The organism is Actinophytocola sp., from assembly GCF_035762905.1.
Classification (GTDB): Bacteria; Actinomycetota; Actinomycetes; order Mycobacteriales; family Pseudonocardiaceae; genus DASYTH01.
The window spans coordinates 1-57,237 of sequence record NZ_DASUCC010000109.1 but is presented as its reverse complement, the minus strand read 5'-3'; the positions used below and the strand labels follow the sequence as shown (position 1 = coordinate 57,237).

Sequence of the window (57,237 nt, the reverse complement as noted above, 5' to 3'; positions counted from 1 at the left end):
CACCCGGCAGTCGGCCACCGCCTGCGCGGCGGTCATCAGATGCGGGCCGAGACAGCCAAGCGGCGCCTGCCATTGGGTCTTCGCGAAGCGGTCGGGATCGCGGGAGGCGAACAACTCGGCAGTATCGCGAGCTTCTTCGTGCAGCAGATTGACCGTGAACGTGCCGGCGCTCAGCACGGCGTCCAGGGTGGCCCGCCCCGGCGCAGGCACACCAGCAGAGTGGGCGGGGCGGTGGTCACGCTGCACAGCGCCGAGCAGGTCATGCCCCATGGATGATCGGTGCCGTCGAAGGCCGCGACCACAGCCACCCCGGACGGGAAGTTGGCCATGAGCTCACGGAATGCCTGGCTGGAAACGGTGCTGTTGACAGAAGTCATGGCTCTGGCCCTTCATGGCGAGCGGCGCGGGTGGCTTCGGCAGGGCGCGAGCGGATCCATCCCAGCGGGCATGGGCCGTCCTCGGGGTTCGGCGGCACCGGCGCAACCGGGAGCGGAACTCGTAGTGGTGCGGGTCGTCAGTGGGCGCCCGCGGGTCCGGCTTCACCTCCGGTGGCTCCGCAGCACACCTGCATCGCCCACTCCGGCCGGTGCCACCACTCGTCTCGGTCCGGGGTGGTCAACCGGCGCACGCTGGGATGCGTGGCCACAGCGGCGGCAACCGGTGTGGTGAACGGTTCCATCAGGCCGTCGATCGTGTGCAGGCGGCCACCGAGCATCACGTACCGCACGGCTGCCGCGGCTCGAATGTCGGCGAGCGGATCACCCTCGATGAACGACAGATCGGCGTGTGCGCCCGGGCGGATGGTGCCCAGTTCGTGCTCCAACCCGAGCCAGCGCGCCGGGTTGGCGGTGGCGGTGACCAGGGCCTCGTGCGGGGTGAAGCCGAATCGGACCATGGCGCGCAGGTTCATGTGCAGGGAGACCGCGACGTTGTCCAGCGGCGAGTCGGTGCCGGCGATCACGAACCCGCCTGCGCGATGCACGCGCAGCACCATCTCGGTCTGGAACCGCAGCATCTCCCGGTTGACCGCGGCCGGCGGCCTGGTGGCGTCGTTGGCCCTCGCCACGTAGCGCTCGTACTCCCACGGCGGGAACAGCGTCCTCGACCGTCGATCGTCCACGAGTGAGCGGTCCTCGGCATACAGCACGAACGAGTTGAACAGGGTCGGCGTGAGCGACATGCCGGACTTGGCGAACAGTTCGATCACGTCGGCGTAGGCGCGGCCGAGCCGGCTCACGGTGTGCGAGTAACCGAGACGGTTGGTCGCGCCGAAGTGCTCCATGCCATCCATGCCGACGGCCGCGGCGGGGTACAGATAATGCGAGCTCAGCAGCATCCCGCTGCGATGCGCCTGCTCCACCACGAGCCGCTGGAACTCGACGGACAGCCGAACATAGGTCTTGATCATGTCGTATTCGAGCCCGCGCGCCCGGTCCATCTCGAGGCCCAGCTGGGCGACCGAACGGGTGGGGCGCATGAAGTTGTAGAACACCCTGCTGCCGTCGATCGCCTCGCCGGTGGCGAAGAACCGCGGGCCGATCCGGGCACCGGACTCGAGTGCCTCCCTGGTCTCCACCATCTGGTAGACGGGATCGCCCGGCGAACGGGTCGTGGTGATTCCGTAGGCCAGCCATAACCTGCCCTGCCGGTCGCCCCACTGCCGGCCGCGCAGGTGCCAGTGGTTGTGCGCATCGATGAGTCCCGGCATCACGGTCAGCCGGGCAGCGTCCACAGTGGACCGTCCGGGCACATGGTCCAGAACGGCTGCGATCCGGCCATTCTCGACCACGATGTCCACGTCCCGGCGCAGGCTGGTCGCGGTTCCGTCCCACATCGCGCCGGCGTGGATGACGTGCCGGTCGGTACTCCGGGCCAGCCGCCAGCTCAGCTCGACCGGAATGTCGCGGGCTTGGCCGCCGGCGATCGGAACCGAGCGCAGCCGCCCGTTGTTGAGGTAGATCAGCCGGTCGTTTCGTTGCCAGCAAGGCGAATCGGTCGCCTCGCTGGTGACCTGCCGAGGAGTCCCGGTGAACCGGCCGGTGCCGTCGACCGGTACCACCCAGGCCACGGATCCGACCACGAACGCCAGGTGCCGGCCGTCCGGCGACCACACCGGGCCGTCGTCGCCTCGCGTGGTCAGCGACGCGTGTGGCATCGGCTCGGTGTAGGTCAGCGTCCCGGTGCGCAGGTCGACGGTGAGGATCTGGCTGGTTCCCTCCCGGAACCGTGCGGAGTACGGCTTCACCGCCGCCAACGCCAGCACATTGCCGTCCGGCGACCACGTCGGGCGACCGGGCAGGAACAGGTTGGGCGTGACCTGGCGAACCGAACCCGAAGCCAGGTCGAGGATCCAGGCGGCACCGTCGTGGTCCTGGTAGGCGATCTGGCGGCCGTCCGGGCTCCACCGCGGGGTCAGCTGTGCGCCCGGCAGGGTGGTCAGCCGGCGCTCGACACCCGTGCTGAGATCGCGCAGCCACAGGTCGGCGTCGCCGGCGCGGTCGGATACGTATACCAGCGATCGCCCGTCGGGCGAAAAGTCCGGGTCCGAGGCGAAGTAGCCGTCGTCGACGATGCGCTCCGGCCTGCCGCCGATGTCCATCAACCACAACGCGTTGACCGCGCGGAACGCGATCCGGCGGCCGTCGGCCGAGCACACCGGGCTGGCGATGCCCTTGACCGGGCGTGGATGCGTCAGCTGGGAATCCCGCCGCACCGGCTGCGGTCTGCCGCTCCGCGTGACCACCGTGACCGTTGCGGTGAACGGGATGTCGTCCACCCGGCTCGCATCGAGCCGGCGGCGCCTGATCTTGCCGTCGGCGGTGTAGAGCAACTCGTTGGCCGACAACCAGGTCGGCGGGAAGGCGAACACGTCCTCGCCGACGGTGCTCACCACCCGCTCACCGGCGAGGAGTTCGGCCGTTGCGCCGGTGATCCGAACGTAGGCCAGCGTCCGGCCGTCCGGTCCGACCGAGGGCCCGTACAGCCGGGCGTCGGCCGGCGCGGTGACGAGTCGCTCCACCGTCCCGGTGCTCAGGTCGACGGCGTCGATCGCGACCTCGTTCGACGTGAATGCGATCTTGTTGGCGGAGCCGGGGAACCAACTCGGCATGGCCTCCTCGGCGAGCGTGTCGGTCAGTGCGCGGATGGCGCCACTGCCCAGGTCGTAGCTGAACACACCGTAGCTGCCGGTGTTGCCGCGGTCGGAGGTGAAGACCAGCAGCCGGCCGTCCGGCGAGAACTTGGGCTCCCGGTGGTCGAACGGGCCCGAAGTGAGCTGTTGCAGCCCGGAGCCGTCCGCGCGGATCATCCAGAGGTGGAAGTTGCCGTCCCGGTACGCCTGGAAGGTGAGTCGGCTCCCGTCCGGAGACCAATGGGCTTGGGTGGCATCGGTGAGGTCGTCGGTGAGGCGGCGGGCCCGCCCACCGCTGATCGGCAGCACCCAGATCCCGGTGACCAGATCGAGGGCCAACCACCGGCCGTCGGGCGAGACGGCCGCGGCCGTGTTCGTGCCCTCGACGAGCGTGGCGTCCGCACGATCGGCCGCCTGCTCAACCGGGTCGGCCGTGGCCGCCACCGAGGCGATCCCGGGCGCGACCAGCGAGGCACCGCCGGCCACTGCGGCGAACTGTCCGCCCCGGCGCAGCACCTCGCGGCGGCTCAGGCCTGACTTCGATGCCTCATGGTGATTGTTTGGCACGCTGTCCATCCCCCGTGACATATGTCGATGAATTTCCGGTTCGTTCAACGGCTTTTGGCCCGTGATCGCCGCGGTGCTCCGCGCGGATGACCATGATCACGGCGGCGAGCACGAGGGCGCCGCCGAGCAGAGCGATCGGACGCACCTGCTCGTCCAACAACAGCCAGCCCAGCACCAGGGCGATCGCGGGATTCACGTAGGCGTAGGTGGACGCGATCGACACCGGAGCGTTTCGGAGCAGCCAGATCAGACAGGCGAACGGCACCACTCCGCCCGGAATGGCCAGGTAGAGCACCGAGAGCGCCGAGGCGAGCGACGGGGCGCCGAAGGTGTTGAACTCGCCGGTGACCGCGGCCATGAGGAGCAGTGCCACGCCGGCCGCGGCCATCTGAATGGTCACCGTGGCGAGCGGATCGGGCGGCATGGCCAGTCGCGACGTCCCGAACATCCCGGCCGCCTCGCACGCGGCGGCCACCAGCAGCGCCGCCACACCGGCGACGGGCAGCGCCGCGACGCCTGCCCCGGCCGGTAGGCACAACAGGGCGATACCGAGAAAGCCCATCGCGATTCCGAGCATGGCCACCGGGCGGGCCCGGTCGCCGCCGATCATGCGGTACAGCATGATCCACACCGGCACCGACGCCACCATCAGCGCGGCCAGGCCGGAATCGACGAACTGTTGGCCGTACGAGATGAGTCCGCGGGCCGCGGCGAGGGTGAGCAGACCCGCGATCACCGCGTTTCCCGCCTGGGCCGGCGGCACCCGGAACCGGCGCCAGCCGTGCCCGGGCAGGAGGAACGCGCACAGGACCAGCGCCGCGATCACGAATCGCAGCGCGGTACCCAACAACGGCGGGATGGTTTCCAGCATCACCTCGATGGCCGCGTAGGTGGAGCCCCAGAGCAGGTAGACCATCAGCAGTGCGACCAGAATCCGGACGCGGTAGCTCATCCGGTGTTCCGCCGGATCCGGTCGCCGCACCCGCCGTCATGTCCGCCCCCGCGGCGCCAGACCGGGCCGCCACATGGCGAACTCGGAGAAGCCGTGCAGGAGCGGCTCGGCCGTGCTGTCGCATTCCGCAACCCAGATCACCTCACCGATCAGGATTGTATGGTCGCTGACCGTGATCGACGTGTGAAGCCGGCACTCGGCGCTGCGATGGACGTGCTCGGTGGGCACGGGCAGGTGGTGGTTGGGGCTGGGCGACCACGGCACACCATCGAACGGCCGGTCATGGCCGGCGGCGAACCGCCGGGCCAGCTGCAGACCGGAGCCCTCCAGCAGGTTGACGGTGAACGAGCCGGTGTGGTCGACGGCCCTGCGCATCCGGCCCAGTCGACCGACGCAGGCCAGCAGCGTCGGCGGGTCGAGGCCGACGCTGCACAACGCCGAGCACGTCATGCCGATCGGCCGGCCCTCCTCGTCCAGCGTTGCGAGCACCGCCACGCCGCTGGGAAAGCCCCGCATGAACTCCTTGAACTCCGGGACCGACGCCCTTGGCGGATCGGGTACGTGCCCTGCCGGATGGTCGCCCGCGGCCGTGACCGTGGGATGCGTTGTGGTTTCGTAGTCCGACGTTACTGACATCGTTGCCGTGCTTCCGTGAGTTCCCGATATACGGCATACCCCGGGTCGGGCCACACCGGCCCGCGCTCAGCCGGTTGCGGCCTCATGCAGCGAGGCGACGTATTCGTAGTGGCTGGGCAGCGTGCGGACGAGTTCGGCGGACCGAGCGGCGATGTCGGCGAACTCTCGCTCCGCTCGGGCCGGATCCACCAGCTGCAACGCCGGCCGCGGCGCGGTTTGCAAACCGCCCAACCCGAGGAGCATCGCGGTGTAGGAATACGGCTCGAAGCCGTGGTAGTGCGACCACACGTTCTCGGTGTCGGGAAGGCGGACCCGCCAGGCCTCGAGGCGCTCGGCGAGGCCGGGCGGCACCGTCCGCTGGCGGGCGTCCTTCCAGTACCTGTTGTCCTCCCGGGCCGCCGTGTAGTAATGCAGGAACAGAAACTCGCGGACGCCGTCGAGGCACCGGGCCAGGAGTGTGTTGTAGCTGGCGGCCAGGTCTTCCGCGTGGCCAAACGCCGGGAAATGCTTGACGAGCTGCTCGATCCCGTACTGAATGAAAAAGATTCCGGTTGACTCCAGCGGCTCGACAAAACCGCCGGACAGCCCGATCGCGACGCAATTCTGCACCCAGAAGCGGCGGCTGCGGCCGACCCGCATCTTGATGTGGTTGGCCTCCAGGTCCGCTGCGGCCGGGCCGGCGTATTCCCGAAGGGTCCGCTCGGCGTCTTCCGGCGAGCAGTAGTCGGCCGAGTACACGTAGCCCATTCCGTTGCGATGGAAGAGCGGGATGGTCCATATCCAGCCGGCGTCCATCGCGGTGGCCCGGGTGTACGGCGGAATACCGTCCCGCTGCTGGTCCGCCGGGACGCGGAGCGCGACGGCCCGGTCGTTGGGCAGGTAGTCCTGATATGACTCGAATGGCTCCCCAAGAGCTTGATTGATCAGCAGCCCGCGGAATCCGGAGCAGTCGATGTAAAGATCGCCTCGTAGTTCCCCGTGATTCTTCGTGACCAGGTGGTCGATCGAACCCCGCGCGCTCAGATTGACGTTCTGCACGTCGTCGAGAACGTGCTGGACACCGAGGCGCACCGCCCGATCCCGGAGAAACGCGGCCAGCAGTGCGGCGTCGAAATGGTATGCGTATGGGAACTGAGCGGTCTGTTCCGACAACGTGGTGCGACCGGTAACCTGCTGGTCAGAGGCGGTCGGACCGTCATCGAACAGGCGTCCGTCCAGGTAGCGGGGCGCCAGGAGCGCATCGCCCAACGCGGCCATGAGGAAGATGTCACGGTCGGCACGGTCGCCTTCGCCATGGGCGAGCCACCACTCGGAAATCGGGAATCCGTCGACGGAACGGAGCCGCTCGAATGGATGGTAGAAATAGTGCCCCGGCCGGCGCCAGTTCTCGAATCGAATGGCCAGCTTGTAGGTCGCGCCGCACGCGGGCATCCAGTCGGACTCGGCCAAACCCAGGTATTCGAAGAAGTGGCGAATGGTGCTGAATGTGGCTTCTCCGACACCGATCGTAGGCACCCGATCCGACTCGATGACGGTTATCTCTATCCGTTCCCCGAAGGTGGCTTGCAGATAGCTGGCGGTCATCCAGCCCGCCGTACCACCGCCGACAACAACGACCTTACGCACCACGTTGGATCCCCTCCTGCGCAGCACTGAACATTGATTTATGCAGGAAAAAGCCGACGTCGCGAAAACCCCCTGCGACGACTTCAAATGATAAGCTCAATAGACCATCAGGTCGACAAGCGATTACACCCCCAGTTACACACGGCAGCGTTCACAACGCTCTTCTGTGCTCTCGATCACGCTACACCGGGCCGATCTGTCATGTCAACAGAATCTTGATCATCGGCTAACAAAGGCACCAATTTGGACAGTAGGGACGTGACGTCCGTGGTCAAGATATGCCCGCCTGACGGTGGACAATCGTGCCAATCGGTCAGCCTTCGCCGCGTGTCAAGTTTTTGTCAAGTTGATGCTGCCCGGCTACGCTCGGCGCGGTGATGTGGTATGGACATCGTGGAGAACCGGACCCCGCGTGATCACCTTCAGGTCGGTTCAATTGTGCCTTTGCGTCCCGAACGACCGGTTCAACTGACACCGGGGATGGCCGCTTTGCCATTCTGGTCGGCTTGATGAGCGCGGCCACGGAACCCCCATGGGCGGCCCCCGCAGCGGACACCGGGTACCAGCAGGGCCGACCGTGACGTGGCCCGCATCCTCGTCGAACCGCTCGGTCGTGGATCATGCCCTGCTACCCTCGCCGCGTGGACCCTGTCGGGTTAGACGCGCAGAGCGTCGACTTTGTTGGCACCGCACAGCTTCTCCTGACGGGCCCGTTCTACCCCGGGGCGGATCCGCTGGACGAGCGGCCGGTGTGCTCGGTACCGGCCGATGGGATACTCGACCCAGAAGGCCGGATCGTTCCGGTGGACCGGCCGATGGACCAGTTCCTGCGGGGGTCGCTGACCTTCGGCAATCCACCCTTCGAGTTGTTGACGCATTTCGCCGGGTCCGAACAGTTCAATACCGAGCTGACCGAGATTGTCGCGCAGGCGGTCGATCTGCCGGTGCGGCTCAAGGTCACCGGCATGCTCTTCCCCGACGGTTACGGATCGGTGGCCGTGCGGATGGCGGTGGCCGACGGCTGGGGTGACGACCGCCGCCGGCGACTCATCGACGGTTTCGGACCGAAAGGCCGAGACCCGGTTTCCGGGAAGATCCGCGATGTCCTGCTGCCAGCCCTGGTCGAGGTTTCCGACCATTGCAGCCCCGGGGCGGACTGCGAAACCCTGTTGCCGTACTTCAACCTCACGTATGTGGGGGAAACGTCGCACAGTCATCCCGGTCGCGGCACGCTTTCCGATGAACTTCGCCAGCTCGTTTATCCGCGCTCACCCGCGCCGATAACGTCGGACTCGCCGTGGGTCGACGAGTTCTTCTATGCCGGGTACGCCTTCTCACTGCTGGCCGCCGCGGATCCGCGGCACACCCTCGACCAACTCGAGCACCTGCTGTTGCATCTGGACGTCCTCTACGCCCGGATGGACCGCAGCGCCTCGGCCGCCGACCGGCTGATCCGGGCGTCCCTCACCGACGAGAACCTGGCCTGGCTCATCCGCCTCGAGTCCCGCCTGCGCGCCGACTACCAGGCACTCGTCCGCCCGACGTTCAGCTACGACCACCACGTGCTCAAGCTCCGGGACGGCCTCCTGTACGCCTGGGAGACCGACAAGACCCGGGAGCGCACCGAGACCCTGCTGCAGATGGCCAGGGAGGCGGTCGAACGCAGGCTGGCCGAGGACCAGGCGCGGCGGGTGGCCAGGGTGAACCTGGTCGTCACGATCCTGGTCATCGTGAACGTCGTCGCCTCCCTCGAGTCGGCGATCAACTTGTGGACGAAATGGTTCTGATCACCGTAGCCTCGGATCGTGGATGTTCTGATTTGCGTCGCGGACGGGGTGATCTACGACGGCCTCGACTACGCCGACCGAATCGCCGAGCGACTGTCGGAGGCCGGTCTCACCTCCGCACGCCGCAATCTGACGAGCTTGCCGGCCGAATCTCCTCGCCCGGACCTGGCCTACGTATTCACCGGCGGCCAGACCTCGGTCCATTCCGACGCGGAATGGATGCGTTCGGCCATCGACCTGACCCGATGCCTGGTGACAAATCCGGAAAGCGCGGAATACGCGGTCATCGGAATCTGCCTCGGCGCCCAGCTCATCGCCGAGGCATTGCGCCCGGATTCGATCGCCTCGTCCAGCGCGATCGAGGTGGGGCTCACTCCGGTCGCCCAGCCGCACGACCGGCAAGCCGAACTGGTCGTGCCGTCGTTTCACTACCAGTCGATCTCACCGGAGATCAGCTCGGTGCCCGGCGTACGAGTCGAATGGCGAAACGAGCACACCGCGGTCCAGGCGTTCAGCTACGGCGACCGGGTCTTCGGCTGCCAGTTCCATCCCGAGCTGACCCCGGCGGACGTGCACAAGCTCATTGACTTCCACGCCGACGTGATCACCCGGTGGCAGGGCGACGTCGCCGCCGCACACCGGTCCGTCGATCGCCACACCCCCGCGCTTGCCGGCGACCTCTTCGACCGCCTCGTCGTCGACCGGATCCGTCCCCGCGGGTAGGAACTCCGACCTCAGCCGGCCCGCACTCGTTACGGAGTCAGCGGGAGCCGGTGAGTGTCCGCATGAGGGCGGCGAGGGCCTGGTCGAGTTGGCCGGCCAGCGCGGTGCCCGTGGTGGCGACCAGTTGGGCGTCCAGGGTGGCGGCGAAGGCGGCGCTGGTGGCCAGGACCCGGGCGCCGTCGGCGGTGACGGTGAGGATGTGGCGACGGCGGTTGACCGGGTCCCGCCGGCGTTGCAGCAGTTCGCGCTGCTCAAGGCGATCGACCAGGCGGACGACCATGCCCGGGGTGACCTGCATGAGGGTGGCGACGTCGTCCTGCGTGCGGGCCAGCGCCCGGTCGACCACGTTGAGCACGCCGAGGTGCTTCGGCGTCAGCCCGGCCTCCTTGAGATGCAGCGCGAACTCCCGCTGCATGGTCCCGCCGAGCACGGTCAGCCGGAAGGCTAACGACTCGGCCAGTGGCCCCTCCGCGTCCGTTGTCGCTTCCATGGCAGTACTGTACCATCAATCAATAGTTGACTCTGTATACAGTGCTGGAGTGGGATAATGACCGTTCTCCTCATCCTGAACACACTGGCCGCGCTGCTCAGCGTGGGGTTCGCGGCGTTCGCCGCGGTCCGACCGGCGGCCATGGGCGGGTCCGAATCGATCACCGCCGCGGAGCGGTTCTTCGCCTACATGTACGCCGCGCGTGCAGTACCGTTCGGCGTCGTCGCCGCGGTCCTGCCCTGGTTCGAGCGCGGGGTCGGGGTTGCCTGGTTCCTCTTCGTCGCGGCCGCGATCCAGCTGATCGATGTCGGCATCGGGATCTGGCGCAAGGAAGGCGGACTGATCGGCGGCGGAGCGGTGTTGGCCGCGATCCACGTGATCGCCGGGATCGCCGTTCTGTAGCGCACCGCAGGAATCACAAGGGAAAGCTCCCGGATGAAGCCGATCTACGCGATCTCCATCGTGCTGTCGTTGCTCCTCTCCGGACTGTATGCCGGGTTGTGCGTCGGCATCGCGCTCAACCCGGGCCTCACCACCATGAGTCCGAATGCCTATGTGTCGTACTGGCATGCGGTGAACCGAGACTACGGACGGTTCATGCCCCCGTTGTTCGTCGGGGGAATCCTGACGTCAACCGTGGTCGCGGCGCTCAGCTTCAAGAAGGACACGATCGTGCTCGTCGCCAGCATCGCCGCCGCGGCCACGATGCTGGCCGGCATCGTGCTCACGATCGCGACCCTCGTGCCGCTGAACGTGCTGGCGGACAGTTGGGCCGGTTCGATACCGGACTCCTGGTCCTCGCTCCGGGACGAGTGGCGCCACTATCACCTGATCAGAACGGTCATCGCCGCCGCGGGATTCATCGCGGCCGCCATCGTGCCGGCCGCTCAACTACGGTAGCCGGAGTTCCATGGCCGGCGGCCCGCCGCGATTGCGCCGGAAGTCGGTGGGGCGTTGACCGGATTCCCGGAGAAACGCGTTGTTGAAGCCGCGGGCGGTACCGAATCCGCACATCCGGGAAACCTGTTCGATGGTCAGGTCGTCCCGGCTGTCGTCGCTCAGGACTTCCCGGGCTCGCGCGATGCGCATCTGACGAAGCACCGTCATCGGCGGCGTTGCGTCGAAGAGCTGGAACAGGCTGCGGCGCGAGATGTTCAGGGCCGCGGCCACGTCCTCGGCACTGAGGTCCGGGCGCGACAGGTTCTCCCGCATCACGGCAAGCGCCTGCTCCCGGCGCGCGGGACCGGTCTCCGCCAGCATGACGTCGTCGTCGAGTCCAGTTCGGACCAGAAGCTCGACCAGGCTGACCAGAAACGATCCGGCGGCCGCGATCGCGGGGCGCGGCAGGTGCAGAATCCTGGTCGCGGACCGGACGAACAGGTCCACCATCTCGCGATCGACCAGCAGCGGCGCGAACATGGCACGCCGCAGCAGCGCACGGTCCAGGGTCAGCCGCGTCGAGTCGATGTCCACGATCAGCTGCCGGTCCGGTTTTCGCCAGACGACGCGCCGCGGCTCGTCGTGAAACTGGAGGTAGAGCGAGCCGGAGTCGATGTCGTGTGTCCAGCCTCGCGCGTCGATCTGCGCCGGGTTGCAGCCCGAGAGAATGAGCTGCACACGACTGCTGTCGATGCCATCGGCCCGCTGGCGGTCGATCAGGAACGACCCGGCATCCATCCTGCCGGCCACCACACCGGCGTCGCCGACCCAGTGTCCGCTGTAGTCGGCCCGGAAAGTCGGCTCGGCAAGGACCTGGGGCATCCCGCTCTTGCCGTAGCGGGTGCTGTCGGTCAGTTCATTCCAGTATTCAAGGCGTTCGGCCGATTTCACGTTCCAGTTTTGTATCCTGACGCGTGCCGGGCGCTCTGCCGACACCTCTCCCCCGGGCGTTCTTTCGCGCACGAGTACCTCCCCCGTACCGGCGTCGCTGTGCTCCATCAAACCAGGCCATGGTAACAAAAAGGACACAGCCGGCGTGGAAAGATATTCGTATTCTTCTGCGACACCCGTCTTGCACAAATGATGGGCCCGTTGCAGTAAGTGTCTGCAATGGAGCATGGGTGAACAGGAGTGCAGGATTCACGAACTCCCGTGCAAGTCGATTGCCGCCGCCGGATACGCCGTCATAACGTCGTCGACAACATTGGCCGGCCGCCACTGCGGCATGCCGCACGAGCGGCGAACGACTGGATCACTGGTGTTATATGACGACCCTGAATATCGCCCGGCCGCCCGTTCGGGCAGAGGTAGGGCTCCACAATGAACTGTCCCAGTTCTACGCGGACCACATGGCCGCGCTCGACCGGGGCGATACCGCCGGGTTCGCCCGCGGCTTCGTTCCGGAGGCGACCTTCGCGGCGAGCGGGTTCGACCGGCTGGTGTTCGGGCGGGAGCAGATCGAGGCGGCGGCCGCGGCCGGCGTCGAGCAGCGGGCCCGGGACGGCATCACCCACCGGCACCTGATGTCGATGCTGCGGGTCGTGCCGCGCACCGCCTGGCTGGTACGGGCGACCAGCTACGTCCTAGTCATCGAAACCGGCACGACAGGCACGTCCGGGATCTACGCCAGCACCCTCTGCGAGGACATCCTGGTGCGGCGCGACGACCGCTGGCAGATCCGGGCCCGCAAGGTCACCCGCGACGACAAGCCGTGGCGGACCTGATGAGTGCGGACGACCGGTCCGCGGTCGAGCAGTTCTACGCCGAACAGATACACGCTCTCGACCGTGGCGATCTGACTACCTACGGCGAGACGTTCGGCACGGACGCCGAGTTCGTGATCGACGGTCGCACGACGCTGCGGGGGCGCGCCGAGATCGTCGAGCACAGCAGGGTCCGCCGGGAGATCAGGTCCGCGCGGGGTGCGGTCCAGCGGCATTACCTGGCGAACTGTGCGATCACGCCGACCGAGAACGGCGTTCGGGTACGGGGCACGGTGCTCACGGTGGAATCCGTCGCAGGCAACGGGGCGCGCGTCACCGGGGTGATCGACTGTACGGATTGGCTCCGTACCGGCGGGACAGCGGGATACCGGGTCGTTTCGCGGACCGCGAAGCTGAGCTGAACCATTTGTTGTCGGCGGGATACATGAGGTGGGCATGACAAGGAATCGCAGGGTCGTCGTCTCCGGAATAGGGGTGGTGGCGCCGGGAACACCAGGGCGGAAGAACTTCTGGAACATGATTTCCGACGGGCGCACCGCGACCCGGATCATGACGTTGACCGACCCGACGCCATTCCGGTCCCAGGTGGCGGCTGAGGTCGATTTCGATCCGGAGCTGTGCGGCCTGACCTCCACCGAGGTGTCCCGGATGGACCGGGTCGGGCAGTTCGCGCTCGTCGCCATGCGGGAAGCCATCGAGGACAGCGGTATCGAGCTGAGCCGGTTCGATCCGGGGCGAACCGGCCTTGTGGTCGGGACCGCGGTCGGATCGACCCCGGCACTGGAAGCCGAGTACGTGCGGATGAGCGGGCACGGCAGCACCTGGGAGGTGGACGAGTCGAAGGCCGGTGCGAACTACTACAGCTACTACATTCCCAGCTCCATCGCCGCCGAGCTGGCCATCGAGGCCGGTGCCGAGGGTCCGGTCTCGGTGGTGTCGAGCGGATGCACCTCCGGGCTCGACGCCGTGGCGCACGCCGTGGATCTCGTGCGCGAAGGTTCGGTCGACCGGGCCGTGTGCGGGGCGTCCGACGCGCCGATCTCGCCCATCACGATCGCCTGCTTCGATGCGATCAAGGCGACGACCCCGCGGCTCGACGAGCCGGAACGTGCCTTGCGGCCGTTCGACAACGGCCGCGACGGGTTCGTGCTCGGTGAGGGCGCGGCGATGTTCGTCATCGAGGAGTTCGAGTCGGCCCGGCTACGCGGCGCGCCGATCTACGGCGAGATCTCGGGCTTCGCGAGCCGGTGCAACGCCTACCACATGACCGGCTTGCGTCCGGACGGCGCGGAGATGGCGACGGCGATCACGGCGGCCATGGACCAGGCGAGGATCATCCCCGCCGACATCGGATACGTCAACGCGCACGGCTCGGGCACCAGGCAGAACGACCGGCACGAGACCGCCGCCTTCAAGCGCGCGCTCGGCGAGCACGCCTACCGCGCACCGGTCAGTTCGATCAAGTCGATGATCGGCCATTCGCTCGGCGCGATCGGCTCGATCGAGATCGCGGCCTGCCTGCTGGCGATCAAGCACGAACTGCTGCCGCCGACCGCCAACTGGGCCGAGCGCGATCCCGAATGCGACCTGGACTACATCCCGGTTCAGGCGCGGGAAGCGGCACCGGATCACGTGCTCAGCGTGGGCAGCGGGTTCGGCGGCTTCCAGAGTGCGATGATCATCTCGAAGTGGGGTGCGGCGCGATGAGACCGCACATCACCGGCATCGGCATCGTCTCCCCGTTCGGTATCGGCGTCGAGCCGTACTGGACCGCACTGCTCGAGTCGGCCAGCGGGATCGGACCGATCACCCGGTTCGACGGCAGCAGGTATGCGACCGGAATCGCGGGAGAGTACGCCGATTTCGATCCGAGAGCCCATTTGCCGGCACGGTTGTTGCCGCAGACCGACCGGATCACCCAGTTCGCGCTGATCGCCGCCGGTGCGGCGCTCGGGGACGCCGCGATCCCGGACGGTGCGTACCCCGAGTACGCCTCGGCGGTGGTGACCGCGAACAACAGCGGCGGGTTCGAGTTCGCGCAGAAGGAGATGCAGGCGCTGTGGTCCAAGGGCCCGGCCCACGTCAGCGCGTACCAGTCGTTCGCCTGGTTCTACGCGGTCAACACCGGACAGGTCTCCATCCGGCACGGCCTCAAGGGAGCCGCTCGCGCGCTGGTCACGGATGACACCGGTGGCATGGAGGCGGTCGGGCAGGCACGCCGGCAACTGCGGCACGACTGCGAACTCGTGCTCGCCGGTGCGGTCGACACCAACCTCTGCCCGTGGGGCTGGTCGGCGTACACCAGCGCCAGGCTGATGACGACCGAGCGCGATCCGAGCACGGCGTACCGGCCGTTCGCGCCCGATGCCGACGGGTTCGTGTCCGGCGAGGGCGGGGCCATCATGACCGTGGAACGCCCGGACGGCGCCGGTGCGCGCACCCGGTACGCCGAGATCGCGGGTTTCGCGTCCACCTTCGACGGCGCGGCGCACGACGGCCGCGGCCTTGAGCGCGCGATCCGGGCCGCATTGCGGGACGCCGAAGTGGACACCGGGGAGGTCGACACCGTGTTCGCCGACGGGTTCGGCACGCGCGACATGGACGACCGCGAAGCGCGGGCGATCACCGCCGTGTTCGGCCCGCGAGGTGTTCCGGTGACCGTGCCGAAAACCGGCATCGGCCGGCTCGGCTGCGCGGGCAGCGCACTCGATGTCGCGACGGCCTGCCTGGCAATCGCCAAGCAGGTCGTCCCGCCCACGCCGAGGTACGAGCTCTCCCCCGCGGCGAGCGCGCTGCGCATCGTCGACCGCCCGTTCGCGGGCCGGGTCGACACGGTTCTGGTGCTCGCCAGGGGACGGGGCGGTTTCAATTCGGCGATGGTGCTGACGAAGCCGCGGATCTGAACCAGTTCAAACAGCAGGAGGCTACAGTGAATATCGACATCCTGATCGCGGCACTTCGCCAGGTGGCGGGGGACGACGATGCCATCGACCTCGCGGCAGCCGTCGACTCGGACACCTCTTTCGGTGACATCGGCTTCGACTCCATCGCATTGCTCGAGGTGCTGAACCTCCTCAAACGCGAGCACGGGGTCCGGCTCGACGACGACGTTCTCGAATACGCGCGGACTCCGGCGACCCTGCTGGACGCCATCCAGAAGGGGCGCCAGGATGCGGCCTGACCACACCACCGACAATCGCGTCGCGCTGATCTCCGGCGGGACGAGCGGGATCGGCCTCGCGATCGCCAAGCGGCTCGGCGCCGCCGGCTACCGGGTGTTCGTCGGTGCCCGGGACGCGCTGCGGGTCAAGGAAACCGTCGCGGAGCTCGGCGAGCTCGGCATCGTGGCCGGCGGTCGGGCATGCGACGTGCGCAACGAGGAGGAGATCGCGTCCCTCGTGACGGCGAGCGTGGCGGAGTTCGGACCGGTCACGACGCTGGTGAACAACGCGGGCATCCCCGGCGGCGGTGTCACCAGCGGCCTGTCGACCGAACTCTGGGACAACGTCGTCAACACCAACCTGCGCAGCGTGTTCCTGATGTCCCGGTACGCACTGACGGCCGGGGAGATGACGAAGCACAAGGCCGCCCAGATCATCAACATCGCTTCGACGGGCGGCAAACAAGGCGTCGTCCTCGGTGCCCCGTACAGCGCCTCGAAACACGGTGTCGTGGGTTTCACCAAGGCGCTCGGCCTTGAGCTGGCCGGCTCGGGTATCACCGTGAACGCGGTCTGCCCCGGGTACGTCGAAACCCCGATGGCGCAACATGTCCGGGAGAACTACGCGAGAATCTGGGGTGTGTCCACGGAGGACGTCCTGGCGAAGTTCGAGGCGAAGATTCCCCTCGGCCGGTACAGCACACCCGAAGAGGTGGCGGGCTTTGTCGAATATCTCACCACGCCGCTGGCCGCCTCCATCACCGCGCAGGCGATCAACGTCTGTGGCGGGCTGGGCAACTACTGACGTGAGGGCACCGGAATGGACACCACGCACGACATCACGATCAACGCCGAACACCACGAGGTCTTCGCCCTGCTCGCCCGCGCGGAGCGTTGGCCGGAACTGTTCGAGCCGACCATCCAGGTGACGCACGTCGATCGCCGCGAGACCACGGAGACCTTCCGAATCTGGGCGCGCGCGGGCGATCAGGTGAAAACGTGGATCTCGGTGCGCGAGCTGGATCCCGGGGCGAGCCGGATCACCTTCCGGCAAACGGTGCCGGCGCCGCCGATCGCGTCGATGAGCGGCACCTGGATCGTCGAACGGGTCGGCCCCGGGCAGACGACCCTGCGGCTGCTGCACACCTTCTCGGCGGTCGGCGACGACCCGGAGGCACTCGCGTGGATCGAGAGGGTCACCGACGAGAACAGCCGGACGGAACTGGCCAACATCAAGGCCGTCGCGGAGCGCGAGAAGGGCGAGGTCCGGATCTTCACCGACTCGGTCCGGATCGCCGCGGCGGCAGACGCGGTGCACGCGTTCCTCTGGCAGGCCGAGCACTGGACCGATCGGCTGCCGCATGTCGGTGCCGTGCGGCTGGACAACTTCGGCACGACCGACATCCAGTCGCTGCGGATGACGACCCTGTCCAGCGTCGGTGTGCACGAGACGATGTCCATCCGGATCACCGACGGAACCACCCGGATCGGCTACAAGCAACTGGACCTGCCCCCGCTGCTCGACCTGCACCTGGGCAGCTGGACCGTCCGGGCCGGGCAGGGCGAGACCCTGCTCACCTCCGAGCACGTCATCCGGCTGCGTCCGGAGGTCGCCGGGGAGAACCTCGACAAGGCGCGCAACGCACTCAGCGCGAACAGCATGGCCACGATGCTGATCGCGAAGTCGCTGCTCGAGGGGGCCTGACCATGGCACGCGTGCTGGACGTGGCGGCCGGGCTGCCGGCCACCCCGGCGCTGGTGCCGGTTGCCCCAGGGGTATTCGCCTATCTCCAGGAGCACGCCGGTTGGTGCGTCAACAACAGCGGTGCCGTCGTGCGGGCGGACGGCACCATGGTGATCGACACGTGCGCCACCCAGGCGCGGACCGAGGCGCAGCTGGCCGCGGTCCGAGCCCTCGCCGCACCGCCGATCGACTACCTGATCAATACGCACTTCCACGGTGATCACGTCTTCGGTGGTTGCTTCTTCCCCGCGGACACCCGGGTTGTCGCACACGCGGAGACCGCGAGGGAGCTGGCGCAGAGCGGCCTCGGCCTGACCGGCCTGTGGCCGGACGTCGGATGGGGACAGGTGTCGGTGCGGCTGCCCGACATCACCTACGACACCCGGCTCGTCCTGGACGACGGTTACCGCAGCGTCGAGCTGATCCACGTCGGGCCGGCGCACACCCGCGGTGACACCGTCGTATGGCTGCCGGAGGAACGCGTGCTGTTCGCCGGTGACGTGATCATGTCGGGCCGCACGCCGTTTCTGCTGATGGGGTCGCTGTCCGGGATGCACGCCGCGGTCGGGTTGCTGCGGGAACTGCGACCCGGGGTGGTCGTACCCGGGCACGGACCGCTCGGTGGTCCCGGGCTACTGGACGCCACGGCCCGATACCTGGACTGGCTCGACGGGATCGCGACGGCGGGGTACCGGGCCGGCCTGACACCCAGTTCGGTTGCGGCGCAAGCGAATTCGGGCGAGTTCGCCCGGTGGGGCGACCCGGAACGGCTGGTCGCGAACCTGCACCGCGCCTACGCGGAGCTCGACGGCGCGGTGCCGGGTGCACCGCTGGACGTGGTGTCGGTGTTCGCGGAAATGGTGGCACTCAACGGCGGACTGCCGGAGTGCCTCGCCTGACAAGACCTCGCGAGGAGGCCCGTCATGAACGACACGATGCGGTGGCCCGCCACCGGGTGCTCGTGGGTGGTGGCGCAGCCGCTGCCCGATCGGCACCCGGTCACGGTGGACACGCTGCTGACCGAGGCCGTCCGCGGCGGTGCCGACCGGCCTGCGGTGCAGGGCGGTACCGCGACCATGACCTTCCGGGCCTGGGACGACGTGGCCTCGTCGGTGGCCAGGGCGCTGCGCACCGCCGCCCCCGGCCGCGGCGTGGTCGGTCTGCTGGCCGACCTCTCCCCCGTGTTCCCGGCGTACTACTACGGGGTGATCCGCAGCGGCAACGTCGTCGCACCGATCAACCCGCTGCTGCCCGCCCCTGCTGTGGCGCACGTCCTCCGGCTGGCGATGCCCTCGGCCGTGCTGGTCACCCACGAGGGGCTGGATGCCTTGCGCGCCAAGCTGAGCCGGCAGGGGCTGGCCGACCTGATCCAGGACGAGCTCCCCATCGACCACGGCGCCTTGCTCCGGCTGCGGACCGGTGCGCGGCCCGAACTGCCGGACGACACCGCCGCGCTGATGTTCACCAGCGGATCCACCGGCCGGGCCAAGGCCGTCGCCTACAGCCACCGCAACGTCCTGGCCAACGCCGAGCAACTCATGGCGGCCCACGACATCACCGCGGCCGGCGCGCTCGCGCACAGCAGGCCGATCTTCTATCCGATGCACATGAATGCCTCGGTGCTGGCCGGAGCCCGGCAGGTCCTGGCCGGGCAGGCCCGGGTACTCGACTCGGTGCTGGCCGCCGAGGCGACGGCGGCGACCCACCTGTACTCCCTGCCGGTTCGGCTTGAGCAGTTGGCGGCCGACCCGGCATTCGGCTCGGTCCGGGTCCGGCACCTCCGCATGATCGGCTCGGGGAGTACCGCGCTGTCGGCGAAGGCGGCCGTCCGGATCGGCTCGACGCTGGACATTCCCTGCTGGCAGGGCTACGGGCTGTCCGAGACGACCTCGCTGGTCAGCACGGAACGCACCGGGTACCAACGAATCGGCTCGGTCGGTGCCCCGGTGCGGGGCGTCGCGGTCCGGATCGCCGGACTGGACGATGCGGCCGCGGAGCCGGTGCCGGTGGGAACCGCCGGACAGGTCTGGGTCGCGGGTCCGAACATCATGCAGGGCTACCTGGACGGTTCCGGGGTGGCTGCGCCGGCGCCCGACTGGTTCCCGACCGGTGACTACGGCACGGTGTCGGCCGACGGTCTGCTGACCGTGATCGACCGCGTCGGCGATCTGGTCCGCAGCGGCGATGAGGTGGTGTCGCCGTCGTCGGTCCGCCGGGGACTGGAAGCTCATCCGGAGGTGGCGGAGTGTGCGGTGGTCGGCGTGCCCGCTGCCGACGGAACCCCGGTCCGGCTCGCCGGGTTCGTCCGGACCACCACGGGGTCCGCCGCCACGCCCGATCTGCCCACGACCGACCTGGATTCCCTGACGGTGCTCGAGTCCCTGCCCCGTCTGCCCAACGGCAAGGTCGACCAGGCGGCGCTCGTCGCACTGGCACAGCACAAGCGGCCGCCCGCCTGACGGCGCGGCGACCAGGAAAAGGAGTGTGATCGTGCAGGACGCGGTCGGGAAAGTCGTCGAGCTGAAGCGGGAACTGCTCGACGACGATGACGAGGCGGGGCGACGGCAACGAGAGAAAGGCAAACTGACCGCCCGGGAGCGAATCGCGCTGTTGCTCGACCCGGGATCGTTCCAGGAGATCGATGGCCTGCGCCGCTCCCGGCACTCCGGTCTCGGTTTGGCCGATCGCCGCCCGCTCACCGACGGCGTGGTGACCGGCTGGGGCACCGTGTTCGGCCGGACGGTTTTCGTCTACGCCCAGGATTTCCGCCTACTGGGGGGCGCGGTCGGGGAAGCACACGCCGAGAAGATCCACAAGATCATGGACCTGGCCGTCGAATCCGGCGCCCCACTGGTGGCGCTGAACGACAGCGCCGGGGCTCGCATCCAGGAAGGGGTCACGGCGCTCGCCGGATTCGGCGGAATCTTTCGGCGCAACGCCAAGGCGTCCGGGGTCATCCCGCAGCTCAGCGTCATGCTGGGTCCGTGTGCCGGCGGCGCCGCGTACAGCCCGGCGCTGACCGATTTCGTCTTCATGGTCCGGGGCATTTCGCAGATGTTCCTGACCGGTCCCGATGTGGTGGCCGCGGTCACCGGCGAGCGCGTCACCATGAACGAACTCGGCGGGGCGGACGTGCACAACCGGCTGTCCGGCGTCGCGCATTTCGCCTACGACGACGAGCAGTCCTGCCTGGAGGACGTCCGGTTGCTGCTGTCGATGCTGCCGGCGAACAACCGGGAGCAACCGCCCGCCCGGCCGGCGACCGATCCGGCCGACCGCCGCTGCACGGGGCTCTACCAACTGGTGCCGACGGACGGCAACCGGCCGTACGACATGCGGGCGGTCATCGAGGAGATCGTCGACGACGAGTTCGTCTTCGAGGTACAGGAGGGCTGGGCGACCAACGTCATCTGCGCGTTCGCCCGGCTGGGCGGCCAGGTCGTGGGTATCGTCGCCAACCAGCCGTCCGTACTCGCCGGCGCCTTGGACATCGCCGCGTCGGAGAAGGCGGCACGATTCGTGCAAGCCTGTGACTGTTTCAACATCCCCCTTGTCACGTTCGTCGACGTACCCGGATTCCTGCCGGGCGTGCGACAGGAGCACGACGGCATCATCCGGAACGGCGCGAAGCTGCTGTCCGCGTACTGCAACGCCACGGTGCCACGGATATCGGTGATCGTCCGAAAGGCGTACGGGGGCGCGTACATCGTCATGGACTCCCGGTCGATCGGTGCGGACCTCGTCTTCGCATGGCCGGCCAACGAGATCGCCGTCATGGGACCGGAAGCGGCCGTCGACATCATCTTCCGGCGGGACATCGCCGCCGCGAACGGTGATCACGAGCTGGTCCGGAAACAGAAGATCGAGCTGTATCGCGCCGAACTCATGCACTTCTCGTATGCCGCCGAGCGCGGGCTGGTCAACGACGTGATCGATCCGGCCGATACCCGGCCGGTGCTCATCCGCAGCCTGGAAATGCTGCGTTCCAAACATGGCGACCTGCCACTGCGGAAACACGGAAACGCACCGTTGTAGGAGGGGGGCGGTCATGGCCGAGGATCCGGTGCTCGCGATCGAGTCCGGCACGCTCGACGACATCGAGCTGGGTGCCCTGTTGACGGTGCTGTGCTTCGTCGCCCGGCAACAACCCGATGCCCGGCCCCTGGCCACCACCCGGTGGCTGTACCCGGAGCGGGCCGCGGTGTTCGTTCCGCCGCACAGCTGGCGCAGTGCCGGGTAGCGGACCGACCCGACGAGAGGGGAACTCCCAGGTGCACAAGGTTCTCATCGCCAACCGGGGCGAGATCGCGGTACGGGTGATCAGGGCGGCGCGAGACGCCGGGATCGCCAGCGTCGCGGTGTACGCCGAGCCGGACACGGACGCCCCGTTCGTCTCGCTCGCCGACGAGGCATTCGCGTTGGGTGGCCGGACCGCGGCGGAGTCCTACCTGGTGATCGGCAAGATCCTGGAGGTCGCGCTGCGGTGCGACGCGGACGCGATCCATCCCGGATACGGCTTCCTGTCGGAGAACGCGGACTTCGCCGAGGCCGTCATCGATGCCGGCCTGATCTGGATCGGGCCGAGCCCGCAGGCGATCCGGGCGCTTGGGGACAAGGTGACCGCGCGGCGGATCGCCGCGCGGGTGGGTGCCCCGCTGGTGCCGGGTACCGAGCAACCGGTGAGTGGCGCCCGGGACGTCGTCGAGTTCGCCGAGCGGTACGGTCTGCCGGTCGCCATCAAGGCCGCCTTCGGCGGTGGCGGACGCGGCATGAAGGTCGCCGGTTCCCTCGAGGAGATCCCGGAGCTGTTCGAGTCCGCGACGCGCGAGGCGACCGCAGCCTTCGGCCGTGCCGAGTGCTTCGTCGAGCGGTACCTGGACCGGGCGCGGCATGTCGAGGCCCAGGTGCTGGCCGACCAGCACGGCAACGTCGTCGTGCTCGGCACCCGCGACTGCTCACTACAACGCCGGTACCAGAAACTCCTCGAGGAGGCCCCGGCGCCATTCCTGACCGGAGACCAGCGTCGACACATCCACGAATCGGCCAAAGCCATCTGCCGGGCGGCCGGGTATTCCGGAGCGGGCACGGTGGAATACCTGGTGCAGGGCGCGACCGTGTCGTTCCTGGAAGTGAACACCCGGCTTCAGGTCGAGCATCCGGTCACCGAGGAGACCACCGGCATCGACCTGGTCCGGGAACAGTTCCGCATCGCCGAAGGGCACCCGCTGGAGTGCAGCGAGGACCCGGAACCGCGCGGGCACGCGTTCGAGTTCCGAATCAACGGGGAGGATGCCGGCCGGATGTTCCTGCCGACGCCCGGTCAGATCACTCGCTACCGCGAGCCGGCCGGGCCCGGTGTCCGGGTGGACTCGGGCGTGGTGGCGGGCAGCGTCATCGGTGGACAGTTCGACTCGATGCTGGCCAAGCTGATCGTGTGGGGTCCCACTCGCGCGCAGGCCCTGCGGCGGGCCCACCGCGCGTTGCGGGAGTACGACATCGAGGGGATCGCCACCCTGCTGCCGTTCCACCGGCACATCGTGAGTCATCCGGCGTTCGCCGGGGACGGATCGCTCGAGGTGCACACCAGGTGGATCGAAACCGAGTGGGACAACCCGTTCGAGCCGGACACCGAGCCGGCCGGCGCCGACGAGCGGCCACGCCGGCGGCTGGCCGTGGAGGTGAACGGCCGGCGGGTCGAGGTGTCCCTGCCGGAGGACTTCAGCACGCTCGTGGGCGGTCCGGCACCCGCCAAGGTTCTCCGGCCGGCCGCGCGCAAACGCACCGGCGGCATGACCCTGGTGTCCGGCGACGCGATCACCGCGCCCATGCAGGGCACGGTGGTGAAGGTCGCCGTGGCCGAGGGACAGCGGGTCGCGGCCGGTGATCTCATCCTGGTGCTGGAGGCGATGAAGATGGAGAACCCCGTCACCGCGCACAAAGCTGGTGTCATCACCGGACTGGCCGTCGAGCCGGGCGCCGCGATCACCCAGGGGACCGTGCTCGCACAGCTCAAGGAGCAGTGACGATCACCCCGATGGTGGGTGGGCCGGTAGGCGCGTGGTAGGTCGGCGGTAGGCGGGTGCGGCGATGGTGGGGTCATGACTGAGAACAAGAGCATTCTGATCTCCGGCGCGAGTGTGGCCGGGCCGGCCCTTGCGTACTGGCTGCGGCGCTTCGGGTTCAGCCCGACCGTGGTGGAGCGCTCCCCCGCGCTGCGCGAAGGCGGTGCCGCGGTGGACTTCCGCGGCGCGGTCCACCTGACCGTGCTCGAGCGGATGGGTCTGCTCGAGGAGATCCGCCGGCACCGGACCAGCCCCAAGCCGTGGGTGTTCGTCGACGCCGCCGGCCGGCCGAAGGCGGAACTGCCCGCCGACTTCGCCGGCGGTGAGGTGGAGATCCGGCGCGGCGACCTGTCCCGGATCCTCTACCAGGCGTCCTGTGACGGTGCCGAGTACATCTTCGGCGACTGGATCACCTCGCTGACCGAAACCGCCGGTGGCGTCGAGGTCACCTTCCGGCACGGCCCGCCGCGCAGGTTCGACCTGGTGGTGGGCGCGGACGGGATGCACTCCGGGGTGCGGGCGCTGGCCTTCGGGGACGAGTCGGAGCTCTGCCGGTTCATGGGGTTCCACTTCGCCAGCTGCAACGAGGCGCACCGCTGGACGGACGAGGAGAACGTGCTGGTGTACAACGCGCCGGGCCTGATGGTCGCCCCCGGTCTGTTCGTGTTCCGGTCCGGCCCGCTCGACTACCAGCGCTACGACGTCGCGGCGCAGAAGCGGATCGTGGCCGACGCGTTCGCCGGGGCCGGCTGGCGGACGGCCGAGCTGGTCGAGGACATGCTCGCCGCGCCGGACTTCTACCTGGACTCGATCAGCCACGTCCGGATGGAACACGTCGTGCGCGGCCGGTTCGCGCTGGTCGGCGACGCCGGCTATGGGGCGACCATGGGTGGCATGGGCACCGGCCTCGCCGTGGTCGGCGCCTACGTGCTGGCCGGCGAGCTGGCCGCGGCCGGCGGGGACCACCGGATCGCCTTCCCGGCCTACGAATCGCAGCTGCTGCCCTACGCCCGGGGGTGCCAGGGGAACGCGGGCAGGTTCATGGCCCCGGCGAAACGATCGCACATCTGGCAGCGCAACCAGCTGGTCAAGCTGATCACCCGAGGGCCGGTGTCCAAGCTGATCGGGCGGATGGACATGAAGGCGGCGACCGCCCTTGCCCTCAAGGACTATCCGATGCCGGTGGCTCAGGGCAGGTGACCCAGCCGGGCCAGCCCGGCCGCGGCGCCGGCGGCCGCGGCCGGCATCCGGTTGTCCGTGGCCAGATCCACCGCCTCCCGATAACGCGAACCGGCCTCGGCGGGATTGCCCTCGGACTCCGCTAACCGGCCGAGGGCGCTGAGGATCTCCACCCGGGCACCGGTGTTCGCCCAGGTGGTCACCAGGTCCGCGAGGGTCCGCTCCAGCCGGCGGCGCGCGGTGGGCAGGTCTCCGCGGAGCCGGGCGACCTCGCCGAGGCCGCAGTGCGCCAGGGCGACGACGGCCGGCATTCCGGCCCGGCCGGCCAACTCGGCGGCCACCTCGTAGTCGGCCGCGGCCGCCGCCAGGTCGCCACCACGCAGGAGCCGGTCGGCCCGCCGGCAGCGCATCTCGGCCAACTCCTCGGCGGCACCGAGCTGGCCGACCACGTCGAGCGCCCGGTCGGTGAGCTCAAGGGCGCGCGACACCGCCCCCGCATGGTCGGCGAACATCGCCAGCGCGTCGAGCGCCTGGGCCACGCCCCACCGGTCCCCGGTGCCACGGAACAGATCGAGCGCCGCACCGCACTCCCGTTCGGCATGGCCGGCGTCGCCACCGCGGTACCAGCCGGCGAAGCCCATGCCGAACCGGATCAGGGCCTGCACCCACCGGTCCGGGGTGCCGGCGAACCACTCGTTCAGCGGGGTGAGCGGGGCGTCCGGCCCGGGTGGACCGGCCAGCAGCGCCGAGCCCACGATCGCGTAAACCTGGCGTACCGGGCCCGGCATCGTCACGATGATCTCCATCGCCCGCTCGATGCTCGCCTGCGGTCCGCCGGCCCAGAGCACGCACAGCACGAACTGCTCGCCGGCGGGGTCGGCCCGTTCCAGCAGCTCGGCGGCAAGCGGAGCGATCTCGCGCCGAACCCCGCGCAGGTACCAGTACCAGGACGCCGCGCTGACCAGTTCGAGAGCCAGGCCGGGGTCGGCGCGCACCGCCCAGCGCAGCGCGGCGCCGATGTTGCCGTGCTCGGCGGTCAGCGTGGCGAGCCAGGTGAGCTGCTCGGCGCGGCGCAGGTGCGGATCGGCGGTGGCCGCCAGGTCGCGGAAGTACTCCGCATGGGCCCGGGCGATCCGGTCCCGCTCGCCGGCGTCGGCGAGCCGCTCGGCGCAGAACTCCCTGATGGTGTCCAGCATCCGGTACCGGCCACCGTCCACTTCGGCCAGTGACTTGTCCACCAGCCCGGCGAGCAGATCGTCGGCGCGGTCCTCGGGCATCCCGCAGACCTGCGCTGCCGACGCGGCCGTGGCGCCGCCGGCGAACACGGCAAGCCGCCGCGCCAGCATCCGCTCGTCGGAGCTGAGCAGGTCCCAGCTCCACTCCACCACCGCCCGCAGCGTCTGATGCCGCGGCGGCGATACCCGGGAACCCTTTGACAGCAACCGGAACCGATCGTCCAGCCGAGCCTCGATCTCGGCCGTGGTCAGCGTGCGCAACCGGGCGGCGGCCAACTCGATGGCCAGCGGCAGCCCGTCGAGCGCCGCGCAGATCCGCCGGACCGCGTCGTCGCCGGCGAACCCGGGCCGCACGGCCGCGGCCCGGTCGGCGAACAGCGTCTCGGCCCACTCGATCTCCAGTGCCGGCAGGGGATGCAGCGACTCGCCGGTGATACCGAGCGGCTCCCGGCTGGTGGCCAGGATCCGCAGCCGCGGGCAGCCGGTCAGCAGCCGCTGGGCCAGACCGGCGGCCTCGGCGATCACATGCTCGCAGTTGTCGAGCACCAGCAGCACCGGCCGGTCGGCCAGCGCCGCGACCAGCCGTTCGACGATGTCCGGCGCACCGTCGGGGGACGGCAGCAGCGCCGCCTCACGCAACCCGAGCGCGCCCATGACCGCGGGCGCCGGATCGGTGACCGCCGACAGGTCCACAAAGGACACGTCGCCGGGCACCCCGCCGGCCGCCTCGACCGCCAGCCGGGTCTTGCCGGCACCGCCGGGCCCGGTCACGGTGACCAGCCGCGCCGTGCCGAGCAGCGCCCGCACCCGCACCAGATCCGCCGTCCGCCCGACGAAGCTGGTCAGCGCGGCGGGAAGCCGCCGGCCGGCCGAGGCCGAACCGCGCAGCACGGCCAGGTGCACCTCGGCCAGTTCCGGTGACGGATCGGCGCCCAACTCCTCGGCCAGCTGCCGCCGGCCCTCCTCGAACACCGCGAGCGCCTCGCCCTGCCGGCCCGTGCCGTACAACGCCCGCATCAGCAGGCCACGCAGCCGTTCCCGCAGCGGGTACCCGGCAACCAGCTCGCGCAACTCGGCCACCGGGTAGTCGCCGAGCGCGAGTCCCGCCTCCGCGCGGTCCTCGACGGCCGTCACCCGCAACTCCTCCAGCCGGGCGGCCGCGGCCGCGGCGAACGGCGCGCCGGTCACATCGGCAAGGGCCGGACCGCGCCACAGCCCCAGCGCGTCCCCCAGCACCGCCGCCGCGCCGGCATGATCACCCGCCGCCAGCGCCCGCCGACCGGCCCCGACCAGCCGCTCGAACCGCAGCGCGTCCACATCGTCGGGATCGACGGCCAACCGGTAGCCGGCCGGCACGAGCTCGATCAGTCCGCCGAGCCGGCCGCGCAGCCGCGAGACCTGCGACTGCAAGGCATTGCCGGCATCGCCGGGCCGGTCCGCACCGTACAGGCCGTCGACCAGCCGGTCCGTGCCGACCACCCGACCCGCCTCCAGCAGCAACATGGCCAGCAGCGACCGCGGCCGCGGCCCGCCGACGGCAACCAGCTCGCCGTCGGCCGAGCGGACCTCCAGCGGACCGAGGATGCCGAACCACACGATCTCCCATTCTGGCCGAGTGGCGATCAGCCCCGCCGGCGGCCACCTCGATCGAAGTCCAGGGCCGGCCGTGGATGAGGCACCCGCGAGTCGATCCGAGTGCCGGTAGTCCATCAGGGGTACAGTGGCCGCGGGCGGGGTTTGGCCCGCATTGGGCATGCTCCTTCCGCCGGACGAATGGCGTTGCACTGAATGGCTCGTCCCAAGCAGACCGGTCCAGGACAGAACATGCCCGCCCGCCCGAGCGTGGCTCGCACCACCGACTACTGGCTCGGTGGCTGCCACCACGGCCAATCCGACCGCGCTCTTGCCGATCATGCCGCGATGGTGGCTCCGCAGATCCCGTATCTGGTCCGGGCGCAACGCGCCTTGCTCGGCCGCATCGTGCGCTACCTGCTCGGGCAGGGGGTGCGGCAGTTCCTCGACCTCGGGTCCGGGATCCCCACCCGGGGACACGTGCACGAGATCGCTCAGGACAGCCAGTCTCCGGCGCGGGTGGTCTACGTCGACAACGACCCCGGTGTGGCGGCCGATGGCCAGCAGATCCTCGCCGGACACGCCGACGCGGCCTACCTCGCCGTGGATCTGCTCAAACCGGAGCGGGTGCTCGACGATCCACACACCCGGCGCCTACTCGACTTCGGGGCGCCCATCGCCGTACTGGCCATCGCCACGATCCAGCAGATCCCGGATTCCGACAACCCCGCCGGCGCGCTCGCAACCTACCTGGATGCCGCATGTTCCGGCAGCTTTCTGGCGTTGTCGCACAACAACCCGGACGAACGCATCGGTTCCTCGATGGAAACCTTCGACCAGATGAACCTCGGCCCCCGGCCCGAGATGTACCCGCGCGACCCGGCCGCGCTCGCCCACTTCTTCACCGGCTTGGAACTTGTCGAACCCGGCATCGTGCCGCTACCGCTGTGGCGGCCCGAGCCGGAAGACCTGGGCAGCATGCAGAACCCGGAGCGGGCACCGGTCCACGTGGGCGTGGGGCGCAAGCCCTGACGCAGGACCCACCACGCGGGCACCCTGCCACGTCACGTGTGGCGAACGGGTCATGCGGTCGGGAGTGACTCCCAGAAGGCGCAGTTGCTGGCCTCGGCGATGTCGATCGGCCTGATCCCGGCCGGCCCCAGGCCGAGCGCGAGCACGTCGTCCGACGAGCGGAACCGGGGCCACTGTGGAAGGTGGGGACCATTCGGGTTGGCGTGGTGGGCGAAGTTGGTCCAGTACTTGACCATCGTGGTCGACAGCTGTTGCTGCTGGGGGTTCAGTGGCGGGCCGAACAGGTTGGGGAACAGGAAGGGAAGCTCGACGGTGTGTGCGGCACCCTCGTCGAAATCGGGCACGTCGACCAGGGGCGGCGCGGTACGGTCGACGAACTGGTATGCGTAGACCGGTACCGGGCGGGGGCGGGCCGTGGCGAGCCGGTAGCTGGTCAGGTGGTCGCAGGTGGACACGGCGAAGCCGGCGTCGGTTTGCACGGTGGCCAGAGCAATGCTGGGAGTCGCGAATCGCGACAGGGGATAACGTTGCAGGATGTGCTCGGCGGCGGGACCGTAGAGCGCCCGCAGCAGGGGACCGTACTGGTCGGCCGGGACCGGCCGGCCGGTCGCGTCGAACTGCAGGCCGACGAAGTGGCGCCGCTCGTCGAGGTTGTTACCGAGCAGCAGCGGGACGTGGTGGAACCGGTCGGTGCGCAGGGCCTCGGCGGGTTGCAGGGGTTGTTCGCGGCCGCCGATCACCAGACCTCCTCCGGTCCAGGCCGCGAGCAGGTCGCCGGCCGGCTTGGTCCGCAGGCACGGTAGATCCGCGCAGCCGGCCCGTGCGGCGAAGGCGATGCCATCCGCCTCGGCCTGCTGGCCGGTGACCAGGGGAATCGCGCAGCTGAAACTCTGGCTGACAGCGCGGTGGAACAGGCCGGCGGCAGCCGGTGAGGTCAGGTGCGCGCAGATGCTGCCGCCACCGGCGGACTCCCCGAAGACGGTGACGTTGTGCGGATCGCCGCCGAACGCCCCGGCGTTGCCGCGCACCCAGCGCAGCGCGGCCCGCTGGTCCTCGAGCCCATAGTTGCCGGACTGGATGCCGGGTCGCTCACCCGTCAGCTCGGGATGCGCGAGGAAACCCAATGCCCCCAACCGATAGTTGGTGGTGACCAGCACGACACCGCCCTCGACAGCCAGTTTGCGCGCGTCGAAGCCGGCCCCGGTCCCGTTGAGAAATCCCCCACCATGCAGCCAGACCATGACCGGCAGCCGGTCGTGCCCCCGGGTGGTGGGTGTGGTTACGTTGAGGTACAGACAATCCTCGTTGACCACCGGGGGGAACCCGCCGCTGCTCGGCTGCGCGCACGGACGGCGCGGCGCGGTGGCGTCCAGCGGCTCAGTCCAGCGGGGCGCCGGTCGCGGCGCCCGCCAGCGCAACTCACCGACCGGCGGCTCCGCGAACGGGATCCCTTGGAACAGGCGGAAGTCGTCCTGCACGACACCACGCACCGGTCCCCGGTCGGTGATCACCAGGTCAGGCGGCCGAACCGGTTCGGCCGCCACGGTCGCGGTCGAACCAACCAGCGACGCGACAACGAGTCCAATCACACCCAGACCCCAGCTCCGGCGCACGTCAGCTCCCCTCGTCGTGGCCCGATTCCCAGCTTGGCACAACCCGCCCCGTCGAAGGAGCCTCGTGTTCAAGTTGGAATCGCGATGAGCCGCCGACTACCCGTGCACTATCCCGTGATCGGCCTTTCCGGCGTGTTGGCGGCGGCGACGATGTCCATTTCGGCGGCACCGAAGAGGTTGCCGGCCGTCGCGGGCTTGAAGATGTCGCGGCAGGTGCCGCAGACGGTTGCGCGGACGGGCATCTGGATCGAGTCGCGGTCGTATCGGGGGTGTGGGTGGTCGTGGAGCCAGTCGGCGAATGTGCCGAACTGCCAGTAGGGGACGCGCGGGTCGTCAGGATCTGCCCACCGTGCTGGCCGAGCGGATCATGCGACCGATCGGTGCGTCCGAGTCGTGGTCCTGGCAGTTCGTCACGCCCGAATACAGCCGTTCGATCCCCGGCGGGTTGAGGAACGCCATCGACTGGCGGTGCTCAGCTTCTGCAATGCCCGGCAAATGACCGCCCCCGAGGCCTACATCCGGTACACGTCGGAGCTGTTCCCCGGTGACGGCGAGGTCACCGACCAGTCCACCGCAACCTTTCTGGCCGCCTTCATGGCAGAGTTTCGCGATCACATCGTCCGGGTCCTGACCGTGTTGCCCCGTCGGCGTCGCGAGTCGGCTCCGGCGGGAGCCCGGTAACGGCATCATCCTCGGCGACGTCCACGCCGCGACCCATCGCCACCGTCAACTGACGCTATGGTGGGATTTTGCGTCGGTTGGGGTTGCGGAGGGCTGTGCTCGTGGTCGTCGCGTATCCGTTCGACACGCTGGCCGGATCGGATGTGGAGCCGGAAGGGCTTGACCTGTTGGCGCAGGGGCCGGTGACGCGGGCGCGGTGGAACGGGGTCGAGGTATGGCTCGCGTTGGGCTATCAGGTGGTTCGTCAGGTGCTGGCCGATCCGCGGTTCAGCCGTGCGGCGGCCGCTGTCGCCGGTGGTCCGGTGGCCAGCCCGGCCGGCACCAATCCCGAGTTTCTGATCAGCATGGATCCGCCCCGGCATACCGCGATCCGCCGGCTGATGGCCGCGGCGTTCTCACCGCGCCGGGTCGACGGCTTGGCACCGTGGATCCGGCGGCTGACCGAGGAACTGCTGGACGGCGTCGCCGCCAACGGCCGGCCCGCGGATCTGGTCGAACTGTTCGCCGAGCCGTTGCCGGTCATGGTGATCTGCGAGCTGCTCGGTGTTCCGGTGGGAGACCGCGCGCTGATCCGGCAATGGGCCGGAACGCTGGTCGCCGATACCGCGTACACGCCCGCGCAGATCGCCGAAGCCATGGGACAGGTCAATGCCTACCTCGACGAGTTGATCGCGATCCGAAGGCGGGACCCGGACGACGCCTTGATCTCCGCGCTGATCCAGGCCAACGACGACGGCCGGCACCTGAGCGCCGCCGAGCTGAGCTCCAACATCCAGCTGTTGCTCATCGCCGGGCACGAGACGACGGTCAACCAGATCGGCAACAGCGTCGTGACCCTGTTCCGACACCCGGAACAGGCCAGACTCCTGGCCCAGCGGCCGGATCTGCGGCCTCGGGCCGTCGACGAACTGCTGCGGTACTCCCGCCTGTTCAGCTCGCTGCTGCCCCGCATCACGCTGCAGGACCTCACCCTCGGCGATACGAGGATCAGCGCGGGCGATGCCGTCATCCCGCTGATCGCCGTGGCCAACCGTGATCCAGCCGCCTTCCCCGACCCAAACCGGTTCGACATCACCAGAACCGGCCCCGCCCCGCACGTGGCGCTCGGCCACGGCCCGCACTACTGCCTCGGCGCCCAACTGGCCCAGCTCGAACTCCGCATCGCGCTCGGGGCGCTGCTCGACCGGTTCCCCACCCTCGCACCCGCCACCGATCTCGCCGACCTCCGCTGGAAACCCGGCCTCGCCATGCGCGCCCTGCACAACCTGCCCGTCACCTGGTGAGCGCTGAGGCGAAGGGACGGCCGGGATGGCACAGACCGAGGAGCGCACGCGGGCCCGACGATCGGGGCGGCGCGGTCGGTTTCTGATCGTCGTGCTCACCGCCCTGGTGCTGCTGTTCGGTGTTCCGTGGTGGACCGTGGTGTTCGGACCGGACTGGCCGATTCCGGTACTGGTGGTGGGCACGGTCGCCTTCGCCTGCGCGGCCATCGCTTTTCCGGTGCTGATGTATCTGGGTCACGGCCGGCGCCGGACGGACTGGGCGGCCCGGATCGGCGACACCCTGCTCGGGGTGATCTGGGTGCTGTTCGCGTGGTCGCTGATCGGCACCCTGGCCCGCGGCGTCCTCGCGGTGTTCGGCATCGGCGACCATGGCCGGACCGTGGCCCTCGGCGTGCTCGCCGTGGCCGCCGTTCTCGTGGTCTGGGGCTGGTTCGAGGCGATGCGGGTGCCCCGGATCAGGACCGTGCAGGTCCGGATCCCGCGTCTGGGACCGGGTCTGGACGGCACCCGGGTCGTCGTGCTTGCCGACACCCACTTCGGCCCGATCGACCGCACCCGCTGGTCGACCGCCCTCGCCGCCGCGGTCAACCAACTCTCCCCCGACATCGTCTGCCACGCCGGCGACATCGCCGACGGCACCGTGGCCAGCCGCCGCTCCCAGGCCGCGCCGCTGCGCACCATCACCGCGCCGCTTGGCAAGGTGTTCGTCACCGGCAACCACGAGTACTTCGGCGAGACGGCGGCCTGGCTCGACCACCTCACCGAACTGGGCTGGCAACCACTGCACAACCGGCACATCGCGCTCGAACGGGGCGGCGACCGGCTCATCCTGGCCGGCATCGACGACGCCACCGCCAAGGCATCCGGACTCCCCGGCCACGGCGCCGACCTCCCCGCCGCCCTCGCCGGCGCCGACCCCGACCTGCCCGTGCTGCTCGTCGCCCACCAGCCTCGGCAGGTCACCGCCGCCGTGGCCGCCGGGGTCGACCTCCAGGTCTCCGGGCACACCCACGGCGGACAGATCTGGCCGTTCCACTATCTCGTCCGCGCCGACCAACCTTCGGTCTCCGGCCTGACCCGGCACGGCGAACGCACCCAGCTCTACACCAGCCGTGGCGCCGGTTTCTGGGGACCACCGCTGCGCATCTTCGCCCCCAGCGAGATCAGCCTGCTCATCCTGCGCACCGCCCACCGGTAGCCACGCGGTCCGGTCGAGCCAGCTCACCTCGATGTCGAGAACCGGTGGCCGGCTGCGTCCCCGGTGTGCGCGCGACCAGAATGGGTCGCCTCAGCACCAAGGAGATCACGATGGCCAAGTACCTGCTGCTCAAGCACTACCGGGGTGCCCCGGCCGCGGTCAACGACGAGCCCATGGACCGGTGGACGCCGGAGGAGATCTCGGCCCACATTCGGTACATGGCCGACTTCGCGGCCCGGCTGGAGGGAACCGGCGAGTACGTCGACGGTCAGGCGCTCGCCCCGGAGGGGACGTGGGTCCGGTACGACGGCGAGGGTCGGCCGCCGGTCACCGACGGCCCGTTCGCCGAGACCAAGGACCTCATCGCCGGCTGGATGGTCATCGACGTCGACAACTACGAGCGCGCCGTCGAACTGGCCGGCGAGCTGTCCGCGGCTCCGGGTGCGGGTGGCAAGCCGATCCACGAGTGGCTGGAGGTGCGTCCGTTCCTGGCCGCGCCGCCCACCATCACGGACTGACCGCACGGATGGACGAGGTCCTGCTGCGCAGCCTCACGCCGAGTGTGCTCGGGATCCTCGTCCGCCGCGGAGCCGACTTCGCGGCGGCCGAGGACGCCGTGCAGGACGCGCTGCTCGAGGCGCTGCGCGTCTGGCCGGCCGAGCAGCCGCGGGATGCGAAGGCCTGGCTGGTCACCGTGGCCTGGCGGCGGTTCCTCGACGCGACCCGCGCCGACGCCGCCCGCCGCCGGCGGGAGGACCTCGTGGGCGACGAACCCGCACCCGGGCCGGCCCGCACCGCCGACGACACGCTGCAGCTCTATTTCCTGTGCGCCCACCCGTCGCTGACGCCCTCGTCCGCGGTCGCGCTCACGCTGCGCGCCGTCGGCGGGCTGACCACCCGCCAGATCGCCGCGGCCTACCTGGTGCCCGAGGCGACCATGGCCCAGCGGATCAGCCGGGCCAAGCGCACCGTCTCCGGCGTGCGGTTCGACCAACCCGGCGACGTCGCCACCGTGCTGCGCGTGCTCTACCTGGTCTTCAACGAGGGCTACTCCGGTGACGTCGACCTCGCCGTCGAGGCCATCCGGCTCACCCGGCAGCTCGCCGCCGCCATCGACCACCCCGAGGTGGCCGGGCTGCTCGCCCTCATGCTGCTGCACCACGCCCGGCGCTGCGCCCGAACCGCGCCCGACGGCAGCCTGGTGCCGCTGGCCGAGCAGGACCGCGGCCGGTGGGACACCGCATCGATCGCCGAGGGCGTGCAGATCCTGCAGGCCGCCCTTGCCCGCGACCGGCTGGGGGAGTTCCAGGCCCAGGCCGCCATCGCGGCACTGCACGCCGACGCGCCCACCGCCGAGCAGACCGACTGGGTGCAGATCGTCGAGTGGTACGACGAGCTCACCCGCCTGACCGACAGCCCGATCGTCCGGCTCAACCGCGCGGTCGCCATCGGCCAGGCCGACGGACCCCGAGCCGGCCTGGCCGCACTCGCCGAACTGGACGACACCCTGCCCCGGCACACCGCGGTCGCGGCTTACCTCCACGAACGCGACGGCGACCTGGTCACCGCCGCCCGGCTCTACGCCGAAGCCGCCCACCAGGCATCCGACCTCGCCGAGCGCGACCACCTCACCCGCCAGGCCGCCCGGCTCAACACCCACCAGCGGCGCTGACGGGGTCGGTGCGGGAGCCGGACGACAGGGATTGGCGGCCTTGGCGGCGGGGTACACGGCGGGACACCGGCCCGGAAAGGAGACCCGCCATGTCCACCGACGCGATCGTGCTGCTCAAGAACGACCACAAGGAGATTCGCAAGCTGTTCCGCGAGTTCGAGCAGGCCGGCGAGAATGCGAAGGCGACGAAGGGAAAGATCGTCGACCGGATCCTCGAGGCGCTCACCGTGCACACCTACATCGAAAACGAGTGCATGTACCCCGAAGTCCGCAAGCTCGTGCCGGACCTCGAGGACGACGTGCTGGAGTCCTATGAGGAGCACCATGTCGCCGACGTGCTGTGCATGGAGCTGGCCGCGATGAAACCCGATGACGAACGGTTCGACGCCAAGACCACCGTGCTCATCGAGAGCGTCACGCACCACATGGACGAGGAGGAGCAGGACTGGTTCCCCAAGGTGCGCGCCGCGCTGGGCCGTAAGCAGTTGCAGGACATGGGCGCCCGGATGCTCGAGCTGAAGGACAAGGCGCCGCGCAAGCCGTCCCAGCCCAGCGCGCTGAAGAAGGCCGTCGACGCGGTCCTCGCCTGAGCGGTCCCGGCCGCGTGCTCCGGCGAACGGGCCGCGGCGTGACCCGATCGTGGCCGCTGCGCGGGGTTACCATCGTAAGACGGTGCGTCAGGAAGCCGGCGCTCCGCGGCCCTCGCATCGATCGGCGTGGAGACGGGTGTGGATCCGGGTATCGATGGTGCCCTCGCCAGTGGTTTGCGTCATTACGTCGCCCTGGTGGCCGAGGCGATCGAGTTGAGCGGGCCGGGTTGGACCGTGCAACTCGACTCACCGGTCAGCGTCTACCTCCCGCTGGATGCGCGCCTGCCCGCGTTCCCCACCCGGGACACCGCGCTGGTCTGGCACGAGTTGCACGGCTGGGCGCTTGCCGTGGAAACCGGCGAGGACCGCATGGTCGTGGCCTACCACGGACTCGATGTGCTGCCCCCACCGCACGAGGTCGCCGAGTTCACCACCCGCCTGCTCACGGCCACCACCCGCGGGCCCGGCCCCGGCAACCCGCCCCACCTCCGCGCCCCCGACGACGCCGGACTGACCCGCAGGCTGGCCGCCTACCTCGACCCCCGGTCCGCGCCGTCCCCGCTGTCCACCCGGTTGGTCCGCGACGCCTCGGCAACGGTGCTGCACGTGACCGGCGAGGTCGACATGGCCACCGAGACCATCCTGCTCGCCGCCGTCGCCGAGGCGCTCACCCAGCGACCACCCGTCCTCGTCATCGACCTCACCGACGTCACCTTCCTCGCCTCGGCCGGACTGCACGTGCTCCTCCATGCCCACCGGACCGCCACGAACACCAAGATCCGAATCGTCGCCGCGGCCCCGAACACCCAGTACCCCCTGCACCTGACCGGCCTGGACACCCAACTCACCATTTACCCGACGCTGCGCCAAGCGCTCGCGGACCAGCCACTGTGGAACGGAGCAGACGAACGGTGAACGGCAACCGGGATGAGGACTGCCGGGACGACCACCGCGACGAGAACGACGATTGGTTGGCCGGTGACGCCGAAACGGTGCGGACCGTGTTCAACCGGATGCCGCGGATCATCGTGGCCTACGAAGGGCCGGACCTGGTGGTCGCGGCCGGCAGCAGGGCGTACCGGCAGTTCGCGGGCCATGCGGACCTGGTGGGCAAGCCACTGCGGGAGGCGCTGCCCGAGCTGGCGGGTCAGCAGGCCTTCGAGTTCATCGAGCACGCGATCGAGACCGGTGAGTCCGCGTCGTTGCGGGATTTCCGGTTTCAGCTCATCGACGAGCAGACCGGTCAGCGCGTCGAGACGTTCTGCGACGCCGACGCGACGCTGTATCACTGGCCGGACGGGTCGATTCGGGGAATCATCTACGACATCGTCGACACCACCGCCGCGGTCCGGGAACGCCAAGCCACGCAGCGGCGGCTGGCCGAGGCCGAGCGGCGTTACGCGCAGGCGCGCGATGTCATCGAGCAGTTGCAGCGGGAGCTGTTGCCGGCCGGGGTGCCGGTGCTGCCCCGGGTGCAGATCGCGGCCAGCTATCTGTTGGCCGACACCGAGACCGCCGCCGGGGGGGACTGGTTCGACGCCGTCACGCTCTCCGACGGGCGGGTCGCTCTGGTGGTCGGCGATGTGGTGGGTCACGGCGTGGCCGCCTCGGCCACGATGGGGCAACTGCGAATCCTGCTGCACGAACGGCTCGCCGCCGGCTGTGACGTCGCCGCCGCGGTGGCGGCGCTCGACACGGCGGCCGGGCGGATCCGCGGCGCCCGGGCGGCCACCGTGTGCGTGGTCGTGATCGACCCGGCCACCGGCGCCCTGGAGTACTGCACCGCCGGTCATCCCCCACCGCTGGTGCTCTCCACCGCCGGAGACGCCCGCTACCTGCCACCCACCGGTGCCGCCCCGATCGGGGTCGGCGCCGCGTTCGGCACCGAGGTCATCGGCACCGATGCGCTGGCCGACGGAGAACTGGTGCTGCTCTACACCGACGGGATCCTCGAACGGCCGGGGCGCGAGCTCGCGCAGAGCACCGTCGAGCTGGCGCAGGCCGCGGCCGACATCGCCGCCGACCGGGCACTGCGCGGCGACACCGAGTTCCCGACCGAGCGGGTGTGCACCCAGACCCTGGAGCTGCTCACCCGGGTCAGCGGACACACCGACGACATCACCCTGCTCGCCGGGCAACTCGTCACCCCGCCACCGCGGCTGGCGCTGCGGGTGGCGGCCAGCCCCGAATCGCTGGCCGGCATCCGCGAACGCCTGGCGGCATGGCTGGCCGGTGCCCACGTCAGCCGGAAGGACACCGACGCGCTGCAACACGCGGTCGTGGAACTCGCCACCAACGCGATCGAGCACGCCTACCTCGACTCCCCCGCCCACCACACCGTCACGGTCACCGTCACGCTCACCGACGCCGGTCTGGTCGACGCCCAGGTCGCCGACCAGGGCCGCTGGCGGCAACCGGTCCCGTCCACCGACCGGGGGCTGGGCCTGCAACTCGCCGAGGGCATGGTCGACACCCTGCACATCGACCACGACCAGCACGGCACCACGGCCACCCTGACCCACCGGCTCACCCATCCCGCCACCCTGCTCACCGCCGGCAACATGACCGGGAGACCGCCCGCCCGACCCCCTTCGCACAACGGTCCGCTGCTCGTGCTGGACCAACCCTCGGCACCGCGACCGCGGATCCGCATCGACGGACCCATCGACGCCGCAACCGTCACCGAGTTCGATCAAGCCATCCGCACCGCGGGCGCCACCGGCTCCCGCTCGCTGACCCTCGATCTGACCGAGGTGACCCACCTGGCCAGTGCCGGAATCGCGGTCCTGCACCAACTGAACGCACTGCACCACGGCAACGAAACCGACCTGCGGCTGTACGCACCACCGGGAACCCCCGCGGACATGATCCTCTCGCTGGTACAGCTGCCCCACCACACCCACGACCCGGACTATCCGGAGACCACCGAATAAGGGGCAGCGCGGGCTTCCTATCGGGTGCCGAGCAGGGAGACCTCCGCGAACCCGAAAAGTGGTGTCGGCCGGCTCGGTGTCACCCGGACGTAGCGGCCGAGGCCGGTGAACTCCGCCCGCTGCACTCGGTCGGGCGGGCGGGCGAGGCTACCGGGGCGGTCCAGGACGGTCACCCAGTCGCGGCCATCGGTGGAGATCTCGACCCGGAACCCGCCAAGGCCGAGCACCCGTTGGCCGGCGTCGATCCGCACACCGGTCAGCTCGCGGATCCGGCCGAGATCGGCGCGCCACGACGGAGTGCGGTCCAAGGGGAACGCGACCCACAGCGTGCCCGGATCGTCGTCGTTTCCCGCTCCGGCGCCGAATCGCGGGACCAGCCGGCTCGATGCCGACGCCCGCCGGCCGGTCGACAGGTTCTGCGGGATCTCTTCCGCGGTGTAGCGGGTGTAGTTGTAGTGCTTCTTGGTCTGCGGCAACGGCCGGCCGGTCACCTTCGCGGCAAGGTCGCACGGCGCGCTGGCGAAGACGTGGGCCGCCACGCCCATGACGTAGGTGAGGACCTCGGAGCGGTCGTCGCCGCAGATGTCCCCGCGCACCATCCGGCCGTCCACCGGGAAGGTCGCCACCCGGTTGCCGTGGCCGTCCCAGATGCCGGCGATCTCGCCGCAGCCGCGGTTCCAGGCCAGCAGGTGGTCGCCGTAGGTGCCGTCCCAGTTGTGCAGCGGTTCCATGACGGTGCCCCAGCAGCCGAGCGTGCCGCGCTCCTCCTTCCACAGCGTCTGGCCGGTCGCCGAGACCAGGTACAGCGAGTCCTTGCCGTTCTCGGTGGTGCGGTTGACCCGGTCCAGCCCCGCGGTCTCGAGGCCGGGCAGGTCGGGCCGGAAGTCACCGAGGCCGACCTGCTGTGCCTCGACGGCATCCAGGTTTCGCCAGAGCACGGTGCCGTCGGTCCGGTAGGTGTTGGTGCTGTCCCCGCCGAGACCCGCGCCGCCCAACGCGATGTCCTCGCGCCCGTCGCCGTCGATGTCGCCCACCCCGATCGAGTCGGCGTGGTCGGCCATGTCCGCGGTCCACCGGAGCGTCCCGTCCGGGCCGAGGAAGTTGTACCCGGAGACGAGCTCCTGCCGGCCGTCGTCGTCGAAGTCGTGCGGGTACGGCCGGTGGCCGGGGATGCCCCGGTGTGTCCACAGTGGATTGCCGAAGCTGTCCAGCGCCCAGACCTGGTCGTAGCGGTCCTTGAGGACGATGTCCTGCGGCCGTTCGGTGCCACGGAAGTTGGCGATGATGATCGTGTCGTGCGCCTGCGGATGCGGCAGCGGGAACGACCGGACGAACGCTCCGGTGGCACCGTCGAAGATGCGGAACTCGTTGTCCATCACGGCAAGCACGTCGTTGTCGCCGTCGCCGTCGATGTCGTAGATCTGGGCCGGGATGTCGGTGCCGTTGTTGGTGACCCGGGGATCGGGCGTGCCGATCTGCCACAACATGCGGCCGGTCCCGATGTCGTAGGCGGTGAGCGCCTGGGTCTGCCGGCCGATGAACCGGTCGTCGGCGGAGAAGGTGGGCTGCATCAGCACCAGGTCCAGCCGGCCGTCGCCGGTGACGTCACCGAGCAGGGACCGGGCACCGCCCCCGGCCGCACTGGTGTCGAAGCTGGTGACCAGCACGGGTTCCAGCGCGGCTGCGGACGCCGCGGTGGCCGGTGCCGGCACGGGTGCCGCGATGCCGGTGATCAGAACAAGCGCCATGACGATGGCCGGACGACTGCGACGAATCATCGTGTCCTCGCGCTTCCATGGGAGGGCCGGCGGAGGGAAGAGCAAGCGAAACGTTTCACTCGACAGGCCGGATACGGCCCAGGTCAAGGTGACTGTTGAAGCGCTTCGACACGCACCCTCCGGCACCGGACGCGCACTTTTCGGCACTATCGTGGCACTTGGCGGCTCCGGAGCGCAATCGCCGATGCCAGGAGACTCAGCCGAATCGTTTCAATGCCGGAGCCGTGACCGCAACGAACAGAGCCAACAGGGCGGGGATGGCCAGGGGCTCGGGACAGGCCGAACAACTGCGGTGCTGTCGGCCTGGTGGGTGGGGCTGGACGCGTCCGGGCTGCTGTCCGGTCAGACCTGGCAGATCGCCGGCGACCTGCTTGCCGACGCCTGGCCGCCCAGCCTGAGCGACGGTGGCGTACTCGAGTTGCTGAAGCTCTCCGGCGTCACCGTGGCCATGTCGGTTCTGGCCATGGCGGTGGCCTTCTGCGGCGGGGCCTTGCTCGCGTTCCCCTCGGCGAACCTGTCCCGCCTCGGGCGGCCCGGCGGCGGCACCCGCTGGTCGCGCGGGCTGCGGCTCGCCCTGGTGGTCTGCGTGCGCGGACTGCTGATCGTGCTGCGCGCGATTCCCCCGCCGGTCTGGGCGCTGCTGTTCCTGTTCGTGCTGTTTCCCGTGATCCTGCCCGGCGCGATGGCGCTTGGCGTCTACACCGTCGGAGTGCTAGGCAGGCTGATGGCCGAGGCGGCCGAGAACCTTGACGCCCGGCCGCTTCGGGCGTTGCGCGCGCAGGGTGCATCGGAGTTCCAGGTGTTCTGCTACAGCGTCATTCCGGCCGCGGCGCCGAGATTCGTCGCCTACGGCCTGTACCGCTGGGAGGTGACCACCCTGCTGACCATCATCGCCCTGACCCTGGTCGTGGACCTCACCAGCGCGGCGATCCGACGTCAGCTGCGCTGAACAGCCGTCCGTTCTCGGGCAGCCGGTTGGCGATCGGTTGTGACGCAAGATGATTGGCTCAGCCGGCCATGGCGAACAGGCCGGGGGCCTGGAGCCGGCGCCGGATGAAGTCCACCCCGGAGGCGTGCACCCGGGTGGTGTAGTGGCCCACCTCGCGGCCTTTCTGCTCGTGGCTGCCCGCGGTCACCCGGAAGTGATGGGCATAGCGCTGATAGGGCCGGTTGTCGGCCTGCAGGATCTTCTCCTCGCGCAGCCTGCGGAACAGGTTGTTGCGGCCGATGCCGAGCAGGTTGGCCGCCGCGCCCATCGAATAGGTTCCGTCGGCCTCGATGAACGCGTCGAAGGCTTCGGCCTTGACGGCAAGCTCGGCGGAGACCGCTTCCAGCTCACCGGCCCGGGCCTCGGCCCGTTCCCTGGCGTCCTCGGCGTCGATGACCATCTGGGCGAGTTCGCGCCGGCCGAGCCGGCCCGCGCCGCCGGCATCGCGGCGCACGGCGGGCACCACGTCATGGCTGATCCAGCGGACGAACCGGTTGGCCAGCCGGTGGCCGGAACCGAGCGCAAGGGCGTACAGGGCCGGCTCGGACACCAGGACGAGCGTCGAGCCGGTGGCGAGCGTGACCGTCGCCCGGTCGGTCTCGTCGAGCCGGTCCAGGGCGGGGCCGAGGTACTCGGCTCCGAGGGGGTGCTCGGCGTCGGACGCGACGAACCAGGGCTCGTCGCCGGCCGTGGCGACCCGGATCTCCCACGCGAGATCGGGCTGGGTGAACGACTGCAGGGTGTCCGGTGCTGGGGAGCGGGCGTCGTCTGACATGGTGTGCCACGTCTTTCTCGAAGTCGGCTGAAGGCAACGGGAAGGCGACGGAAGGGCCCCGCGCTGCCACGCGTGGCCCTTCCCTGTGAATCTCCCAGGGCTGCTGCGCGGATCGCAGCAGCGGTAGTTCTAGGATACGGCGAACGACGCTGCTTGCCAAGCAGTTATACTGCTGAATGTGCAGGAATCAGCGAAGCCCGCGCTGGACGAGGTCGCCGAGCGCTCGTTCGGCCTGGCCATGCGCGCCGCCCGCAAGCGGCTGCGGATCTCCCAGACCGCGCTGGCGCACGAACTGGAGCGGCGCTACGGGATCAAGCTCGACGGCACCGCGATCACCCGGATCGAGCGCCGCATCCACGGCAACGAGGGGGCCCGGGCGATCCGGCTCGGCGAGGCGGTTGCCATCGCCACGATCCTCGAGTTGTCCCTTGACGACCTGGTCGAACCCGGACTCGACCAGCAGCTTCGAGACGCGCGGCTGCGCGCCGAGGCCGCCGACGCGCAGGCCCGCGCCGCACAGGAGACGGCGTTGCAGGCCCACGAACACCTCAGGGCGCTGGAACGGGTGGCCGAGAAACACACCCGCCAAGCGGAGATGGAAGCCGAACTGAGCGCGCTGCAGGACGAGATCTACGAACTCCAGGCCGAGATCGAGCGCAGCCGGACCGACCAGGATCATCACCGGCTCACCGACCTGACCGACCGCCTGTTGGACATGAGCAACGAGGAAACCCGGCTTGCCGCCGAACTCAAGGACTTCGCGGCCACCCTCTGACCGCCCGCGATCTTGCGGTCCTGGTTTACCGATGGTGTACCGTCACCGTGTGGGCGCGAAGATGATCAAGGTTGACGAGCAGACCCATGCTCGACTCCTCCAGCTTGCGGCTGAGAACGGCACCACGATCGGCGGATACGTCGCCAGGCTCGTCACGGCCCAGCGCACTCGCGCCGAGTGGGCGGACATCGCCCAACAGACCGCCGACTACCTGCACGAGCAGTTCGGGTTCGTTGCCACAGCGGAAGAACAGGCGACCGCGGAGGCCTGGCTCACCCGCGAACCCAAGCCGCGCTCGCGCCGGAAGCGGGCGAGCTCGTGACGACGGCGTACCCGGGTGGCCTCCTACTGGACACCACCGCCCTGGCGGCACTCGCCTCCAGTCGCAGCATGTCCGCGATCGTCGCATCCGCCCCCAACCTCAAGCTCCCGCTCTACGCCCCGGTGACCTGCCTCGACGCCGCCGACCGGATCTGTCCCGGCATCGTGCAACACATCGGTCGATTACCCGCCATAGAACCACTCGAGCTGACCTTCGCCGACCTGCTCCGCCTGCGTCACCGCGCGCCACATGTCGCCCTCGATGTCGCGCATGTGATCGCCCTGGCGCTGCCCACCCCGACCATGCCCGGCGGCCTCGCGGTGGCGACCGTCGTGCCCGAGCTGTACGCCGACTTCGATCTGCACGTCAACCCGATCGGCGAATGACCGACAGTCCACTGTGTACTTATCGGAGCAGCATCCAGATGGCGCCGCCGAGTGCGGTGGCCACGATTCCGGCCCGGAGAACGGGATCGGGGAGGCGACCGGCGAGTTTCGTGCCGAGCCAGCCACCGGCGAGTCCGGGGACGGCGAGCAGTGCCGCGGCGCGCCAGTCGACCAGGCCGGTGCTGGCGAAGGCGGCGGCGACGAGAAGGGCCATGCCGAGCAGCAGGACGTTGCGGGCGCGCATCAGGCCGGCAAGGGATCCGGCCGGCCAACGGGTGGCCAGGCCGAGGACGACGAGGACCAGGGTGCCGCAGCCGACCCCGACCAGTCCGGCGTAGACGCCGCTCGCGAGCATGGCGACCGCGGTGGCGCGCGGGCGCAGAACGGGATGGCTGCGGTCGACCCGACGTTTCACCCTGCCCTGCATGACGACCAGGACGACGGCCGACACCAGCACGAAGGGCGCGACGGCGGCGAAGGTCGCCGGTGGGGTGACGGCGAGGATGGCCACCCCGCCGAGGGCGCCCGAGCACCCGGCCACCAGCAGGGGAACCGCCGGACGGTGTTGGCCGGCGTGCCGCGCCGCGGTGAGGAAGGACATCGGGGTGACCAGCTGGCAGGTGGCATGGGCCGTCAGTGGCGGCATCCCGGTCGCGGTCATGGCCAGAAACGACACGATGGCGCCGCCACCGGACGCGGTGTTGAGGATGCCGGTCACGAACGCGGCCAGCACCAGCGCCAGGCCGGTCACGACCGAACCGCGCCGGCATCGAGAGCGCTGAACTCGGGCATGGCTGCACTTCCAGGCTTATCGATCTCCAGTTCGAATCCGGTGCGCCGCACAGGATGCCTGATTGCCCGACAGTTGTCCAGTCACATGATCGACGTCAGCGGTCCCGCTCGCCCGGCGCCGGCATGATCGCGCGGATCGCTTCGGGAGAGCGGGCGACCGTGGCGGTGCCGTCGTCGGCGGTGATGATCGGTCGTTGGATCAGGGTGGGATTCTCGGTCAGTGCCTTGATCCAGCGTGGCCGGCTGTCCTCGTTCCGCGGCCACGACGCCAGTCCCAGATTCTGGGCAACCGGTTCGCCGAAGCGAGTGATCTCCCATGGCTCCAAGCCGAGGCGCACCAGGACATCCGTCAGTTCCTCTGCGGTCGGTGGCTGCTCGAGGTAGTAGCGGATGGTGTAGTCGGCGCCTCCGGCGTTCAGCATGGTCAGCGCACTCTGGCATTTCGAGCACTCGGGGTTGACCCAGATCTCCATGGCACTCCACGGTTTGCGGCCGCCTGCTCGGGCGAAGATCGCATGTTACGGTGAACGTTCCACCACACGGTGTCCGCTACCCGGCACGGTCAGGTGAGAGCGATGATGTTTTCGGAGATCTCACAGCCAACCGGGCGCCACGAAGATCGCCCAGGTGAGCACCGGCGCGACGATGATCATGCTCATGCCCCAGATCATCAGCCCGCGGAAGACCCGGTCCCGGACATCCTCGGCGCTGTTCGCCACGACAAGCGCACCGCTTGTGGAGAACGGCGAGGAATCGACGACCGACGACGAGATCGCCAGGGCGATGATCATGCCGACCGCGCCGACCTGACCGCCGAGCAGGAACGGCACGGCGAGCGGGATCAGCGCGCCCAGGATCCCGGTGGTCGAAGCGAACGCCGAGACCGCCGCACCGATGAGGCAGATCACGAACGCGGCAAGCAGGGGAACGCCGATGTTGGCGACGCTGTTGCCGAGCATGTCGATGGTTCCGATGTGGTCCATGAGGCTCACGTAGGTCACCACGCCGCAGATGAGCAGCACCGTCGGCCACGCAACCTGGCCGATGCTCGCCTTGGTCTCCTGCGGGAACAGCACGCAGATCACCGTTGCGATGGAGAGCGCGAGCAGGCCGACGTCGATGTCGAACACCAGCGCGCCAACGACGAGCACCACAAGGCCGGCCAGGCTGACCACCCGTTGCGTGTTGAGCGTGATGACCTCGGAGGTCGTGGTGGTCCGGGTGGCCGTGGTCGTGGCCGTACCGCCGCCGCCGGTCGGCTCGCCGGGCTCCGGCTCGTCGGGCTCCGGCTCGGGTCGCTCCTCGACGGCTGCCCGGCGATGGAGCAGTTCCCGACCGCCGAACATCAGGAAGGCGACGACGGACAGCAGCGCGTTGAAGACGAACGAGCTCACCCACAGCAGCGCCGGGTTCGACTCCAGCCCGCTGCGCTCGACCACTCCGTTGGTGATCACGCCGAACACGCCGATCGGCGAGAAACCGCCCGCGCTCGCGCCGTTGACGATGAGCAGCCCCATCAGCAGTGGGTTGATCTGGTACTTGGCGGCGAACCGCAGACCGACCGGCGCCATGATCGCGACGGCGCCCGGCACGACCGCGCCCACCATCGTCAGCACGCTGGTGAGCAGGAACATCACCCACGGTATGAGGGCGATCCGGCCCCGCACCGCACGGACCCCGCCGTTGATGAGCCAGTCGACGGTGCCGTTGGCCCTGGCGATGGCGAACAGCAGGGTCACCCCGACCAGCACAACGAACAAATCACCCGGAAAACCGGCGAAGATATCGTCGTCGCTCACATCGAAGACCAGCGACCCCAGCAGAAAAACGCCGAGAAAAGATATCGCTCCCATATTCACGGAGCGCAGCGTCGCGATGAGAACGATCAGGACCAACCCGATGATGGACATGATTTGCGTGGACATGCGCGGCTCCCCGAGGCGGCGTCGTCTCGTGAGGACAACCTGACACTGAAGGTGCCACTATGACCTGAGCTAACAAACAAAGTCAAGAGTTCGGAATAAACCGACAGGAGTTGGCGATGCCATACCCGGCCGGCCGGCATTTTTTGCAAATTCCCGGCCCGACGAATGTTCCCGACCGGGTGCTGCGCGCGATTTCCGCGCCCACGATCGATCACCGCGGACCGGATTTCGCTCGGTTGACCCACGACCTGCTGGACAATCTGAAATCCATTTTCCGCACCACCGGGCCGGTCGTCATCTACCCGTCGTCCGGCACCGGCGCCTGGGAGGCCGCCCTGGTCAACACGCTCAGCCCCGGCGACCGGGTGCTGGCCTTCGAGACCGGCCATTTCGCCACCCTGTGGCGGGAGCTGGCCACCAACCTGGGTCTGCAGGTGGACTTCGTGCTCGGCGACTGGCGGCACGGGGTCGATCCGGACGTGGTCGCCGAGCGGCTCGGCAAGGACACCGGGCACGCCGTGCGAGCGGTCTGCGTGGTGCACAACGAGACGTCCACCGGGGTGACCAGCCGGGTCGCCGACGTGCGGGCGGCGATCGACCGCACCGGCCATCCGGCACTGTTGCTGGTGGACACCGTCTCGTCCCTCGGCTCGATCGACTACCGGCACGACGAGTGGGGGGTGGACGTCACGGTCTCCTGCTCCCAGAAGGGATTGATGCTGCCACCCGGCCTCGGCTTCAACGCGCTGAGCGAGAAGGCGGTGCGGGCCGGCGCGACGGCGACCCTGCCCCGGTCCTACTGGGACTGGCAACCGATCCTCACCGCCAACCAGCGCGGCTTCTTTCCTTACACACCACCGACGAACCTGCTCTACGGCCTGCGCGAGTCGATGCTCCTGCTCGCCGAGGAAGGGCTGGAGCGGGTGTTCGAGCGGCACACCCGGCATGCCGCGGCCACCAGGGCGGCGGTGCGGGCCTGGGGCCTCGAGGTGCTCTGCCTCGACGAGCGCGAGCACTCGGCCGCGCTGACCGCCGTGCTGCTGCCGGCGGAGCACGACGCGGACAAGGTCCGCGAGATCATTCTCGACCGGTACGACGTGTCCCTCGGCACCGGGCTCGGCCGACTGGCGGGCCGCGTCTTCCGCATCGGGCATCTCGGGGCGCTCAACGACGTCTCGCTGGCCGGCACGCTCGCCGGAGTCCACATGGGACTGAAGCTCGCCGGGGTGCCGATCGATCCGGGCGGCATCGACGCCGCCCTGCGCGTATTGTCCGGATCATGAGCGGCGACCTGGCGGACCGGCTGCGCCGGGACATGTCCGGCGAGGTCGCCTTCGACGACTACACCCGGCACCTGTTCTCCCGCGACGCCAGCATGTACGCGATCACCCCGGTCGGCGTGGTGTTCCCGCGCGATGCCGACGACGTGGCGGCGGCCGTCGCCGCGGCCCGCGACCACGGCGTCTCGGTCGTGCCGCGCGGTGCCGGCACGAGCCTGGCCGGGCAGACCGTGGGCGCCGGCCTGGTGATCGACATGTCGAGGCACATGCACCGGATCCGCGAGCTGGACCCGGACGCGCGGGTGGCCCTGGTCGGGCCCGGTGTGGTCCAGGACCAGCTGAACCGGGCGGCGGCCGGGCACGGGCTGATGTTCGGGCCGGACACGTCGACGAGCAATCGGGCCACGCTGGGCGGGATGATCGGCAACAACTCCGCGGGCAGCGGCTCGGTGCGCTACGGGATGACCATCGACCACGTCCGCGAACTCGATGTGGTCCTGTCCGACGCCTCCACCGCGAGGTTCGGGCCGACCGACGCGGCGCGACTGCACCGGCTGGCCGCCGCGAACACCCGCGAAGGCGCGCTGTACCGCGAACTACCGCGGCTGGTGGAGACCAACCGGGACGTCATCGCGACCGGCTTCCCCGCGTTCTGGCGCCGGGCCGGGGGGTATCGCCTCGACCGCCTCGCCGACTCGTTCGACCTCGCCAAGTTCGTCGTCGGCGCGGAAGGCACGCTGGTGGTCGTCACCGGCGCGCTGGTCGACCTCGTCGACCGTCCACAACGGACCGTCACCGCGGTGGGGCACTTCACCTCCACGCAGGCGGCGATCGCGGCCACCGGCGACGCGCTGGCCTGCGATCCGGCCGCCGTCGAGCTGCTGGACCGGACCATCCTCGACCTGTCCCGCCAGAAGCTGGAGTACGCCTCGCTGAGCACGATCCTGCACGGCGATCCGGACGCGCTGCTCTACGTCAGCTTCAGCGGCGCTGACGAGAACCAGCTCCTCGGCCAGCTGCACCGGCTCACCTCGTTGTGGCGCAAGCACAAGCACGGCTACCACACGCTCGAGGCGGTCACCCGGGAGCAGCAGGACCACCTGATGAAGGTGCGCAAGTCCGGCCTGGGCCTGTTGATGGCGGCCAGCACCGGTACCCGCCGGCCGCTGGCCTTCATCGAGGACACCGCGGTCGATCCGGCGCACCTGCCGGAATACACGACGAAGCTCGCCGCGATCCTTGACCGGCACGGGCTGCGGGCGGGCTTCTATGGTCATTGCTCGGTGGGCTGCCTGCACATTCGGCCGTTCGTGGACCTGACCAGACCCGAGGAGATCGCCACCATGCGCGCCGTCGCGGAGGAGGTCAAGGACCTGGTTCGCGAGTACGGCGGGGTCAACTCCAGCGAGCACGGCGACGGCCTCGCGCGCAGCGAGTTCAACCGGGAGATCTTCGGCGACCGGCTCTATGCGGCGATGTGCGACGTGAAGCGCCTGTTCGATCCGGACGACGTGCTCAACCCCGGCAAGATCGTCGACGCTCCGGCGATGACCGACCACCTGCGCGATCCGGCTTTGCAGCCACCCCAACCGTTTCCGACCCGGTTGTCGTTCGAGGTGATCGGCGGCATGCGCAACGCCGCCGACCGGTGCATGAACATCGGGCTGTGCCGCAAGACCGGCTCCGGCGCCATGTGCCCGTCGTACATGGCCACCCGGCTGGAGGACGACTCCACCCGTGGCCGGGCCAACGCGCTGGTGAAGGCGCTGTCCGCGGCCGACCCGCGGCGCGCGCTCGGCGACGAGCGGCTGCACGAGGTGCTCGACCTGTGCCTGATGTGCAAGGCGTGCAAGAGCGAGTGCCCGCTCGGCGTCGACATGGCCAAGCTCAAGAGCGAGACGCTGGCGCATTTCCACGACCAGCACGGGGTGCCGCTGCGGTCCCGGATCTTCGGCGGCATCCGCGGGCTCAACCGGCTCGGGTCGGCGACCGCTCCCCTGTCGAACCTGGGCGTGCGGCCGGTTCGCCGGCTCATGGACCGGTTCCTCGGCATCACGGCCAAGCGCCCGTTGCCGCGCTGGGAACGGCGCCACCTCGCTGCCTGGTTCCGCAGGCGCAACGGCGGCTCGCGGCCGGCGCCGCTGGGGCCGGTCACCTTCCTCGCCGACTCGTTCACCACCTACACCGAGCCGGGCATCGGCGCCGCCGCGGTGGAGTTGTTGGAGCTCGCCGGATACCGGGTCCGGCTGGTCGCCCGCGGCTGCTGCGGCCGGTCGAGCCTGTCCAAGGGACTGCTCGACGACGCCAGACGCAAGGCGGCCGCGCTGGTCGGCGAGCTTGGTGGGACCGGACCGATCGTGGGCTGCGAGCCGTCCTGTGTGCTGACCCTGACCGACGAGACGCTCGCCCTGCTGCCGGGTGATCCGCGGGCCCGCGACGTCGCCGGGCGGGTGCGGCAACTCGAGGAACTGATCAGCGAGGCCATCGACGCCGGTGCCATCGAACTGGCCGCCGACTCGTGGGTCGCCGGCCGGCGGATCATGCTGCACGGTCATTGCCACCAGAAGGCCGAGGTCGGTACGGCCGCGACAATGGCTCTGCTGCGCCGGATCCCGGGGGCACGGGTGGTCGAGCTGGACGCCGGCTGCTGCGGCATGGCGGGCTCGTTCGGCTTCGAGTCCGAGCACTACGACCTGTCGATGACGATCGGCGAGGACCGCCTGCTGCCCGCCATCCGGGCCGAGCCGCCGGACACGGTGATCGCCGCCACCGGGGTCTCCTGCCGCCAGCAGATCGCCCACGGCACCCCCCGCCGCGCCCACCACCCCCTAGAACTCATACACGCAGCTGTTAGCCCGCCTCTCGGCCCGCCTCTCGGCCCGCCTCTCCGGAATTAACTGCTGTTGTTGCGTTCCAGGGGGCGGTGCGGATATCGGGTGGATTGTGGCTGGGTGCCGTCACGGTGCCCCTGAGGTTAAGTTGGTTGGGGGGAGACTTGCACCGGAACCAGGAAGCAGGGCAGGTCTTAACTTCTGGGTCGTGGGGTGGCGAGGATGGTGGCCCATAGGTGGGTGAACCAGAGTTCGGCGTCGCGGAGGTGGGGGCGGAGGCCGGTTTCGGGTCCGCCGGAGAGTTCCGCGTGCAGCGCGGCCTCGATCTCCGTGCGGACCGGGCCGGGTGTCTCGGTGCGGTCCATCCAGTCGGTCAGCCGCAACGGGTTGTCCATGGTCTGCTTGGACAGCACGGTGGCTCCGGCGCCGTCGAGCAGGGCGCACAGCTCGGCCAAGGTGTGCGTGCGGGTGTGGCTGGGATCGCGCAGCCGCTCCAGCCGGTCCCGGGTCCGGCAGGGGCCGACCGCGACCAGATCGACCAGCGCAACCCGTCCCGTCGGCCGGCAGACCCGCACCATTTCGGCCACCGGGCCGTGCGGGTCCGCGAAATGGTGAACCGAGAGCCGCGACGCCACGATGTCGAACGAGCCGTCCAGGTAGGGCAGGCGCGCGGCGTCGCCGAGTTGGAACACGATGTTGCGCTGGCCCGCGTCGTCGGCGGCGCGCTTGCCCTGCTGGAGCACCGCGGGAGTCAGGTCCAGCGCGGTCACGTGCGCCGCCCGCCCGGCAAGGGCCCGCCCGAGGTGACCCGCGCCGGCGGCGACTTCGAGGACGTGCTCGTCGGCGGCGGGTCGGATCGCCTCGAGGATCCAGTCCACCCCGCTCGCCGCCCATCCGGTCGGCGTGAAGGTCGCGGCCTGCCGGGTGAACTCCCGGCGCACGACCTCGTTGTGCTCATCCACTAGTCCGCCTCTCCGAGTTTTACTGCTGTCGTTACGTTCCAGCGAAAGTGCGGATTGCCGGTTGATTGTGGGTGGGTACCGTCACGGTACCCCTGAGGTTGCGTTCGTCGGTCCAAGACTTCACCCGGTGATCCACGAAAGAGGCGCTAGGGTGCTGGCATGGCTACTTACCTGGGGAAGTTCGGCCGCCGGTTCGTGCTGGCCGCCGTTGTCGGATCGGCCGCCTTGCTCGCCACGCCGGCGGGGTCGGTGGCGCAAGGGACCGCCCGGCTGCCGTGGGTCGGCACCTGGTCGTCGGCCATGCAGGCGCCGACGGGTCTCTTCCAGCCGACCTGGTCGCTGGACGGGTTCGACAACCAGACGGTGCGTGCGGTGGTCCGGATCAGCGCCGGCGGCCCGGCCGTTCGCGTTCGACTGTCCAATGTATACGGTGTGACGCCGCTGCGGCTCACCGGCGCCACCGTGGCCAAGGCCGGTACCGGGGCATCGGTGCGGCCCGGCACCCTGCGTCCGCTCACCTTCCACCGGGCCCGGTCGGTCGTGGTGCCGGCCGGGCAGGAACTGGTCAGCGACCCGGTCCCGTTACCGGCGGCGGCGTTGGACCGGCTCAGCGTCTCGGTCTACTTCGCCGGCGCGACCGGACCGACCACGTTCCACGGCAACGCGCAGGCCACCACCTACCGGGCCGAGGGCGACCGGCGGTTCGCGCAGGACGGTTCGGCGTTCACCGAGACCACCGGGTCCTTCTACTACCTGACCGGGGTCGACGTGTTGACCGTGCCGCGGTCGAAGGCGGCGGTGGTGGCGTTCGGCGATTCGATCACCGAGGGCGCACTGTCCACAACGGACGCGAACAACCGCTATCCGGACGAGCTGGCCGAGCGGTTGGTCGCCGGTGGCCGGTCCCTGACCGTGCTCAACGAGGGAATCAGTGGCAACCGGGTGCTGCGGGACTCGCCGTGCTTCGGGGAGAGTGCGCTGCACCGGTTCGAGCGGGACGTGCTGGACCGGCCCGGAGTGCGCACGGTGATCGTCTCCGAGGGGATCAACGACATCTTCGACATCCCCGGCATCCCGTTCGGCGAGAACTGCAACAGGCCCAACCCCGATCTGACGGCGGCGCAGTTGATCGAGGGCCATCGTGCGCTGATCCGCGCCGCGCACGCACGCGGCATCCGGATCGTCGGCGGCACGGTGCTCCCGTTCAAGGGCAACACCTTCGGCCTGTTCACCGATCAGGGCGAAGCGGTCCGCGACGGGCTCAACCACTGGATCCGCACCAGCGGTGAGTACGACGCCGTGGTCGACTTCGCCGCCGTGGTCAGCGATCCGGCCGACTCGGACTTCCTCCGCGCCGACTTCGACAGCGGCGACGGTGTCCACCCCAACGACGTCGGCTACCGTGCCATGGCCGCCGCCATCGACCTGAACGCCCTGTAACGGATCAACAAACCCGGGTCCGACGCCCGAACGAGGATCCCGGGTCGCCCATTCCTCTCGGGTTGAACTGAAGCGATGAGGTTCAGGCGACACCGCCGCCCTGGGCTCGGGGCAGGGTGCCGTTCACGCAGACGGCCAGGTCGGCGCGGCCGGCGATGTTGGGATGTGGCCAACCCGGCACCCTGGCGTTGTTGGGGATGCCTTGCGAGATCAGCTGGGTCTGGATGTTCTGCGGCCCCAGTAGCCAGTTCTGGTCGCAGACGGCGCTGATCCGGTTGGCGTTGCCGCCGATCATCGCCCACATGAGCTGGGCGGTCACGATCCCGACTTTGATCCAGCCGTTGAGCCTGTCGGTGGACTGCCGCGCCACCTGGACGCAGCTCGGCGGGATGTACGGATCGTTGGCCCACCGGTAGTAGAGCAGGTGCCGGACCTGCGCGCCCGGGTCGGCGGTGATCAGGCCGAGGGCGATCCGCGCGGCGCCGGCCGTGATCGGGCCGGACTTCGCCTCGCCGTCCCAGGCGGGCGGGATCGCACCGGCCGGTGCGCCCGGGTTGCCGGCCGGGTTACCGAGCACATAGTCCGTGCACGCCTGCGCGTTGGCGACGGCCCACGCCGGTGCGCCACCGAGCCCCAGCTGGCGGCTGACCAGGTTCCCGGCCACGGTCACCCAGTTCGTGTCGTTGATTCCGGCGGTGGCGACGGCGACGTTGGCGGCGCCGGCCCGGCTGGGGTTGTTCTGCAGCACCGCGATCGCGTCGGCGATCTGCGCCCGGGCCTGTTGCGAGACGACCCCGCACCCGTTGGTGTAGGGCGACGTGGTGAGCACGTCGGTGGTCGATGCCCCACTATGGGCGTAGTTGAAGTAGCGGGCCGCCGGAACCCCGAGCAGGGTACGAAGATCCTCGGCCCAGCTCGTCGCCGGGTCGTCGCAGGTGGTCCGCCAGATGACGTTGCCGTTCTGCTGCCGCACCGGCCGGGACTCGTGGCCGGAGGTCACCGAGTCACCCACCGCCACCAGCAACGGCGGCAGCGGCTGTGGTGGCGGCATCGTGGTGGTAGTCGACGGCACAGTGGTCGACATCGGCGGCGTCGTAGTCGACGGCAAGGTGGTCGACATCGGCGGCGTCGTGGTCGACGGCAGGGTGGTCGACACCGGCGGCGTCGTGGTCGACGGCAGGGTCGTCGACATCGGCGGCGTCGAAGTGGTCGGCACAGTGGTCGACATCGGCGGCGTGGTAGTCGACGGCAGGGTGGTCGGCAGGGTCGTCGACATCGGCGGTGTGGTGGGGTTCGTGCTTGGCGAGGTCGAGTCGCCGGTGCCGGCCGCGACGATCAGATCGATCACCGACCGGCATTCCACCGAGGCGGTGTCATACGACTGCGCCCCGGCGCACTCCCCCGTGCCGAACAGATCCACCAGCGCGGTCAGGCCACCGGGATACCGCTCGGCAACGGAGAGAACGCCGGTGATCGTCTCCTCGACCGTCGGCACCCGTACCGGGCTCGCCGAAGCGGCGACACCGTGACCGGAAACCTGCGTCAGGGCCGCGGCAACCAACGCCACGGTTACCGCCGCGGCCGTTGTCGCCGACAATCCGGAATAGCGAGGCATGCTCAACTCCTCATCAATTCAACGAGAATTGGCTCACCCCGCCCGAGTGATGCTCCGCAAACGGTACCCACGGCGGGAACCGGGGAACATCGCCCAGTCGGACCATAAAATGGACCGGTTGGTCGTGTCGAAAATCCGGGCTCGTCAGGTGTCCGGGGTCAGGCGCGCCCGGCGCGTCCGGAGGAAGGTTCGTTCGGTGTCGTTGGTGGCCAGGGTGATGGCCTCGTCGTAGGCGGCGACGGCGTCGGCGGTGCGGCCGAGGCGGGTGAGCAGGTCCGCACGGGTGGCGGGCAGCAGGTGGTAGCCCGGCAGGTCCAGCTGGTCGACGATGGCCAGGGCCAGCGCCGGTCCGTGCACCTCGGCGACGGCGACCGCGCGGTTGAGCGCGACGATCGGGGTCGGGGTGTGCCGCACCAGCTGGTCGTAGAGCGCCAGCACCTGCGCCCAGTCGGTCGCCGGCCCGTCGGTGTGCACGGCATTGATCGCGGCCTGCAACTGGTACGGCCCCGGCAGATTGCGGCGCAGACACCGGCGCACCAGCTCGTGCCCCTCGGCGATCAGCTCGCGGTTCCACAACGACCGGTTCTGCTCGGCGAGCACCACCAGCTCGCCGGCGGGCCCCACCCGTGCGGGCCGCCGGGCTTCGGTGAGCAGCAGCAGTGCCAGCAGCCCGGTCACCTCCGGCTCGTCGGGCATCAGCTCGGCGAGCGCCCTGGTCAGGCGGACCGCCTCCAGGCACAGGTCCGTCCGCAACAGCTCCCCGGAAGTCGACGTGTATCCCTCGTTGAAGACCAGGTAGAGCACGGTGAGCACCGAGGTCAGCCGATCGGGAAGTTCGGCGGCGGCGGGCACCCGGTAGGGGATGCCGGCGTCGCGGATCTTCTTCTTCGCCCGGACGATCCGCTGCGCGACGGTCGCCTCCGGCACCAGGTAGGCCCGCGCGATCTCGGCTACCTCCAGCCCGCCGAGCAGGCGCAGGGTGAGCGCGGTCTGCGCGAGCGGCGACAGCGCCGGGTGGCAGCAGGTGAAGATCATGCGGAGCTGGTCGTCGCGCACCGGTCCCAGCTCCGGTGGCTCGTCGGGTTGGCGGAGCAGCAACGCCTGCGCGTGGCGGGCCGCCCTGGTGGACTCCCGGCGCAGGCGGTCGATCGCCCGGTTTCGGGCGGTGGTCACGATCCACGCGCCCGGATTGGGCGGCGTCACGTCCCATTTCTGGATGGCCACCGCGAACGCGTCCTGGACGGCCTCCTCGGCGAGCCCGATGTCACCGAGCAGGCGCGTCAGGGTGGCCACGCACCGGCCGTACTCCGCCCGGTAGATGCTTTCCAGGTCCATCCGCACTCAGTTCCACTGCGCGTCTTCGAACGGGCGCACCTCGATCGGGCACCCGCAGGCCAGCGCGCACTTCTCGGCCCAGGACAGCGCCTGGTCGAGGTCGTCGCACTGGATCACCCAGAACCCGCCGAGCTGTTCCTTCGTCTCGGCGAACGGGCCGTCGGTCATCGTGGGCGTGCCGTTGCCGGGGCGCACGACCGTGGTGGCGTGCGAGGGCAGCAGGCCGCCGACGAACACCCACGAACCGGCGGCGCGCATCTCGGCGGTGACCCCGGCCGTCCGGGCGAGCTGCTCCTGCACCTCCGCTTCGGCGGGCCTCGGCGCGCTTTCGTCGAACTGGACGGCGAGCAGGTACTTCTTCATGGTGAACTCCTCGGCAGGGTCAGGTGACACCACCACGGGAAGTCCGCAGCCGGTGTCAGGTGTCCAAACCCAGAACCAGGTGGGGCTGCGGGATGGTGTGGTCGGGACCGATGGGACGCACGGCGGTGCCGATGGCGAAGAACTCGGTGGTGTGGCCGCCCCAGGTGTGTTCGTGCTGGGCGAGCTCGACGCCGACGATGCCTTCCGCGTGCAGCGCCTCGGCTTCCTTCTGCATGCGTTCCATGGCCAGCTCCCTGGCGTCGTAGAAGGCCTGGGTGAACTGGGGCAACTCGGTGTTGCGGCCGACGTTGGTCAGCACGTTGCCGATGGTTCGGTGCGCGACGTGGTAGACGCAGGTGCCCATCACAATGCCGAGCGGCATGTAGCCGGTCTGCAGCAGGGTCCAGAAATCCTGGCCGGAAAGGTCGGAGGTGAACGGGCGGTTGCGGTTGTTGCGCCAGTGACCGCCGGTCTCGGACTCGACCGCGGTGCCGATCGCGATGAACTCGGCGATGTCGCTGCCCCACTCCTTGAGCTCGACCCGCAGCCGGACGGCGACGATCCCGTCCGCGCCCAGCACGTCGGCCTCGGCCTCCATCCGGTTCATGGCCAGCTCCCTGGCGTGGTACATCGCCTGGGACAGCCGGTTCAGCTCCTGGTTCTTGTTCCACCGGCCGAACTGGATGCCCACGTGGTAGATCGACGTGCCGAGCACCGGCGAGCGCCACCGCAAGCTCGCGCGACCAGACGTCCATGCCGACCCTCTCGGTGCGCAACACGACCCCGCCGGACTCGTGCCGGATCCGCGCGGTCACCGGCGCGGCGACCGCCCGGCGACGCAACGTGAATCGACGGTCACCGACCAGCACACCGACGCCGAGCACCGGAGCATCGTCCCGGACCCGGCCGAACAGTCCCGGCTTACGCTCGACCCGCACCATCTCCGCAGGCAGCGCCGTCGCCAGCGTGTTGAGCAGGAACCCCGCGTACAGGGACAGATCGTCGCTGTCCCGGCGCAGGCTGGCGGCAAGCAGCTTGAGATCCCAAGCGGACAATCGACTCCCCTTCGATCGTGGGCCTGACCCAGATCATCCTCCTCGGCCCACGGGACGACCACCAGTTGTCGTCGACACGCCGGAACC

At 69.6% G+C, this 57,237-nt stretch carries 53 protein-coding genes and 1 pseudogene (1 of these 54 only partly in view); 33 read left to right on the top strand and 21 right to left on the bottom strand.

The window, feature by feature from the left end; genetic code table 11:
* The 5 genes and pseudogenes from VFV67_RS23635 to VFV67_RS23615 all read right to left on the bottom strand — a co-directional run.
* A pseudogene (locus VFV67_RS23635) lies at positions 1-329 on the bottom strand (flavin reductase family protein); it reaches 138 nt to the left of the window's first position.
* A gap of 185 nt (positions 330-514) precedes the next feature.
* Complete coding sequence (locus VFV67_RS23630) at positions 515-3,697, bottom strand: amidohydrolase family protein (protein ID WP_326472809.1); 3,183 nt, start codon at positions 3,695-3,697, stop codon at positions 515-517.
* A complete protein-coding gene (locus VFV67_RS23625) occupies positions 3,678-4,649 on the bottom strand; it encodes an EamA family transporter (protein WP_326472808.1) in 972 nt (323 codons plus the stop codon). Before VFV67_RS23625 ends, VFV67_RS23630 begins: the two co-directional genes overlap by 20 nt.
* Before the next feature lie 36 nt (positions 4,650-4,685).
* Positions 4,686-5,285 (bottom strand): flavin reductase family protein, encoded by a 600-nt coding sequence (locus VFV67_RS23620; RefSeq protein ID WP_326472807.1) that lies wholly within the window; start codon positions 5,283-5,285, stop codon positions 4,686-4,688.
* A 66-nt stretch (positions 5,286-5,351) separates the two neighbouring features.
* Positions 5,352-6,914, bottom strand: coding sequence for a tryptophan halogenase family protein (locus tag VFV67_RS23615; protein WP_326472806.1), 1,563 nt, complete (start codon positions 6,912-6,914; stop codon positions 5,352-5,354).
* Between the two features lie 638 nt (positions 6,915-7,552).
* Here VFV67_RS23615 and VFV67_RS23610 point away from each other — a divergent pair.
* On the top strand, positions 7,553-8,698 hold the full coding sequence (locus VFV67_RS23610; RefSeq protein ID WP_326472805.1) for a hypothetical protein: 1,146 nt from the start codon (positions 7,553-7,555) through the stop codon (positions 8,696-8,698).
* 18 nt (positions 8,699-8,716) lie between these two features.
* Positions 8,717-9,421 carry a type 1 glutamine amidotransferase gene (locus tag VFV67_RS23605; protein ID WP_326472804.1) on the top strand — a complete coding sequence of 235 codons (705 nt, stop codon included), beginning with the start codon at positions 8,717-8,719 and terminating at the stop codon, positions 9,419-9,421.
* Positions 9,422-9,458: 37 nt separating this feature from the next.
* Here the strand turns inward: VFV67_RS23605 and VFV67_RS23600 are convergent, their stop codons facing one another.
* Positions 9,459-9,911, bottom strand: a complete 453-nt coding sequence (locus VFV67_RS23600; protein ID WP_326472803.1) for a MarR family winged helix-turn-helix transcriptional regulator — start codon at positions 9,909-9,911, stop codon at positions 9,459-9,461.
* A gap of 57 nt (positions 9,912-9,968) precedes the next feature.
* Here VFV67_RS23600 and VFV67_RS23595 point away from each other — a divergent pair, with 57 nt between their 5' ends.
* Both VFV67_RS23595 and VFV67_RS23590 read left to right on the top strand, forming a co-directional pair.
* Positions 9,969-10,313 (top strand): hypothetical protein, encoded by a 345-nt coding sequence (locus VFV67_RS23595; protein WP_326472802.1) that lies wholly within the window; start codon positions 9,969-9,971, stop codon positions 10,311-10,313.
* A gap of 33 nt (positions 10,314-10,346) precedes the next feature.
* A complete protein-coding gene (locus VFV67_RS23590) occupies positions 10,347-10,811 on the top strand; it encodes a DUF1772 domain-containing protein (RefSeq protein WP_326472801.1) in 465 nt (154 codons plus the stop codon).
* Here the strand turns inward: VFV67_RS23590 and VFV67_RS23585 are convergent.
* Positions 10,803-11,849, bottom strand: coding sequence for a helix-turn-helix domain-containing protein (locus tag VFV67_RS23585; protein WP_326472861.1), 1,047 nt, complete (start codon positions 11,847-11,849; stop codon positions 10,803-10,805). The two genes, VFV67_RS23590 and VFV67_RS23585, sit on opposite strands and share 9 nt — an antisense overlap.
* A 266-nt stretch (positions 11,850-12,115) precedes the next feature.
* Between VFV67_RS23585 and VFV67_RS23580 the strand changes: the two genes are divergently transcribed.
* The 13 genes from VFV67_RS23580 (at position 12,116) to VFV67_RS23520 (ending at position 24,740) form a co-directional block, all read left to right on the top strand.
* Positions 12,116-12,574, top strand: a complete 459-nt coding sequence (locus VFV67_RS23580; protein ID WP_326472800.1) for a nuclear transport factor 2 family protein — start codon at positions 12,116-12,118, stop codon at positions 12,572-12,574.
* Entirely contained in the window at positions 12,574-12,975 is a 402-nt protein-coding gene (locus VFV67_RS23575) for a nuclear transport factor 2 family protein (RefSeq protein WP_326472799.1), read from the top strand. The genes VFV67_RS23580 and VFV67_RS23575 overlap by 1 nt, the downstream gene beginning before the upstream one ends.
* A 34-nt stretch (positions 12,976-13,009) precedes the next feature.
* The gene (locus VFV67_RS23570) at positions 13,010-14,281 is read left to right on the top strand and encodes a beta-ketoacyl-[acyl-carrier-protein] synthase family protein (protein WP_326472798.1); all 1,272 of its coding nucleotides are present in this window, start codon (positions 13,010-13,012) and stop codon (positions 14,279-14,281) included.
* Positions 14,278-15,477, top strand: coding sequence for a beta-ketoacyl synthase N-terminal-like domain-containing protein (locus tag VFV67_RS23565; RefSeq protein ID WP_326472797.1), 1,200 nt, complete (start codon positions 14,278-14,280; stop codon positions 15,475-15,477). The genes VFV67_RS23570 and VFV67_RS23565 overlap by 4 nt, the downstream gene beginning before the upstream one ends.
* A 26-nt stretch (positions 15,478-15,503) precedes the next feature.
* A complete protein-coding gene (locus tag VFV67_RS23560; RefSeq protein ID WP_326472796.1) occupies positions 15,504-15,755 on the top strand; it encodes an acyl carrier protein in 252 nt (83 codons plus the stop codon).
* Positions 15,745-16,539, top strand: a complete 795-nt coding sequence (locus tag VFV67_RS23555) for an SDR family NAD(P)-dependent oxidoreductase (protein WP_326472795.1) — start codon at positions 15,745-15,747, stop codon at positions 16,537-16,539. Before VFV67_RS23560 ends, VFV67_RS23555 begins: the two co-directional genes overlap by 11 nt.
* Positions 16,540-16,554: 15 nt before the next feature.
* Positions 16,555-17,439, top strand: coding sequence for an SRPBCC family protein (locus VFV67_RS23550; protein WP_326472794.1), 885 nt, complete (start codon positions 16,555-16,557; stop codon positions 17,437-17,439).
* Positions 17,440-17,441: 2 nt separating this feature from the next.
* Positions 17,442-18,377 carry an MBL fold metallo-hydrolase gene (locus tag VFV67_RS23545; protein WP_326472793.1) on the top strand — a complete coding sequence of 312 codons (936 nt, stop codon included), beginning with the start codon at positions 17,442-17,444 and terminating at the stop codon, positions 18,375-18,377.
* Between the two features lie 24 nt (positions 18,378-18,401).
* Entirely contained in the window at positions 18,402-19,937 is a 1,536-nt protein-coding gene (locus tag VFV67_RS23540; protein WP_326472792.1) for a class I adenylate-forming enzyme family protein, read from the top strand.
* A gap of 31 nt (positions 19,938-19,968) precedes the next feature.
* Positions 19,969-21,513: an acyl-CoA carboxylase subunit beta gene (locus VFV67_RS23535; protein WP_414636331.1), complete on the top strand. Its 1,545-nt coding sequence runs from the start codon at positions 19,969-19,971 to the stop codon at positions 21,511-21,513.
* A 13-nt stretch (positions 21,514-21,526) separates the two neighbouring features.
* Positions 21,527-21,718 carry an acyl-CoA carboxylase epsilon subunit gene (locus VFV67_RS23530; RefSeq protein ID WP_326472790.1) on the top strand — a complete coding sequence of 64 codons (192 nt, stop codon included), beginning with the start codon at positions 21,527-21,529 and terminating at the stop codon, positions 21,716-21,718.
* Positions 21,719-21,749: 31 nt separating this feature from the next.
* Positions 21,750-23,501: an acetyl/propionyl/methylcrotonyl-CoA carboxylase subunit alpha gene (locus VFV67_RS23525; protein WP_326472789.1), complete on the top strand. Its 1,752-nt coding sequence runs from the start codon at positions 21,750-21,752 to the stop codon at positions 23,499-23,501.
* A gap of 75 nt (positions 23,502-23,576) precedes the next feature.
* Positions 23,577-24,740, top strand: a complete 1,164-nt coding sequence (locus VFV67_RS23520) for an FAD-dependent monooxygenase (protein ID WP_326472788.1) — start codon at positions 23,577-23,579, stop codon at positions 24,738-24,740.
* On the opposite strand, the gene VFV67_RS23515 is transcribed toward VFV67_RS23520, so the two are convergent.
* A complete protein-coding gene (locus VFV67_RS23515; RefSeq protein WP_326472787.1) occupies positions 24,728-27,550 on the bottom strand; it encodes a BTAD domain-containing putative transcriptional regulator in 2,823 nt (940 codons plus the stop codon). The two genes, VFV67_RS23520 and VFV67_RS23515, sit on opposite strands and share 13 nt — an antisense overlap.
* A gap of 228 nt (positions 27,551-27,778) precedes the next feature.
* On the opposite strand from VFV67_RS23515, the gene VFV67_RS23510 reads away from it, so the two are divergent.
* A complete protein-coding gene (locus tag VFV67_RS23510) occupies positions 27,779-28,558 on the top strand; it encodes an SAM-dependent methyltransferase (RefSeq protein WP_326472786.1) in 780 nt (259 codons plus the stop codon).
* A gap of 50 nt (positions 28,559-28,608) precedes the next feature.
* On the opposite strand, the gene VFV67_RS23505 is transcribed toward VFV67_RS23510, so the two are convergent.
* The 3 genes from VFV67_RS23505 to VFV67_RS23495 form a co-directional block, all read right to left on the bottom strand.
* On the bottom strand, positions 28,609-30,147 hold the full coding sequence (locus tag VFV67_RS23505) for a carboxylesterase/lipase family protein (protein ID WP_326472785.1): 1,539 nt from the start codon (positions 30,145-30,147) through the stop codon (positions 28,609-28,611).
* Between the two features lie 131 nt (positions 30,148-30,278).
* Positions 30,279-30,413 (bottom strand): hypothetical protein, encoded by a 135-nt coding sequence (locus VFV67_RS23500; RefSeq protein WP_326472784.1) that lies wholly within the window; start codon positions 30,411-30,413, stop codon positions 30,279-30,281.
* A gap of 91 nt (positions 30,414-30,504) precedes the next feature.
* Positions 30,505-30,786, bottom strand: coding sequence for a hypothetical protein (locus VFV67_RS23495; protein ID WP_326472783.1), 282 nt, complete (start codon positions 30,784-30,786; stop codon positions 30,505-30,507).
* Between the two features lie 161 nt (positions 30,787-30,947).
* Between VFV67_RS23495 and VFV67_RS23490 the strand changes: the two genes are divergently transcribed.
* The 7 genes from VFV67_RS23490 (at position 30,948) to VFV67_RS23460 (ending at position 38,528) form a co-directional block, all read left to right on the top strand.
* The gene (locus tag VFV67_RS23490) at positions 30,948-32,135 is read left to right on the top strand and encodes a cytochrome P450 (RefSeq protein ID WP_326472782.1); all 1,188 of its coding nucleotides are present in this window, start codon (positions 30,948-30,950) and stop codon (positions 32,133-32,135) included.
* A 25-nt stretch (positions 32,136-32,160) separates the two neighbouring features.
* Positions 32,161-33,333 (top strand): metallophosphoesterase, encoded by a 1,173-nt coding sequence (locus tag VFV67_RS23485; protein WP_326472781.1) that lies wholly within the window; start codon positions 32,161-32,163, stop codon positions 33,331-33,333.
* A gap of 110 nt (positions 33,334-33,443) precedes the next feature.
* A complete protein-coding gene (locus VFV67_RS23480; RefSeq protein ID WP_326472780.1) occupies positions 33,444-33,851 on the top strand; it encodes a YciI family protein in 408 nt (135 codons plus the stop codon).
* 8 nt (positions 33,852-33,859) lie between these two features.
* Positions 33,860-35,005, top strand: a complete 1,146-nt coding sequence (locus tag VFV67_RS23475) for an RNA polymerase sigma factor (protein WP_326472779.1) — start codon at positions 33,860-33,862, stop codon at positions 35,003-35,005.
* An 89-nt stretch (positions 35,006-35,094) separates the two neighbouring features.
* The gene (locus tag VFV67_RS23470) at positions 35,095-35,595 is read left to right on the top strand and encodes a hemerythrin domain-containing protein (RefSeq protein WP_326472778.1); all 501 of its coding nucleotides are present in this window, start codon (positions 35,095-35,097) and stop codon (positions 35,593-35,595) included.
* Positions 35,596-35,733: 138 nt separating this feature from the next.
* Entirely contained in the window at positions 35,734-36,510 is a 777-nt protein-coding gene (locus tag VFV67_RS23465) for a DUF6292 family protein (RefSeq protein WP_326472777.1), read from the top strand.
* Complete coding sequence (locus tag VFV67_RS23460) at positions 36,507-38,528, top strand: SpoIIE family protein phosphatase (protein ID WP_326472776.1); 2,022 nt, start codon at positions 36,507-36,509, stop codon at positions 38,526-38,528. Before VFV67_RS23465 ends, VFV67_RS23460 begins: the two co-directional genes overlap by 4 nt.
* A 17-nt stretch (positions 38,529-38,545) precedes the next feature.
* On the opposite strand, the gene VFV67_RS23455 is transcribed toward VFV67_RS23460, so the two are convergent.
* A complete protein-coding gene (locus tag VFV67_RS23455) occupies positions 38,546-40,276 on the bottom strand; it encodes a discoidin domain-containing protein (RefSeq protein ID WP_326472775.1) in 1,731 nt (576 codons plus the stop codon).
* A 322-nt stretch (positions 40,277-40,598) separates the two neighbouring features.
* On the opposite strand from VFV67_RS23455, the gene VFV67_RS23450 reads away from it, so the two are divergent.
* Positions 40,599-41,255 carry a PhnE/PtxC family ABC transporter permease gene (locus VFV67_RS23450; RefSeq protein WP_326472774.1) on the top strand — a complete coding sequence of 219 codons (657 nt, stop codon included), beginning with the start codon at positions 40,599-40,601 and terminating at the stop codon, positions 41,253-41,255.
* Positions 41,256-41,313: 58 nt separating this feature from the next.
* Here VFV67_RS23450 and VFV67_RS23445 read toward each other — a convergent pair whose 3' ends face one another.
* A complete protein-coding gene (locus VFV67_RS23445) occupies positions 41,314-42,069 on the bottom strand; it encodes a phage antirepressor (RefSeq protein WP_326472773.1) in 756 nt (251 codons plus the stop codon).
* A 178-nt stretch (positions 42,070-42,247) separates the two neighbouring features.
* On the opposite strand from VFV67_RS23445, the gene VFV67_RS23440 reads away from it, so the two are divergent.
* The 3 genes from VFV67_RS23440 to VFV67_RS23430 all read left to right on the top strand — a co-directional run bounded on the left by VFV67_RS23440 (position 42,248) and on the right by VFV67_RS23430 (position 43,552).
* Positions 42,248-42,844 carry a hypothetical protein gene (locus VFV67_RS23440; protein ID WP_326472772.1) on the top strand — a complete coding sequence of 199 codons (597 nt, stop codon included), beginning with the start codon at positions 42,248-42,250 and terminating at the stop codon, positions 42,842-42,844.
* A 49-nt stretch (positions 42,845-42,893) separates the two neighbouring features.
* Entirely contained in the window at positions 42,894-43,166 is a 273-nt protein-coding gene (locus tag VFV67_RS23435) for a hypothetical protein (protein WP_326472771.1), read from the top strand.
* Positions 43,167-43,234: 68 nt separating this feature from the next.
* Positions 43,235-43,552 carry a hypothetical protein gene (locus VFV67_RS23430; RefSeq protein ID WP_326472770.1) on the top strand — a complete coding sequence of 106 codons (318 nt, stop codon included), beginning with the start codon at positions 43,235-43,237 and terminating at the stop codon, positions 43,550-43,552.
* Positions 43,553-43,571: 19 nt separating this feature from the next.
* On the opposite strand, the gene VFV67_RS23425 is transcribed toward VFV67_RS23430, so the two are convergent.
* The 3 genes from VFV67_RS23425 to VFV67_RS23415 form a co-directional block, all read right to left on the bottom strand.
* Positions 43,572-44,303 (bottom strand): sulfite exporter TauE/SafE family protein, encoded by a 732-nt coding sequence (locus VFV67_RS23425; protein WP_326472769.1) that lies wholly within the window; start codon positions 44,301-44,303, stop codon positions 43,572-43,574.
* A gap of 136 nt (positions 44,304-44,439) precedes the next feature.
* Positions 44,440-44,817 (bottom strand): ArsC/Spx/MgsR family protein, encoded by a 378-nt coding sequence (locus VFV67_RS23420; protein ID WP_326472768.1) that lies wholly within the window; start codon positions 44,815-44,817, stop codon positions 44,440-44,442.
* A 120-nt stretch (positions 44,818-44,937) separates the two neighbouring features.
* Positions 44,938-46,269: an SLC13 family permease gene (locus VFV67_RS23415; RefSeq protein ID WP_326472767.1), complete on the bottom strand. Its 1,332-nt coding sequence runs from the start codon at positions 46,267-46,269 to the stop codon at positions 44,938-44,940.
* Positions 46,270-46,385: 116 nt separating this feature from the next.
* Here VFV67_RS23415 and VFV67_RS23410 point away from each other — a divergent pair, with 116 nt between their 5' ends.
* Complete coding sequence (locus VFV67_RS23410; protein WP_326472766.1) at positions 46,386-47,552, top strand: pyridoxal-phosphate-dependent aminotransferase family protein; 1,167 nt, start codon at positions 46,386-46,388, stop codon at positions 47,550-47,552.
* Positions 47,549-50,446 carry an FAD-binding and (Fe-S)-binding domain-containing protein gene (locus VFV67_RS23405; protein ID WP_326472765.1) on the top strand — a complete coding sequence of 966 codons (2,898 nt, stop codon included), beginning with the start codon at positions 47,549-47,551 and terminating at the stop codon, positions 50,444-50,446. The genes VFV67_RS23410 and VFV67_RS23405 overlap by 4 nt, the downstream gene beginning before the upstream one ends.
* A gap of 128 nt (positions 50,447-50,574) precedes the next feature.
* Here the strand turns inward: VFV67_RS23405 and VFV67_RS23400 are convergent, their stop codons facing one another.
* A complete protein-coding gene (locus VFV67_RS23400; protein ID WP_326472764.1) occupies positions 50,575-51,342 on the bottom strand; it encodes a class I SAM-dependent methyltransferase in 768 nt (255 codons plus the stop codon).
* Positions 51,343-51,501: 159 nt separating this feature from the next.
* Here VFV67_RS23400 and VFV67_RS23395 point away from each other — a divergent pair, with 159 nt between their 5' ends.
* A complete protein-coding gene (locus VFV67_RS23395; RefSeq protein ID WP_326472763.1) occupies positions 51,502-52,782 on the top strand; it encodes an SGNH/GDSL hydrolase family protein in 1,281 nt (426 codons plus the stop codon).
* Between the two features lie 82 nt (positions 52,783-52,864).
* On the opposite strand, the gene VFV67_RS23390 is transcribed toward VFV67_RS23395, so the two are convergent.
* Positions 52,865-53,833, bottom strand: a complete 969-nt coding sequence (locus VFV67_RS23390) for a hypothetical protein (RefSeq protein WP_326472762.1) — start codon at positions 53,831-53,833, stop codon at positions 52,865-52,867.
* Position 53,834: 1 nt separating this feature from the next.
* Here VFV67_RS23390 and VFV67_RS23385 point away from each other — a divergent pair, with 1 nt between their 5' ends.
* Positions 53,835-54,311, top strand: a complete 477-nt coding sequence (locus VFV67_RS23385; RefSeq protein ID WP_326472761.1) for a hypothetical protein — start codon at positions 53,835-53,837, stop codon at positions 54,309-54,311.
* 230 nt (positions 54,312-54,541) lie between these two features.
* Here VFV67_RS23385 and VFV67_RS23380 read toward each other — a convergent pair whose 3' ends face one another.
* The 3 genes from VFV67_RS23380 to VFV67_RS23370 are packed head-to-tail and all read right to left on the bottom strand — an operon-like array spanning position 54,542 to position 56,828.
* Positions 54,542-55,732, bottom strand: a complete 1,191-nt coding sequence (locus VFV67_RS23380; RefSeq protein WP_326472760.1) for an RNA polymerase sigma factor — start codon at positions 55,730-55,732, stop codon at positions 54,542-54,544.
* 6 nt (positions 55,733-55,738) lie between these two features.
* Entirely contained in the window at positions 55,739-56,095 is a 357-nt protein-coding gene (locus tag VFV67_RS23375) for a YciI family protein (protein ID WP_326472759.1), read from the bottom strand.
* A gap of 55 nt (positions 56,096-56,150) precedes the next feature.
* Positions 56,151-56,828: a heavy metal-binding domain-containing protein gene (locus VFV67_RS23370; RefSeq protein ID WP_326472758.1), complete on the bottom strand. Its 678-nt coding sequence runs from the start codon at positions 56,826-56,828 to the stop codon at positions 56,151-56,153.
* Positions 56,829-57,237: the final 409 nt, after the last annotated feature.

Coding starts and splice junctions, on each gene's coding strand:
- VFV67_RS23625 (WP_326472808.1), bottom strand. CDS start 4,649: ATGAGCTACCGCGTCCGGATTCTGGTCGCACTGCTGATGGTCTACCTG.
- VFV67_RS23620 (WP_326472807.1), bottom strand. CDS start 5,285: ATGTCAGTAACGTCGGACTACGAAACCACAACGCATCCCACGGTCACG.
- VFV67_RS23600 (WP_326472803.1), bottom strand. CDS start 9,911: ATGGAAGCGACAACGGACGCGGAGGGGCCACTGGCCGAGTCGTTAGCC.
- VFV67_RS23595 (WP_326472802.1), top strand. CDS start 9,969: ATGACCGTTCTCCTCATCCTGAACACACTGGCCGCGCTGCTCAGCGTG.
- VFV67_RS23590 (WP_326472801.1), top strand. CDS start 10,347: ATGAAGCCGATCTACGCGATCTCCATCGTGCTGTCGTTGCTCCTCTCC.
- VFV67_RS23585 (WP_326472861.1), bottom strand. CDS start 11,849: ATGGAGCACAGCGACGCCGGTACGGGGGAGGTACTCGTGCGCGAAAGA.
- VFV67_RS23580 (WP_326472800.1), top strand. CDS start 12,116: ATGACGACCCTGAATATCGCCCGGCCGCCCGTTCGGGCAGAGGTAGGG.
- VFV67_RS23575 (WP_326472799.1), top strand. CDS start 12,574: ATGAGTGCGGACGACCGGTCCGCGGTCGAGCAGTTCTACGCCGAACAG.
- VFV67_RS23570 (WP_326472798.1), top strand. CDS start 13,010: ATGACAAGGAATCGCAGGGTCGTCGTCTCCGGAATAGGGGTGGTGGCG.
- VFV67_RS23565 (WP_326472797.1), top strand. CDS start 14,278: ATGAGACCGCACATCACCGGCATCGGCATCGTCTCCCCGTTCGGTATC.
- VFV67_RS23555 (WP_326472795.1), top strand. CDS start 15,745: ATGCGGCCTGACCACACCACCGACAATCGCGTCGCGCTGATCTCCGGC.
- VFV67_RS23550 (WP_326472794.1), top strand. CDS start 16,555: ATGGACACCACGCACGACATCACGATCAACGCCGAACACCACGAGGTC.
- VFV67_RS23545 (WP_326472793.1), top strand. CDS start 17,442: ATGGCACGCGTGCTGGACGTGGCGGCCGGGCTGCCGGCCACCCCGGCG.
- VFV67_RS23540 (WP_326472792.1), top strand. CDS start 18,402: ATGAACGACACGATGCGGTGGCCCGCCACCGGGTGCTCGTGGGTGGTG.
- VFV67_RS23530 (WP_326472790.1), top strand. CDS start 21,527: ATGGCCGAGGATCCGGTGCTCGCGATCGAGTCCGGCACGCTCGACGAC.
- VFV67_RS23520 (WP_326472788.1), top strand. CDS start 23,577: ATGACTGAGAACAAGAGCATTCTGATCTCCGGCGCGAGTGTGGCCGGG.
- VFV67_RS23510 (WP_326472786.1), top strand. CDS start 27,779: ATGCCCGCCCGCCCGAGCGTGGCTCGCACCACCGACTACTGGCTCGGT.
- VFV67_RS23500 (WP_326472784.1), bottom strand. CDS start 30,413: ATGCCCGTCCGCGCAACCGTCTGCGGCACCTGCCGCGACATCTTCAAG.
- VFV67_RS23485 (WP_326472781.1), top strand. CDS start 32,161: ATGGCACAGACCGAGGAGCGCACGCGGGCCCGACGATCGGGGCGGCGC.
- VFV67_RS23480 (WP_326472780.1), top strand. CDS start 33,444: ATGGCCAAGTACCTGCTGCTCAAGCACTACCGGGGTGCCCCGGCCGCG.
- VFV67_RS23475 (WP_326472779.1), top strand. CDS start 33,860: ATGGACGAGGTCCTGCTGCGCAGCCTCACGCCGAGTGTGCTCGGGATC.
- VFV67_RS23470 (WP_326472778.1), top strand. CDS start 35,095: ATGTCCACCGACGCGATCGTGCTGCTCAAGAACGACCACAAGGAGATT.
- VFV67_RS23455 (WP_326472775.1), bottom strand. CDS start 40,276: ATGGCGCTTGTTCTGATCACCGGCATCGCGGCACCCGTGCCGGCACCG.
- VFV67_RS23445 (WP_326472773.1), bottom strand. CDS start 42,069: ATGTCAGACGACGCCCGCTCCCCAGCACCGGACACCCTGCAGTCGTTC.
- VFV67_RS23430 (WP_326472770.1), top strand. CDS start 43,235: ATGTCCGCGATCGTCGCATCCGCCCCCAACCTCAAGCTCCCGCTCTAC.
- VFV67_RS23420 (WP_326472768.1), bottom strand. CDS start 44,817: ATGGAGATCTGGGTCAACCCCGAGTGCTCGAAATGCCAGAGTGCGCTG.
- VFV67_RS23415 (WP_326472767.1), bottom strand. CDS start 46,269: ATGTCCACGCAAATCATGTCCATCATCGGGTTGGTCCTGATCGTTCTC.
- VFV67_RS23410 (WP_326472766.1), top strand. CDS start 46,386: ATGCCATACCCGGCCGGCCGGCATTTTTTGCAAATTCCCGGCCCGACG.
- VFV67_RS23405 (WP_326472765.1), top strand. CDS start 47,549: ATGAGCGGCGACCTGGCGGACCGGCTGCGCCGGGACATGTCCGGCGAG.
- VFV67_RS23395 (WP_326472763.1), top strand. CDS start 51,502: ATGGCTACTTACCTGGGGAAGTTCGGCCGCCGGTTCGTGCTGGCCGCC.
- VFV67_RS23390 (WP_326472762.1), bottom strand. CDS start 53,833: ATGCCGCCACCACAGCCGCTGCCGCCGTTGCTGGTGGCGGTGGGTGAC.
- VFV67_RS23380 (WP_326472760.1), bottom strand. CDS start 55,732: ATGGACCTGGAAAGCATCTACCGGGCGGAGTACGGCCGGTGCGTGGCC.
- VFV67_RS23375 (WP_326472759.1), bottom strand. CDS start 56,095: ATGAAGAAGTACCTGCTCGCCGTCCAGTTCGACGAAAGCGCGCCGAGG.